Raw genomic sequence first — 57,671 nt, 5'->3', positions numbered from 1 at the left:
CCAAAAACAACCGAACGCCGGAAACTGCAGATTTCCAGCTTAAGCTTGGCGATCGCTATTACAGCGCTGACGCGGTTATTCAGCCTTTCTACAATGGCAACCGCAGCTTCAAAAACTTCGTTGTCATTCTTACCAGCCTGCATCTCCACAATCAAGAGGAAGATCCCTCGTATAAGCTGCGCATGCTAATGCTAAGCAAAAACATATCTGTCACCTCGCTCGCCCAGTCCACACTGATTTCACTGACGACCATTTCGAAGATCCGCAATGGCAAAATCAAAAAACCGCAGCGTCTAACCGCTGAACTCATTGCGGGAGAACTGGGAGTTAGGCCCGAAACTATATGGAGCAGCTATAAGAGGTAAAGCGGTAATCATAAAAAAGACGGTTATCCTCCGCGGAGAATAACCGTCCTTAAACTCTAACATGCCTATCCGCGATAAGGCGCAAGCGCCTCATTTAAACCGCGTGTTTGTTCGTATACCTGTTGATATACCTTAAAGATGCCTTTGTAAGCGGCAACCGCTTCCGGTTGCGGAGAATAGGAATCCGCATGCTTCACGAACTTATCCGCACATGATTCCAGGCTATCGAACCAGCCCGCGCCATAAGCCGCAAGCATAGCGGCTCCAAGGCCAGGTCCTTGTTCATTTTCAAGCGCTACAACTTTGGCATCGAAAATATCCGCCTGCATTTGCAGCCATGCCGGATTTTGCGCGCCTCCGCCAATGGAAATGATCGTATCGACCGTTTTGCCGGCTTTACGGAACATATCGACCGACTCGTTAAGCGAGAACGTGATGCCTTCCATAACCGCACGGGCAAAATGGATGCGCTCGTGGGAGCCGTCAACGCCGATAAAGCTCGCGCGAATAACCGCGTCTGCATGCGGCGTCCGCTCGCCGACTAGATACGGAGTGAACAATAGTCCGCCAGCTCCCGGTTTTACAGCGCCTACGCCTTCCAATAGCTGATCAAATGATTCGCTTGGCGCAAATGTTTTCTTGAACCAGCTCAAGCTGTAGCCCGCCGCAAGCGTAACGCCCATCACATAAAACGAATCCTCTTTGCCGTGGTTGAAGAAATGCACCTTGCCCGCAAAATCCTTCGACTTGTCATTCTCATAAGAGAGAATAACGCCAGAAGTGCCGATGCTGCAGAGTGTAAGGCCTTCAGATAAAATGCCAGAGCCGATCGCTCCGCATGCATTGTCAGCTCCGCCCGCAAACACCTTGGTTGCAGCGGGTAAGCCCGTGCTTTCCGCATATTGCGGCAGCAGCGTACCGACAAGGCCATGTGACTCTACGAGCGCAGGACAGAAGCTTGCCGGAAGGTTAAAGGCAGCAAGCACCTCTTCGCTCCATGCTTTGCCGGCTACATCTAGCAGCAGCGTGCCCGCCGCATCGGAGTAATCCATATGCAGCTCGCCCGTTAGGCGATAGCGTAGATAATCCTTCGGCAGCAGGAATAGCTGTGCCTTGGCGAAAGCTTCAGGCTCATTCTCGCGAACCCATAAAATCTTCGGCAGAGTAAAGCCCTCCAGCGCCGGATTGCGCGTAATGCTCAGCAGCTTGTCGCCAAGCGTGCGTTCAATTTCACGGCATTGCCCTGTCGTGCGGGTATCATTCCACAGAATGGCATTGCGGATCGGATTGCCCTCGCCATCCAGCAATACCAATCCATGCATTTGTCCTGAGAAGCTAATCCCTTCAATCGCAGCCGCATCAATGCCTTCTGCTTCAGTCAGCTCGCGAAGCGCAGCAACCGTACCGTCAACCCAATCGTCCGCGCGCTGCTCGCTCCAGCCTGTATGCTCATGGAACAGCGGGTAGCTGCGAGTTGCTTCCGCCGCTACCGTACCGTTCTTGTCCACGAGCAGCACCTTAACGGCGCTTGTTCCTAAATCCACACCAATAACATAGCTCATTTGCCTGCAGTCCTCCCGGGCTTAAACGCTGAAAATAACTTCGGACAAGATAAGGCTGATTCGTTCTTGGCGGCCCGACTCATTTTTGATCGGGTTGTTTTGCAAGGCATACTGCTCAAGCGAAGCAAGCGTAGCTTTGCCGGAAACGATTTCTGCGCCGATGCCTTCTTTGAAGCTGCGGTAACGGTTTTCCACGATGTTGTCGAGAATTTTCTCTTCCGTCAATTTTGCGGCTGCTTTCAGGCCCCAAGCGAAGCTGTCCATACCTGCAATGTGGCCCAGGAACAGATCTTCCGCTTCGAATGATCCACGACGAACCTTCGCATCGAAGTTGATTCCGCCGCGTCCGATACCGCCGGCTTTCAATACTTCAAACATCGTTAGTGTAGTTGAGTAGAGATCAACCGGGAATTCATCTGTATCCCAGCCAAGCAGCAGGTCGCCTTGGTTCGCATCAAGCGAGCCCAACACGCCGTTAATCGCAGCCGTACGGATTTCGTGCTCAAACGTATGGCCTGCAAGCGTTGCATGGTTAGCTTCAAGATTTAGCTTGAAGTGATCTTTCAAGCCGTATTTTTGCAAGAATGAGATCGTTGTCGCTGCATCAAAGTCATATTGGTGCTTCGTTGGCTCTTTCGGCTTAGGCTCGATCAGGAATTGCGCGTCGAAACCAATTTCCTTCGCGTAAGCGATCGCCATGTGGTACAAGCGAGCAAGGTTATCCAGCTCGAAGCCCATGTCTGTGTTCAGAAGCGTATCGTAGCCCTCACGGCCGCCCCAGAATACATAGTTTTCTGCGCCAAGCTCTTTACCAACTTCAAGGCCTTTTTTCACTTGTGCGCCTGCATAAGCATAAACATCAGCATTTACCGAAGTTCCTGCACCGTGCACGAAGCGCGGGTTCGAGAACATGTTAACCGTGTTCCAAAGCAGCTTTTTGCCGGAAGATTTCATGTTGTCTTTCAATAGAGCAACGATAACATCCAAGTTTTTGTTCGTTTCTTGCAGCGTTTCGCCTTCTGGTGCGATGTCCACATCGTGGAACGCGAAGTAAGGAACATTCAATTTATTCAAAAATTCAAAGTTGGCTTCCACGCGCGCTTTCGCACGGTCAAGTCCATTATATTGATCCCAGCCGCGAACCATCGTAGGTGCGCCGAACGGGTCTGTTCCGTTAGCGTTAAATGTATGCCAGTAAGCAACCGCGAAGCGAAGGTGCTCTTCCATCGTTTTGCCCATAATTACTTGAGTTGGATCGTAGTGTTTGAATGCAAGCGGATTGTCCGAGCCCTTACCTTCAAATTGGATCGCGTTAATGTTTTTGAAATAGCTCATAAAAACAAAATCCTCCTTCACGGAATTCATTATTTTTGTTAGTGCTTACATTTAGGATAACACGACTCAACTTAGTTTGTCTATTAAACAAACTAAGATTAGGGCATGTTAAAGGAACAATGCGCATTACGAAGTATGGTATACCCCATTTTTCACTGCAATACGCTTGTTCCTGTGGGCAAATTATAGGCAATTCCGTTCATTCAGTTCCGATGATTGATTCTCTGACGCTCTTAGAAAGACTTTTAACAACCAAATCGTAAGAGTGGTCAATCATAGAAAAGATATCTTCAACTGGCAGAGACCCATCGAGGGTAATCGTATTCCAGTGCTTTTTGTTCATATGGTAGCCTGGTCGAACGGCCTCATGCTGCTCTCTCAAATTTTCAGCAATCACCGGGTCACATTTGAGGTTTAAGCGATAATCATCCGTTTTGTCCTCAAAAATAAGCGCGAACATTTTACCGGCAATTTTAATCACCATGGCATCAGGACCAAAGGGATACTCCTTCGTCGCCCCTTTTTTCTTCAAACAATAGTCGATGATCTTATTATTGTTGTTCAATCAGCACATCTCCTTCTCCGTTAACGACAAATTTCTTATCGCATGTATACTTTAGTTTAGTATATAGTAGTCGAATAGACGAAATATATGGGGGAATTTGTATGAAAAAAACGTTAGTAATCGTGGCTAGTGCTATTTTGATTTTATCTGGCTGTTCAAATGCAGAAAAAGAAGAGGTAAATACGAATGCGCCTCAAGTGGAAGAGGGCCAGCCAGCAACTGAAGTCGCACAGGAAAACACTGATGATGCCAAAGGGACAGTTGAAGTTGACGAGGGACTGCTAACCACAACGCTCACTCTCCCCTCAACCTTTTTTAATGAGGCAGAACCCGCTACGGTGATTGAAAATGCAAAAAAACAAGGCGTGAAGGAAGTAACGAGTAATGAGGATGGCTCTTATACGTATACGATGACGAATAAAGTTTACAAAAAGATGCTTGGAGACATAGCAGCTACCGTCGAGGAAAGCATGACTAGCCTTAAAAGCGGTGAAGACTTCGCCTCAATCAAGGACATTGAATACGATAAAAACTTCTCGGAATTTACTCTTGTTGTAGATAAAGAAGCCTTTCAATCCAGCATGGATAGCTTCGCGGCTCTCGCAATCAGCATCTCTGCTATGATGTATCAGACGTTTAGCGGAATGGAATCAGAAGCGCTCAAGGTCACTATTCATATGAAGGATCAAGCAACGAATGAAGTATTCGATACGATCGTATATCCTGACACGCTTGAACAACAATAATTACAAGCTGTATGGAGAGTTGATCCGTACGGCTTTTTTTTGCGCCATACTTTATTTAACCATTAAACAAACTTTGTTTTTATGTTAAACTGGCTGTAGCCTTTTTCTGCTTGCATCGCACTCTTCCATATGCGGTTCAAGTTAGCTGTATATTCAAAATTTCGTGATACAATAGTACCTATAGAGATTTGGACGGAGGCTTACTTCTTGAAATTAAAACCAACCGGAGACTTAGCGCTCATCAAAAAAATCAATACCGCTATCGTACTCGATGCGGTCGTTAAGCACGCTCCGCTCTCAAGAGCACAAATATCCGAGAAAACGGGACTTAATAAAGCAACGGTTTCGAGCCTTGTCCAGGATCTGATCGACAGCCATCTCGTTATCGAGAACGGCCCCGGACAATCCAGCGGCGGCCGTAAGCCTGTCATGCTTCTCTTTAACGGAACCGCTGGTTATGCGGTGGGTATCGATCTGGGTGTTAACTATATTCGGGGGCTGCTCGTTGACCTCGAAGGAAATGTTATTGCCGAGCATCAAAGCAGCTTGAAGCAGCAGCATGCCGAGCAAGCGCTCGCTCAGCTAATGGCATGCATCGAACAGCTCATTCAGCAGGCGCCCGAAAGCCCCTACGGCGTGGTAGGCATTGGAGTCGGCGTTCCCGGCATAGTCGACGACAAAGGCACTATTTTGTTCGCACCGAATTTGAAATGGCGGCAAGTCACGCTGCAAGAGCAGCTTGAAGCCGTATTTCATATTCCGGTCACGATCGATAACGAAGCGAATGCGGGCGCCCAAGGCGAGCAAAAATACGGAGCCGGACGCGGCATCCCCAACCAGATCTATGTTAGTGTGGGAATCGGAATCGGTACCGGCATTATTTTGAATAAAGAGCTGTACAAGGGGGCTTCCGGCTTCTCCGGCGAACTAGGCCATCTCTCAATTGAATATGACGGCAAACCTTGCAGCTGCGGCAACCGCGGATGCTGGGAGCTTTATGCCTCAGAGAACGCTCTTCTGGAGCGCGCAGAACAGCTCGGCTTTGAGAATCTGGAGGAGCTGCTGCAAGCGGCGACACATGGCGACGAACGAGTCATCTCGCTCATTCGTTCGATTGGCGATTATTTGGGTGCAGGCATCGCTAACATCGTCAACGTGTTTAACCCTAACGTGGTCATAATCGGCAACCGGATGAGCCGCGCGGCGGAATGGCTTAAGCCTGCCGTGCAAGCGGCCGTCGACCAGCGCACGCTCCCTTATCACAGGGAGCATTTGCAAATACTATTTGCAGAGCTTCAGGACCAATCTGCTGTTCGCGGGGCAGCCTATTATGCGATCAGCACCTTTTTCACCAAAATCAAAAGTGGACAGTAAGCTCAAATAAGGCAGCATGCAGAGCGGTTTATCCGTCTCCATGCTGCCTTTTTAACTTACTGCTGTTTAGATTGAAGTAGAGAATAAGAATGGAATGAGTTCCGCTAAATCGTCAATTACGCCATCAGCATCCGCAAGCTCGCCAGAATCGCCATTACGCTTCCATACCGCCCTCATCCCAGCACTGCGGCTTGCATGTACGTCATTTTGCGGATGATCGCCTACAAATACCGCTTCATTAGCTTGTACATCCAGCTTTGATAAAGCACGGATAAAGATAGCCGGATCAGGCTTCCTTAAGCCTTCCCATTCCGAAATCAGCACCTCATCAAACAAATGGCTAATATTTAACGCTTTAAAATTATCATATTGAAACTGGCCGAAGCCGTTGGATACAAGCGCCAGCTTAAGTCCTTTGCTTTTGAGCTGAAGCAGCATCTCCAACATGTGAGAATACCCCACGCAATGCTTTTGAAATCGGTGGAGATAATCCTCCAGCAGTTGCTCCCACGTCCAGCCTTCTATGGCATACTCCGCAATTAGCTGCTGATAGACCTTATCCTTCCACACATAACCATGGGCATCTAGCTCGATGAAGCGCCGCACAAACTTCTCTTTCTCTATAGACGTCCCTGCAAACAAACGGTCAAATTGGTCTCTGACAAATTCGGCCAGAGAAGTATCACGATCAAGCAGCGTACCATCCAAATCAAACAAGACTGCCTTTATGCGCAAGACCTTCCATCCCTTTCCTCTTTATTTTTGAGCATAACAATTATTGAACCCGGTGTACACCTACAACCTCAAGGGTTTGGCCCTCTATAGTTACACTGACCTCAGTCGTTACGATTGTGCCGTTGTTGTAATAGGCTGTGAAAATAAACTCGACCGGGCCTTTGGCGAACTTCGCAAACGAAAGGTCCCACAGCTCACCCGTCCATTTGTTTTGCGCACCGTTTGCTGCAGCCAAGCTCGTCCTGAAAGCTCCCATCTGTATTTCAAGACGATCCGCCTTCGTATCGGTGCCCGTTAGTGTCGTTTCCGCCTCCAGGACAAACTTCTCTCCTGCCCAAAATACAGCATACCCGCGCGGCGTATCTTCATGGCCTGAGGCTTTCAAATTATACGCCTTCCGATGCTGGTCCCACAGCTCCGTATGCTTAACATATCCGCTTAGCTTAAGAGGCAATACCTGAACGGATTTGGTGACCGTTACCGGATCAGCTATCCCATCGCTCACCGTCATCTTCATGCTCCATAAGCCTGCAGTTGCCAGCCGAAGGGAAGGTCCTTTTGCTGGGTACGCTGGACTGTTAAGCGTATAAGCATAGGTATTTTTCGTACCGAGCGGGCTGATCAGCTCATACACCACAGACAGCGTATCGCCATCGGGATCTGCCGCTTGAGAATTGAATGTCGTCCTATCCCCTTCGTATACCGGCTTTGGCGACCAATCAAAATCGGCTGTTGGCGGCCGGTTCGTTGAAAAGTAGATGTATTCATAATGTCCTTCGTTCCCGGCAACATCGTAATCAAGCACGGTTACGCGGTACTCTTGCCCTGGAATTAATCCGCTTACCTTGTAAGTTCGTTGAAGGAGCGGCAGCGGAATGCTATATTCCGTCGTTCCATCCCCATTTAAGTCAATATTCGAAATGCTGCCGTTCGCGTTCACCTTTTGCAGATAAAACTGGCGGGTCGCGTGTCCAGAGGAAGGGGCTGCATCGCTAAAGGCGTTAAATTTGACGGTGACCGCAGTTGGTTCTACCTCCAGCGCTTCATTAACATCTGCCGGCTTCACCGTATCAACAAAGAAGAATCCGTTGCTTGAGTATGGCCCCCACATATAGCTGTCGTTGGCCCTGGCCTTCCAGTAATGCAGCCCTTCCGCAAGCGCTGCGGGGGTATAACTCGTTGCTGCTGTAGACGTTTCTGTATCCGCAACTTTTGCACCGTTTGAAGCACGGAATACTTCATAATCAATAGCGATGATTGGTTGATTTTCCGAATCAACCGTAAATGCGCGCAGCTGCGGCCGATTAGAGTTCGTATATATGGGATGATCAGCATCCGCCCCGTTAAAGGACAGCAAGTACGTTTGCGGAGGCAGGTTCAATACAAAATATCTGCTATTGCTTAGATCGGACCATATGCCCTTGGAGTACACCTGCCCCTGCACTTTCACGACTCGCCCTTGCTGTATTGTATCCTCCAAAATCGGATAGGTCAGGGCATTCCCCTCATGCTCGATCGCCAAGATTGTTTCGTTGGTATCGACGTAAGTCAGAGTCAGCCGGTAGCGCTCCTGCGGATCGTTTTGGGCATCATAATAGGTCCACCGCACCGTCGGCTCTTTCACATAGGTCGTAGGTGCGGCCGCGGTAGTCCCCGCCGGTACAGTAATGGTCATAACGGGCTTGGTCTGATTGACTGGCGGAAGAGCTGCCTTATACACGATCGTCTGGGCCCAATTGGACCATGCGCCATGAATGTCTCTTACCTGCTCCTGCACAATCAGCTCCACGCCCGGCCGATTGTAATATTGACGCTTGCCTGCGGTCCAAACCGATTCATCAGCCCATCTTGTCCGGAAAAGCTTGTCCGATAATAGATGGGCAATATCCGGGTCGTAGGACTTATCGTTGGTCTCATAATCCAGCGCTTCTCCTTCAGCATAGACAAGACTCGTAAAAATGACATGAGGCTGCGCGATTGGTCTGCGGTGCACGTAAATTAACTTCTTCACGGGCTCGGACCATTTGCGGTATCCGGTTAATCCGGGATGATCCTGTGCTCGAAAGGTGATTTCGTACACGCCTGGCTTTTCCAGCGCATTAATAGTTGAGCTATATGTTTTTCCGTTATGAATGCTATAGCCTTCAGGATTTTCAAAAAAATTAGGATTATGGCTGTAGCTCCACTCCTCCGCTCCTATGGGATCCTTCTCGATATCATGAAATAGCTTCTCGTAGCTAATCGGATCATTGACGAGAACCGCATCATTAGTCTCTTGCGTATAGCTGTCACCATAATTCGTTTTCTTCACATTCGAGAATACCGCGTTCGGCTGTCCTAAAGACATGAGGCCTGCGTACCCTTTGGTATAAGTTCCGTCTGCGACTTCAAATACCTTAGCATAATTGACGTAAATCCGTTGAAGGCCGTTCACCGACTCTACCTTTATCGGATACGTATTAAAGGCCAAGCGATTCATTGGCGCGGATTGCAGCAGCGTCTTAGCCCCGTTCACTACCCGATACAAAGACAATGCGCTTTTGCTCCATTCCATCGAATACATATTTTTATCATTTTGAATTTGAAAGCCTGCGCCGATGATCTTGTCATTATTAATGTCATTGACACTAACGTTGAACTCTAACGCATAGTTTTTCATGCTGCTGCCCGCGTCGTATAGTAATCCACCCCAATCGTCGTTAATGATCTCCACCGTATCGGCATCCACGGCTTTGAGCGAGCCAGCCGATCCGCTTGTGGAAGTAAATGGCATTACAAATTGCTCAAAAAATACGTAAATCGAGCCATCCGGCAAAATTGGCGTTGATTGGGCAACGCCGCTCGTCCAAGCTCCTGCATTAAACACCGTTTGAGGCGTCTGTGCTAGATTTGCCGCATGATTCACGCTATAAAGCGATGCCCTAATATCTTTAGGAGCATTTCCATCCGACCAAGACGTTAATCCGATTTGGAATAGCGTAGGATATACGATGTCGCCCGCTGCGGTAATAAACATTTTACTTGTATTCGCTGGCGGGAGATTATAATTATATTTCGTTACTAAATTGCTGTGTTTATCAAAAAGGTAGTTGTATGCTGCAATGCGGTTGTGCACATATACATTCGTGTTTTCGAATATAAGCGGGTTCGGATACATCGCTACATCTACCCAGCTATGCGACCCAAAGGCATCTACATTTGCTAGTGGATAAGTACTATATCCATTAAGCGCTTCATTGTTAGTTACAAAAGTATATAAGGATGGATTCGCTCGCTTTCCATCATAATCCACCGATACGGAATGGACGTAAACCCTTGTATTGTCATCTGAAACAACCGCTGGCGAGAGTCCCGCCGATCCTCCAATTCTATAGCTCTTCTTCAGGCCTGCGCCGTTGATTTTTGTCAAATACCCGTCATAGGAAGATAACCTGTATGCATTTCGATCCTGATAATGATAAGTAAAATAGGTGCTTCCGTCTGTCGCTAAAGTCATTTGGATCTCTGAATAATATCCCGCATACTTCCGCTCTCCCGGCGCTTCCCACACCAAATATTTGCCTTTAATTGAGTATTTATAGAACCGCTGCTCCACGTCATACTGCGTCCACGTGTCAATGACATTGTAAGCTTCCCTATATCCCATATACATGAATTCACCGTCTGGTGAGATTTCCAAGAAGTTCAATCCAGCACCTAATGCGTCTTGGGAATCAGCGCTGCGCCTGAAACTATATTGATCCTTTGGATTGCCTTTATGGTCCGTAGCAATGATTTTAACTTGATGAATATCCGCTGCGTAATCACTCCGATCATAGAAATAAAAAGTTTCGTCGGGGCCTATATTTTTGAACGCTATTTTTTGATTATTGGAGTTAACTTCAAAGGTTCGTTTAACCGTGCCATCTAAAGAATCCAATTCACTAAACACATAGGGCTGACCGGCTTTTGAATCATTTACATAATAGGAATAGACTCGGTTGCCTGCAAAAACTTGCGGAATCAGCGTTCCAACGGATAATTTCCAAACGGGCTTGCCAACGATATCCGAAGCTAACTGAAACTTTGTCCGCGAGTTCGCGCCATTGCCTAAATTAGGGTAACCGACAGCAAAGCTCGCAAAAACCGCATTTTTAGTGGATATGCTGCTTGGATCTGCTTTCCAGCCGAGCTTGTCGCCTGCTCCTCCTACAAACGGTTTCTTCAGTGTCCACGAACGGAAGATCGATTCCGGCGTATAGGTGGTGACAGGCGGGCCGTCATTCTCCCCCTGCCCCGGCTGCTGTGTGATGCCAAACACATTAAAGTTTACCGCGGGCGCGTAATTTAATATGTCTGTCGAGGCTATTTCTGACTGCCCTTTCATGCCATAGTCCTCCGTTACTGTGGCGCGATACTGCCTCTTTCCGACTTTGTTATACGTAAGGGCATGCGTTGTTTTGTAAGCACCGTTGTACAGTGTTGTCCAAGCCTCTTCTTCAAAATTGCCATCATTATCTTGATCGTAACGTTCTTCTACATGCAGGTGTTTCAAGATGTCGCCGTCGGGGCTTTCGGCATCGATGAAGAGCATGAATCCATTTTCCCGATAAGACTCTGCAGGTGCAACTACCGTTACGGTTGGCGGAGCATCCGGAACAACCTCCATGATCATGGCATCCCATTCACTAACCCTTCCTGTGGTGTCGTATACCTTACCTTCGATCGTGTATTCGCCTAACTCGCTTGGAGTAGTCGTAAACCAATGATTAATATAGGCGGTGCTGCCGATTTTTTTATATCTCGTTTCCGATTTGCTAAAATCAATCTTTTCTCCGCGATCCTCTAAAGGCGTATAGGAGTTAAGCAGGTTGTAAGGCCGCTCTAATGGTCTGCCTTGAATGACTCGGGATATCCCCGATACGATAGCCACTGGCTTAGGATCAATCACTTGGAGTGTGGCTGTAGCTTTTTGGGCTCCGCCAAATTCATCCGTTACCGTAATTTCAGCAATGTAGTTGCCTGCAGAAAAATACTTCACATCATTAAATTCGTAATCCGTTGTGTTTGGAAGCGCGGCTTTTAAATTATCCGAGAACTTCCAACTGTATCCGTTTAATCCTTTGGACCGATTAATTAGAGATGAAGCTTCCCCAGCTATGATGCTTGGAGGAACGAATGCGATATTAGCCATAAGCTCTGGTCTTGGCGTTGGTGTAGGTTCCGGTGTTGGAGTCGGACTGGCGCTAGGGTTGGGCGTTGCTTTTGTGGCTGCGTTTATCGTCAGTTGTGCCCAATCGGAAACTTTCTTTGCACTATTCGTAACACGGAGCTCTATGAGATATTGGCCTTCATGCGTAAAGTCCTTGGCCGTCGGCTTTTTTTGGATCGTCGTGCCTGCGGGAGTCTTGTATTTCCATTCTTGAAGGGTAATGGCTTCATTGCCGGGAGAGTAGGAGAGTTTGTCATCAAGCTGAGGCTCAGCAGCCGGCTTAATGGTGATTTCGGGTTTCGTTCGATGATCTCCCTCAAGATGAGAGATGATTGCTATTGGGGTGGTAGGTTCGTTTTTCTTGCTAAAAACGATTTGAAATGGCTTCGTATTATTGTTTTCATTTGATTCTGCGACAGCCTCTCCAAAATCGGTCTTGGCTGTGTAGTTAACGATACCCGCTGTGGTCGATGATACTTTAACCGATACGGTTTTTATCTGCCCTGGCGGGATGTTGGAAATGACTTCCGACTTTATGTTTGTCCCGACAATCCCTACGGTGAAGGGGCCTGTACTTTCTTGCCCTTCATTTTTAGATGTAATATTTACAGTAACGCTATCCCCAACCCATGAAGCTGCAGCCGCGGCGGCTGGATCGGTTTTGATGTCTGTGATGATGAGGTCGGGTTGTTTTTTTATCTCTAACTTATTCAACGGGGGAATGTAAAACATCTCGTACCACCAAGAACCATCAGGTTGCCAAATGTTCCACATTTGAATAATTCCTGGACTAAAATCGGTAGGTACTTGTTGAATTATTACATAATCTTTAAGTGTATCTCCGTTCCATCCCTTCCCTGTTCTCTTATTAAAGCTTTGTATAAAAGTCGGAGATTCTTTGTAAGGATCAACAATCGCTTCTAACCATTTTCTAGCATCAGGGTGATTGGTTAGCATTGGTGTGGGAGTGATTTTTTTATTCTCACCTACTGTCGTATTCCACGGCGTTTTTACCCAGTTTTTATAAACATGTAGGGTTGCTCTAGAATCACTTCGAAATAACCAGTTGCGATATAAATTTCCATTAATATCCCAACCAAGATAACGCCATTGTCCTTCATCAAATAAATTCCCTTCAGATATGGATATCTGTAATGGGGAACCGTATACTACTAGATTGCTCCCCATCCCACATCTGTTAGATAGAAAATTCCCATTCAATTCTTTTTTTCCTTTTCCAGTAGTTATTGAAGTTGGTATATTATTTTGTTGAATAAGTGTTAATGAATTCGCATCGTATGTAGAAGGTATGGGACAATCTTGAATGCCTGCCGCCAAAGTAATAGTTGGAATAGTTATTAACAGTACAACAAAGACCAGAAATGATAAACAAATTTTTTTAAGCAATTTATGCAAGAAAATCACTCTCCAATCCTTACCATAACTGTTTTGTTATCACTCCCTTTATAAACCTTAAAGCTTCGATTATCGTATTTTGTTTCAAATACACTGTTAGTATTAATAGAATCTAAACCATCAATTTTAGTGTAAATAGCGAATGCCTTTTCAAAAGATTTCGGATAATAATACATTAACAATTCTTTAATAACTTTATGATTTTCAGAATTCGACTCAGATACGATAATTGAAATTTTTTTCAATTCCGTGACATATTCAATAGCAAGTGTATTGTCAAAAAAACTATCAGTCCCTTTTGAATTAATTAAAACTATTCCATTCGTCCCATACGTAGTTGTTCCCTTAAAGCTTGGAAGTGATTGAATCATTGTATTCAATTCTTCCTTCGTCTTAGGATAATCCACTACCGCCACCGGAGGATTCTTCACCTTCAACGTATTTAAAACCATCACCACAGCTTCAGCACGGGTAGCGTTCTTATCCCCGCCCATCGTTCCATCCGGATAGCCCTTCATAATTTCCAATTTCTTAGCAACAGCCAAATAACCCGACTTCACGCCTTCGGCATCTTTACCGAGTGCACGAATCGTCATCCGAGCGATCTCCTCGCGTGTAATCATCCGATTAGGCTCAAACGTATTTTCTTTATAATCGGCAACCTTAATAATTGACTGCTTCAAACCTGTGGCGATATAACCGCGGAACCAGCCTTTATCATCTACGAAAGGCGTATCGGTGTCTTCCGCTTTCAGCTTCATTGCGCCAACAAGCGATTTCAGAAACTCTGCGCGAGTCATATTGGCGTTAGGTCTGAACGTACTGGCATCGTAGCCATTAATCCAGCCTTGCGTTACAGCTGAGTCGATCTCCGTCTTAGCCCAGTGTGTTTTCGTATCCGTAAAAGAAGCAGCCGCAGCCACAGTCTGCACGCTCATCAAAGCGGTTATTAATAAAATAATTGCGAGTACAAATCGGCTTAATTTTTGCATCATTCAACACTCCTACTGGTTATAATGTTTGGCCTCTCAAGGCTCCGTTTCTCTTTATTTCCATTTCAATACAATTGCAATTCCTACCATTTCTTCCCTCATCTCTCTTTTCCCTTCTTTTTTTACTCACCCATGAGCAAAAAATGATTTTTTTCGACATCATCGACTTTCCCCTCCGCCAGGCTCTCTCCCAAAAGCACTGCCGAAAACACAAAAAAGCACGCCCCTCCCTCAGTCGAGGGTGTAAGCGTGCTTCGCTATACGTCATTTCAACTACCATTGATGTTACTTCACATATGCAGAATTTGTCAATATCCCCAGCTTAAGATGCTGCGTTGGATTGAGCGGCTAACGGTTTATGCTTAAACAAAGGAACAAGCATTAACATGCCCAAGAACATGATCAAACCAGCAACGCAGTATATGCCGACGAGCGGAAACACTGTCTTAAGCTGTCCGGCAACGAGCGTCATAATGACCATCATCCCCATAAACATGGGAGTAAGCACGCCGTTCACCCGTCCGATGAATGATTCCTCCGTCCACTGCAGAATCATCGTGCTGATACCGATCTGGATCATTGGGAATCCCAGCCCGCCGATAAACTGCAGCACCAACGTTAGTGGAATACTTGTTGAAAAGCCAATGCCAATCATCGTTAGCGAGCTGAGCAAGAGTCCAAGCGCAAGCAGCTTTTGCGGAGCTACTTTTTTGGCAATAACCATGACTGTCCCCCCACCGACGAGCATCGCAACACCGTTAACCATAAGCATGTATTGCAAAAATTCCTTCGGCTGCCCCAGCCGCTCGAGTACAATAAACAGCCCGAGCGTCTGCGCGATTCCAACTGCCGTTCCAGCAAGCGCAAACGTACCGCCAAGCGCCTTAAGCACCGGACTGCGCCATACGTATGCGAAACCGTCCTTCAAATCCTGCCAGAAACGACGCTCAGCCATTGCTTCCGTTCGTTCAACCTCACGGTCACGCGGGATGCGGAACAAGACGACCGCCGACAGAAGGAAAGCAACGCCCATAACGCCGATTGAAATTTCAATGCCGAACTTTTGGTACGAAATGACACCAAGCGATGGACCAAGCACCATAAAAATTGCAATAAGCGATTGGAACATTGCCATCGCCGACTGCAGCTGCTCCGCCGGAATATGCTGCTTGAACAGCTTCATGGCGGACGGCTGCGAAAACTGCGAAAGAATCGCGGATACAAACGTCGCAAAATAAACCATATGCCACGAGCCGTACATGAGCGTAATTAGAACGACAAATACGGATGCGGCGGATAAAAAATCACACCAAATCATGGTGAGACGCGGCTTCCAGCGGTCCGCAAACGTCCCTCCAATAAATGAAAACACAAAAATCGGCAAAAATTCTACAAACCCCATCAAACTAATCGCGAAAGGATCTTCATTTGTTTTGTCAGTCACGTACATTAAAATCGCAAAATTCCGAACCCATATACCGATCTGCAGCAATACGTTTGACAGCAAAATCGTTTGAAAAAACTTGTTGCGGAACAAGCTGTTGCCAGCTCCCGCTGCTCCTTTGGCAGACATCCCTCTTTACACTCTCCCTTGTCAAAAATAAACCTTAACCCTTGCTCTGTTCTGACGGGCTATTGTAGCCTTGTTCCCCATAAGGCTGAAGCTCTTCCAGCCACTTGCCCTTCAATTCCTCGACCTCCCGTTTATACTGACGTACCGCATCAACGGGCTGACGGCCCTCTGGATCCAAAACGTCTTTATAATCATAACGAATCTTTTGTTCCAATTTAACGGTCTCAAGAACGAGATAAGAGAAGTCTTCCGCTCCAAATTGCTTCCATTCCTTCTGCAGTTCTTTATTCGAATGCGAGCCCATATTCAGCATAAACTGCTCTTTTCCCCACAGCGCATCCAAATTGGTGGAGCCACCGACAAACAACTTGCCATTTCGATTATTTTTAATCTGAAAAACGCCCATTGAACGCTCGCGCTCCTGGTATTCCGCCGTCAATTGCTTGCGTGTCGCTTTATCCATTTTCTTTCCGTCCTCCCGCTTTTTTTCTTCCTTGCCTGCAGCTTTCTTTGCTTTTTGCCCAACGGCTTTCCCAAGCTTCTGCTGCTCGCCTTGTTCCCCTTGCTTCTCCTTTGGCACAGCTTTCGCATCCACACGCAGAACCTGCCCGGCAGGCACCTGCAACTGGGCTTCAACCTCAGAAATGCCTGCTCCCTTCACCCAATAAGCCCGGCCGTCATCCTTGCGATCCAGATAACCGTATTCGATCAAGTAACGTCGGAGCGTCACGTAATCCTCTTCCCAGAAAGCGCTGAGCTTCTCATTAACTTCCTGCTCGGTATAGCGAACTCCATCTTCGAAAAAAGAAGCAATATGGCGGAGCACAACAAGCTTACGCTTCTCTTTGCGCGGGAACGAAGCAAGCGGCCCTTCGAGCCCATGCGGAAAATATTGCTCCAGCAGTTCTTCGTATTCCTCTTCTGTGATGGCGTACCTTGCATCCACCTGCGTCGCCGCGCGATGCACAGGCACGAAGCTCGGAGCGCTGGCCGCCCCCTCCTCCATCATCTCCATAATGGCAAGCAGCAGCTTTGCCTGCTTGGCTTTCTCCTTGAGCACAAAACGATGATTACGAATCGTTGAAGCGCTCCCTGCTCCTGTGAGCTCCATCATCTCCTTGTCGGATAAATCATCGGCAAAGCCGCGGATGAGCTCTTTTTGCAAATCGGTCAGGCCAGTTTGCTTCTTATCAAGCGCCAGCAAATAATCGAGCATGGAGCCATGCTTCTGCTTCATATGATAAGCTGCATATTTGCGCGCCTCATACCAGCGACCATTTGCTTCGTGATAAAAAATTTCTCCATCCTCGAACCGCTCTCCGCACAGCAAGCAAGTATAATAACTATCTGCTTCTACATAAACATAACCTTGCTTCAGCTCCGATAACGACGCCGACCAAAAACGCCCATCTAACTCCATATATACAAACACTCCTAAATTTCGTTTGTTTATTTTATAGACATTATATAATTACGTCTATTAAATTACAATAAGCAAACGCAAAAAAGAACAACCACTCTAGGGTATCCCCTAAAGCGGCTGTTCTTTAATTGTATTTTTGTTAGACAATTTCTTTCCGGTCCTTCGGCAGCAGCACCGCCAAAAGTCCGATCAACGGCAATACGCTGCACGCTGTCATGACAAAACCAAGCGAACGCGCGTCAGCCAAATAACCGAGCACCACTGCGCCAAGCCCGCCCATGCCGAATGCGAGTCCGGTAATCAGCCCCGACGCGGTGCCTACCTTGCCCGGCATCAGCTCCTGCGCGTAGACAACACTAACCGAGAAGCCCGATTGCAGCACGAATCCGAGCACGACAATGAGAGGATATACGAGCGCAAGAGGCAGGTGGGGAAGCAGCAGCGCGAAAGGCGCCGCTCCGAGAATCGAGATCAGCATCATTTTTTTGCGCCCGATCCGGTCCGCCAGAATGCCTCCACAGAACGTACCCGCAACGCCAGCCGCCAAGAATAAGAACAACGGAATCTGAGCGTGCTTGATCGTTAAGCCATACGTTTCGACCACATAGAACTGATAGAAATTGCCGATTGCAGCTGCGTACCATGACCTTGCGAATACGATGGCAAACAGGATGGCGAGCGCAAAAGCCACTACCTTTGGTGCAAGCGCAGGCCTAACTTTTCCGGCAGCCTTTCTTTGCTGCATTTTACCGTCGTGTACGGCTAGCTGTGTCTTGTACCAAGGAACGACCTTCAACAGAATAATGATTGCAGTCGCGGCAAGCAGCGTCCCCCAAATCGCTCCCTTCTGCCCGAACGGCAAAAAGATGAGCATCGTCATGAGCGGCCCGAGCATATGCCCGAAATTGCCGCCCACTTGGTAAATCGACTGGGAGAACGCCCGGCGGTTGCCTGCCGCCAAATGCACGACCCGCGAGCCTTCCGGATGAAACACCGCGGAGCCAAGCCCAACGAATACGACGGCTGCCAGCACCAAATAAAAATTCGGGGCGAAGGCCAGGCCTGCCATCCCAATCATGCTGGAGAACATCCCCACCGGCAGCATCCAAGGTGCAGGCCTTTTGTCTGAAATCAAGCCGACGACAGGCTGCATAACCGAAGAGGTCATGTTGAGCGTAAAAGCAATCCAGCCGATCTGCGCCAAACTTAGCTTTAACGACTGCTGCAATACCGGAAACAGAGCAGACACGACGGATTGCATCATGTCATTCATTAGATGTACGGAGCTGATACAAATCAATATAGCGTAGACCGTAGCGGATTTAATGGCCGCTTTATTTACACTGCTTGTCACAGGCGATGCTGACATGATAAGTAGGACCTGCCTCTCTTAACGAAAATACCTCATTTCCGTTGACGGAACATGCAGGGGGATTAAGCTGTTGCAAATTTAATGCAGACGGGACTTGTCAGTTCGAGCGAAGCAGCCGTTTTCGCTAGCAATCCGCTCTCCTGGTCTACCATAAACACGTTTACGTTCCCCGTCTTCTGGTGAGCAACGAGCAAGTGGCCGCCATCCGGAGAAAGCGCAAAATTTCTAGGTGAACCTCCGCCGCAATCCACATGCTGAATCAGCGTAAGCTCACCGTTTTCCTGATCGACTGCAAAAACGGCTATGCTGTTATGGCCACGGTTGGAGCTGTACAAATATCGACCGGAAATACCCAAATGGATATCGGCCGCATCGTTGTAGCCGTCAAAACCTGCCGGAAGCGCAGAAATCGCCTGCCCAGCCGTTAGCGTCCCATTCTCTTTTTCTACCTTCATTAACGTAATCGTAGAGTCCAGCTCGTTCATCACATAACCTGTCTGCAAGGCGGGATGGAAAATCAGATGGCGCGGCCCTGCGCCGCGATGAACCTTGCTTGTGCTGTGGGAAGTAAGCGTATGCTTGTCGGCATCAAAACGGTAAACCACGACCGCGTCGATTCCCAAATCAACAGCGCAGACATAAGGCGAATCGCCAAGCGGTACGATGCAATGCGCATGAGGCGCATCCTGCCTTGCGGCGTTGGGCCCTAGCTCGCCCGCATGCTGCTCTATGGATGAAGCTTCCTTGAGCTCCCCTTGCGCCGTAATCGGCAGCAATGCCACATTCCCGCCCGTATAGTTGGCAGCAAATAGCGCTTGACCTGACGAATCCGTGCTGATGTAGCAAGGATGTGCCCCGTGCGTAAGCGAGCGATTGCTCGTGGAGGTCAGGAGGCCGGTCTTTTTATCAATAATGAAGGCTGCAACGGACCCACCCTCTGCCTCTCCCGTAGTTCCCGTTTCACTTGCTGCATACAAATATTCACCGCTCGGATGCAGCGTCAGATAGGAGGCATTTTCAAGCCCCTCCACACGCTGTATGACAGCCAACTCCCCTGTTTTTGGATCAAACGTGCATACATGAATTGTCGGCTCCTCGGCCGTTCCATAGGACCCAATATAAAGGATCTTGCTGGATGTTGGTTGTTCATTTAAAGGGTTCATTTGCACCCAACCTCTCTGTCGTTTTGGCATTACAGTGACCATAGCACAAGCCGCCTCAGCAAACAATGTCTTTTTTTTATAAAAGACTTCACAAATCCTATTGTGACATGTTACAATGTAAGCGCTAACAATTCAGTGGTTCACATTTCTAAAGGGGGAAACTGAGATGGTGAATGTAGTACTGAGCGAACGGAACGTATATGAGGATTTCGAGCTGGAGTCGGATGTTCTTTATTTCAAGCTTGGCATGCAAGGACTCGTAAGCTTCCATGGCAGAAACTATAATATAAAGAAAAGAATGACTGCCGAGCAAATTGAGCAGCTTACTCACGAGAGAAGCTTCTACCAGATCAGCTCCAATTGCTTTATTAACATCGGCAAAATCAAGACCATTGCGGATGGCACGATTTATTTTGGCTCCGACATTTCGGAATCGAAGCAGGTAACCGTTAACCGCCGCAAGCAATACGTCATTCAGCAGCTGTTCTCGCAGCGCTCATCAAACAAGGATTTGCGTATCACGCCATAACGCACTAAGAGCCGCCCTATTTCTCCGGCAGGAGGAAATAGGGCGGTTGTTTGTTTGGCTCCGTCCTGCTATTCTTAGGTTGAATATGATTTTTTAGGAGGATTTCCATGTCGACGCAAGGACAAGCATTCGAGCAATTATTCCATGACGAGCAAGCCGTATGGCTGCAATGGGGCACTTATGAAGCCGCAGTATTGCCAGGAGTCGGAGCCAACCTCATTGCATTCCGCGATAAAGAAAACCAATATACGTTTCTGAGAGAGCCTTCCGCCGAGGAAATGGACAGCTTCAGAGAACGTCCAGGCGTTCATGGCATCCCGGTTCTTTTTCCTCCCAACCGCTATGAAGACGGCACTTTTACTTGGAACGGAAGGACCTACAACTTCCCTGTAAACGAAGTAGCAACCGGAAACCACCTTCATGGCTTCTTCCATACGGCGGCTTGGGATGTCGAAGACTTCGGCGCGACCAAAACAGAAAGCTACGTTGCCTTAAAAATCTCAATCGATGAGAACCATCCGATTTATGAATATCTGCCACACCGTTTTACGATAAAGCTGCGTTACGCTTTGAATGAAACAGGTTTGCTGCAGCACGTTTCGGTACATAACGAAGGCACCGACGCCATGCCTTGCTTGATCGCCTTCCATACAGCAATCAATGCGCCATTCGCGCCTAACAGCACCGTCGAGGATTGCAGCTTCACCCTCACAACCGGCAAGCGCTGGGAGCTGAACGAGCGGATGCTGCCGACAGGCAAGTACCAGGATCTGTCTGCCGACGAGGAAGCGATGAAAACAACGGGCTTATCCCCAATCTGGTCTGCGATGGATAACCATTACACAGCTGAGCCTCAAAATGGCCGCAATGCGATGGTGCTTACCGACAGCCGCAGCAACGTAACGCTCGTCTACGACGTAGGTACAGCTTACAAGCAGTGGATGATTTGGAACAACAATGCGACGGCAGGCTTCTTCTGCCCTGAACCTCAGCTTAACCTTGTGAACGCTCCCAACGTGGATCTTCCAGCCGAGCAAACCGGGCTTGTCTCCTTGGAGCCAGGCGGCATTTGGGAAGAAACCAGCCGTTTGTATGTAAGATAAAAAAAATAAAACAGGAAATCCGAGTAGATGCAATGCCTCTGCTCGGATTTTTTTGCGCTTCCGCATATAACTGTACAAGCTTAAATAGATCTACAATTTAGACCTATTTGATCAATATTCGGCACTTGGAAAGAAATAGGTCTAAAAAATAGATCTAATCCAACCATAGAGCTCCAAATAGGCACTAAAACACCTACTTCGGGTAAAATAGATCTACAATTTAGACCTATTTGATCAATAATCGACCCATGGAAAGAAATAGGTCTAAAAAGTAGATCTAATCCAGCCGTAAAGCCCCGGCATGGCGTTAAAAGGTTGGTTTTTCAAGCAATAGTTCTAATATTGCATGGTTACTTAACGAACGGTCTGAGCATGATTTAATCGTTCAAGGGAATCATAGAAGAACAATATAACAATTGAACGAAAGAAATGAAGTTTAAACTCCTTCTAAGAATTCAGCTGTAATACGTTCTATTTAATCCTAAATAACTTGAAATACCGAAGTTATGTTCTATTGGAAGCATGGTTTTGTATATGACATCCAGGCCAAATGCCATGTTACGATAGCTATGGCGCCAACGTCAACAAAGAAATGTAAGCGCTTCACTTCTCCCGGCCGGAGACATCTGCTTTTCGCATTCGTGTAATACCATTTAATAAGGAGGCGAGTGATCGTGGTAAGAAACAGGCTTTGGAAAATATTCACCGTTGCCGCACTGCTCATTTCGCTGCTTCCGGCAGGTGTCGGAAATGCGGCTGCGACGTTGACCGAGGTACCGTATGCGATGGATTCGAGCAATCAGGCGGGATGGTGGACACCGCTGGAAACGTACGGCACGGGACTGGAATACGCCTATATGGCATACAATGCGCCGGGCAGCACCAGCGGCACCCATAAAGTATACATCGCAAGGCGCGATGGCACAGGAGCATGGTCTAACATCCCGGTCATGAATGGCAGCACAGTCGCGGAATACAATGACGATGTCGGGCACAACCAGCCTTCGATTGCCCGGGACGGCAGCGGCAGATTCCACGTGTTTGCTTCGATGCATAACGACAGCTGGCGCTACTTCCGCTCGGACACGGTTGGAGGCGCGCCGCAAAATCATTCCGCCGACATGCCAACCCCCTCTTCCTTCAGGGGCACGTATCCGGTGCTGACAACAGCGCCGAATGGCGATGTCTATCTGCTGATTCGCTCCGGGTTGGATTCGGCTGGTTATCGCCCCGGCGTCTTATTCCGTTGGAACAATGCCGCGTCGACCTGGAGCCAAGTGGCGGTGGTTGGCGCAACTGCAGGACGATCATTTTATCCCAATGACCTGGTCTTCGATGCGAACGGAGACCTGCATATTTTGTTCGAATGGTCCGCCTTCGTATCGAGTGCGCTGCGCCACGAACTCTCTTATCTCAAATATAGCCCATCCACTGGTTCCTTCTACAAAGCGGACGGCAGTGCGGTAACCGCCCCTGTCTCGCTTAGTACAGCCGATATCGTTCAGCCCCTTGGTCCTACTGAGGCTTACGTTCAGGACGGCGGTGATCCCGGTGGCCCAGGCGTGCAAAGCGCCAAGCTAGCCGTAGACTCCGCAGGCAGCCCAAAAATCGTCTATCGCTACCGGGAAGAGGGCAGCACTAATTTTTCCGTCAAATATGCATCGTTCGCTTCGGGTAGCTGGAATCTGCAGACGGTTTATGACCTTACGCAGACTAGAGCGGCCATCGATATTACGTGGACGGGCTCGACCGTTCGCGTGTACTACGCAAAATATAGCGGCACAGACCGTGCGTACATGGCCGTCCCTTCGGGCAGCACGGGCTGGAACTTGACCTCTATTGCGCCTGGCAAGCCCATTGAGCGGCTAAGTGTGGAGCGGAACGCGAACGGAATTGACATTTTGTATTTGGTCGATATTACGAACAGCAAGCTGTATTACGGCAGGAATTAATTCAAACCTAACATACTGCTCATGGATACAAGCCGGGTGCACGCAGTGCCCGGCTTAGTTTATATCAGCGAGGCAATGATCTGCCTCCCCCTCAGCCTTCAGGGATAGAATCATAGTTGCTTTTTTTACAATAATTCACAACCACCCGTTAACGCCCCTCAAAAAATCTTTTCTGCTCTCCTCTGCAGGACAAGAGTGACTATTGTCGAGAAAGACTGTAAAATGTAAGCATCAGCCCCTCTTATGTCGAAAACTGAAGGGAGACTATGATGCGACAGTCCATTTGGAAAGCACTCATCCTAACCAGCCTATCCACCTTTATTCTCATAGCCACTCCACAGCCTACAGCCTATGCAGGTTTTTTTGACCGCATCAAAGACATCTATAATACGCCCGAGAAAATAAGCGAGCTGGAAGGGCAATATATTGAAGCCAAAGAAGCCTTGGCCGAACAGCAGCAGCAGCTAGAAGAATCAGCCAAAGCAGCAGCTGAATATGCGCGCAAGCAGCAGGAGCTTCTGGAACAGAATGAGCAGTTCCGTCAACAGAACGAACAGCTTATCGCTCAAAATGCCAGCATGCAGGCAGAAATGGAGCAAATGAAGCAGGATAAGCAGTCCTTGATTAGCAAGCTGATCAACACGGTCATCATTATCGTAGCCGTATTCCTCGCATATATCGTTTCCTTGCGCATCTGGCGTTACGCGGTATGGCGCAAGCAGCGAAGCTCCGGCGGAAGAGGGATTAGCGGATGAACATCAATGTCCCTGCCAAGACCGGCCATGTGCATGTCACTCTTGAGGGTGCGGACAAGCTTCATGTCCTGCATCCCAAATCCATTATTGCTTACCAAGGAGATCCCCAAAGCCGCGAGGATCGGTTTATGGATTTTGCCGGCATGTACCGCAAGAAGCGTTGGATACGCTCTATCATTTCCGGACCTTCTGAGTTTATTCTCGGGCTGCCGGCAGGCTGCTCGCTTGAAACGGTCCATATCGAGGCCAAGAGTGATTTGCTCTTCGACTTTCGCCATGTGATCTTCTTCTCGGACGGCATGAAGCTGAAATCGGTTATCCAGAAGCTGAAGAACGCTTGGATCACCAAGGAGTTTGTCCGCATGCGCTTCTCCGGACCGGGTATGCTCGGCATTATTACAGCCGGAGACGTTAAGTCCATCCAGCTGCAGCCCGACCGCCCACTTTACGTGGAAACGGGCGCTCTTGTCGCCTACCCTGAGCACGCCTCCATCCAGTTGTCAGTGTACGGCAACAAACTCGCCAGCCAGCATATGAATGTGCAGTGGGAAATCAGGGGTACTGGCCCCGTGCTCATTCAGACCGGCTCGCGTGATGCGGAGCTTGAAGAGCAGCTGCAAAACGGTGGTTTTATTAAAAGAATACTCCGTGAGGTTCTGCCGTTCGGCGGTATTTATATCAAATAAAAAGAGGCAGGCCCGCCGTCATCAGACGAAGGACCAGCCTCTTTGTTCAATTAAACGCCTTGGATAGTGAAACGGTGTGTGTACACCTGATTTGCATAAAGAATATATTCCTTCTCAGGCAGCTGGCCCCAGCTGTCATGCCCGCCAATGCCCATTTGCTTATGATTAACGCGAACGACCGTTTTATCGCTTTCTGGCAGTAAATGAAGGTGATCATTGGCTTCCAGCTCAGACGGTGTATACGGCAATACATTCAGCTCAAAATGCGGCGCGCCCCTCAGCACGAGGCCCTCGCCCTTGTCATTGGTTACGAGCGCATGGCGAACGTCCATTTTGTTGCCGCACTCCTGCGGACGGATATACGGTACAAGCTGATCCTGCACTTTGCCCTTATATAATCCAAGCTTCCCGCCCGTTTGGCGATCCCAATAGGTGTCCTCCGGACCTTTACCGTACCAGGTGATCTGGTCATATTGCGCCGGCATTTGGAATAGGATGCCCACCTCAGGAATTTCCGGCAAGCCTTGGCCTGGCTGCAGCTCCTCATATACGTCAACCGTCCCGTCACCGCTTACCGTATAGATTATGGAGAGCAATGATTCTACGGTAGTAGGCAAGCTGTACTGCACGCGTATTGTTACCGTGCTGGCAGCTACTTCCCAGCTCATGCCCCGCAGCTCGCGTTCGGCTCCGGCTCCGCGCCAAGTTGCGCAACGTTCATGATGCTTGTTTCCGCGATCGTTGTCCGTATAGGCGCGCCAGAAGTTCGGTGCCAAGCCTTTCTGCAGACGCTCTGAGCCATTCCATGCATAGGAAGCAAGGCTTCCGTCAGCCAGATTGAATTGCAGCGTAAATTGCTCTCCGCTCACTTGCAACAGCTTCTCTGTTTCTTCTACTTGAATAGCCGGTTTCTCCGAAGCACGTCCAACAACAGGCGCAACTGTAGCAGGCAAAACGAATTGCTCAAATGCAATCTCATGGCCCGCTTCCGCCCAGATCGTTGATTCCTTCAACAAAAGCTGAACCGTCAGCACAGCCTGCTGCGACGCATTTGCCAGCTGAGGCAGCTTATATGAAATGGTCAAAGCTTCTTCCGTTTCCGGAGCAGCGGATGCTTGCCCCTTGCCTGATTCCACGCTTATGCCATCAATCGCAACTTCCCACGCAAGCGTAAACTGATCCAAAGCGCTGAACAAATGACGATTCGTGACCGTAAGCTTACCCTGCTTCAAATCAACAGCCTCAAACTTCGCGTTCTGATACACCTTCTTCACTTCCTGAAGCTTAGGCGACACCGTGCGGTCCGCAAAAATAATGCCGTTGCCGCAGAAGTTGCCATCATGCGGCGACTCGCCAAAATCTCCGCCGTACATCATTTTCACAGTACCGTCAGCATCCGTCACCCGGATCGCCTGATCAATCCAGTCCCAGATGAAACCGCCCTGAAGAACCGGATATTTCTCGAACAACTCCCAGTATACATGAAGGCCGCCACAGGAATTGCCCATCGCATGGCTGTATTCGCATAGAATGAACGGTTTTTGCGGGTTATTGAGGGCATAATGCTCGACGCCCTGCGGGTTGGTATACATGTGGCTCTCGATATCCGAAGCCGCATCCGATTTGCGATAGTGGAACGTTCCTTCATAATGAACGACGCGGGACGGGTCCGCGTCACGCAGGAAATCATGCATTTTGATGAAGTTATCGCCGCCAAATGATTCATTGCCTAGTGACCAAATGACAATGGAAGCATGGTTCTTGTCACGCTGGAACATCGAATTACAGCGATCAAGCACAGCGCCGGTCCATTCTGGACGGCTGCCCGGTACCGTTTCGCCAAGCTCCTGCTGCCCATAAGTCCAGGCGCCATGTGTCTCCAAGTTCGTCTCATCGATCACATATAGGCCGTATTCATCGCATAGCTTGTACCAAAGCGGATGGTTCGGGTAATGCGAGGTACGGACGGAATTGATGTTGTACAGCTTCATCAGCTCGGCATCCTTGCGCATATCCGCTTCATTAATTGCCCTGCCCGTATCCGAGGAGAACTCATGGCGGTTAACCCCTTTGAACATGATCCGCTTGCCGTTGATTTCCATGAGACCATCCTTGATCTCGAACTTGCGGAAACCAATCTTGCAGCTGATCGCTTCAAGCAGCGTGCCATCCTCTGATTTCAGGCTCAAAATGAGCGTGTACAGATTTGGTTTCTCGGCGCTCCATTTCAGCGGGTTGCTTACTGCCGTGCGCAGCTGCGCCACCGTTAAGTCCTCGCCGTCTATTTTCGTTTGCAGCGACAATGGCGATCCAAATAAGGCATTCCGATTCGCATCATAGAGCGACGCTTCCAAAGTGACATTGCCAAGCGGCTTCACAAAATAGTTCAGTAGCTTCGTATCGATAATGAGCTCCGCATCGCGGTACTGATCATCGAGCTCTGTTTTGACAAAAAAGTCATAAATATGTGCTTCCGGTGTCGTATACAAATAAACATCGCGGAAAATTCCGCTCATCCGCCAGAAGTCCTGATCCTCTAGCCAGCTTGCATCGCTCCAGCGATAAACCTCTACGGCAAGCTTATTCTCGCCTGCAGTCAGGTATGGCGTAAGATCAAATTCGGAAGGCGTAAACGTATCTTGGCTAAAGCCAACTAGCTCGCCGTTAAGCCAAATGTAAAAGGCCGACTCCACGCCTTGGAAGCTAATAAATACCGGCTTGCCGTCCCAGTTCTCAGGCAGAGTAAAGGTACGCGCATACGAGCCGACAGGGTTATATGCCGTTGGCGCAAACGGAGGCTTGATATCCTCATTGCCTTCCCAAGGGTACCTGATATTCGTATACTGCGGATAGTCATAGCCTTGCAATTGCCAATGCGCTGGCACTGTAATGCTGTCCCAACCACTATGGTCAAAATCAGCTTCGTAGAAATTTGCGATGCGTGACTCCGCATTGGTCGCAAACGCGAATTTCCACTGCCCGTTTAGCGTTAAATAGTTGGAAGACTTACTATGAGTTCCCTCCAAAGCCTCTTCGACGGTGTCAAATGGCATGAGCGATGCATGGGCGTCAAGACGGTTAAGCCGAAAAATTTCCGGATTGTTGTTCCATTCTGGATAGCCGTTGACCGGCGGTGTATAATTTAGCTTTTTACGCATAGAATCAGCACCTCAATCTAATTTAATTACATGATATTCACATTATAATGCATTAGCAATTTACATTTCATAAAACAATATTAATATGGACTATAAAAATATGAATATCCATCAGTGAAATTTCCCACCAAACGCAGCATTTTGTGCCCATTATTTTCTGCTGGATTATAAGCGCTTACTTTATTACATTGAATCGTTATCCCTATTTGCAACCGATCTCCTGAAGCAACAAAAAAACAGCTATGTAAGATGATATCAACGATGACTCCTAAAGAACACATTCTATAAAGTGTTCAACTCCTGGGTCAACGTTCAAACCATCCTGCCATTAGCTGCTTTCTGCCTTCTGATCTAGAGCTGAAGCTGCTTCAGGTTATAAAACTCGCCCTTGCTAGCCATCAGCTCGTCAAACGTGCCCACTTCCACGATGCGCCCATGCTTCATGACCACGATCCGGTCGGCATCACGTATCGTTGACAAGCGGTGAGCGACGATAAAGGTCGTACGGTTTTTAATTAGCTCCTGCATCGCCTTCTGTACATGAAACTCTGATTCATTATCAAGAGCCGAGGTCGCTTCGTCCAAAATGATGATTTTAGGCTCGCGCACCAGCGCTCTTGCAATGGCAATCCGCTGGCGCTGCCCGCCGGACAGCTTGCCGCCATGCTCGCCAACCATCGTATTCAGCCCATCCGGCAGCTGTCCGATAAATTCGGACAAATTGGCCATCTCAATGACGCGTTTCACCTGCTCATCGGTAATATCGCGAAGGCCATAGGTAATGTTGTCGCGTATCGTTCCTGAGAACAAAATGTTCGTCTGCGGCACAACCGCCAAATGCTTGCGGTAGCTGCGAAGGTCGATGTCCGCCAAATCCATGCCGTCTAGCAGCACCTTGCCACCGGTCGGCTGCAGAAATCCGATGACCAAATTAAGTACCGTTGATTTGCCTGCGCCCGAAGCACCAACAAATGCGATACACTCCCCTGCTTCGACGTTCAGCGTAACATCCTCCAGAACATGATGCTCGCTGCCGGGATAGGACAGCTCAACACCCTCGAAAGAAAATTCGCCGCGAACCTCCGCCAGCTTTCTTTTGCCGCTGTTATTTTCAATATCGGTCGACAGCAAAATCTCTTTTATCGAATGAATCGATTCCAGCCCCTTGGCAATTTGCGGATAAATATTAATAAGGCCGGTAACCGATCCCAAAATCATCGCAAAAAAACCTTGGTACATCACTACATCGCCAACTTGAATTTCGCCGTTATACGCCAGATAAGCGGTGAAAATCAGGCATAATACTTGAAAGATTTGAAAGGTTACCCAGTTCGTTGATCCGAAATAGGCTTCAACCAAGTCCAGCCGATACCCTTTTCCTTGAATGTTGCGCAGCGTATGATCGATCCGGGCAATTTCCACCTTCTCCAGCCCATGCGCCCTTGTGATCGGAATCATCTCCACCATCTCCGACACGCGCGAGGACATCTGCTCGATTTCCTTGCGGAATTCCTTGTTGGACTTGCGGATTTTGCGGCGGAAAATGGTCACGATTGTAATCGACATAGGAATCGTCAGCACAAAAAACAAGGACACGACCCAGCTGCTGTTCAGTGTAATCGCAAACGAGACGATAATGTTGACGACTGCCGGGGCTAGCGCGATCATGAACTGCTTCGACATCATCTCCACCGCTTCCACATCGCGCAGCACCTTCGACTGCAGCTTGCCGGCCGGCAGTTCGCGGTGCTGGTTGATCGACAGCTGCTGAAGCTTGCGCACAAGCGCGCTACGCAAACCTGCTTCTACATATCTGACCGCACGGCTGAGAAAGGAAATATAAGCAGCATGCGTAGGTATATTTTGCAAAATAACGATTAGGATGATCGCAAAATTGATCCAAATCCCGCTAAGCGGATATTTAGCCGGGTTCGTCGCAATGTTAATAATATTCGCCGTAACGATGGGCAGCACATAGATCGGCGCGCTCTTAATGAGCAGAAATAACAACGAAACGAACAGATTCGCAAAATTGCCTTTGTACAAGGATAACAAAAATTTCAGCGGGCTTGCATTTTCATCCAATGCTGCATTTTCAAACGTGCTAGCGAGCCCTTTATTTGAGCCCATCCGGGTTTTTACCGCGCTCTCTGACATTGCTTTCTCCATCCCTCTGTAGCTCTAAAAGTTGACGAACCGCATCTTGAGCGGTTAACTACCGCATCAATCTTACGCCCATTTTCTTTAGCTGTAAATGTGCAATTCTGCACTAAATCGATCCGATTTAGCTCTGATTTTTTTAGCGGTGCTTGCCCTTATAATCCTTAGGAGTATCTCCAACCATTTTCTTGAACAACTTGTTGAAATAAACCGGATCGCTATACCCGACAAGCTGTGATATTTCGTAATTTTTCAGATTCGGATGATCCGTCAGGAATTGCTTCGCTTTCTCTATGCGGATATCAATCAGGTAATCGGTCAGCGTCATGCCCGTCTCCTGCTTAAATAGGCGGCTCAAATAATTGGCGCTCATGCCGACCGTTTCTGCTATCCGTTCCATTTCGAAGTTTTTGCCGTACTCAGCCTCCAGAATCGCCTTCATCTGCTCAATCACATGATGCTCTTTCTCGCTGCTAACCGTCTCGCTTGGCGGATTAGGCAATGCCGCAGCAGCATCCGCAGCCTCGCTTTGCTCCTGCTTGATCTTAACCAGCTGCTCGTACAGATTGGCTTTGTCGACAGGCTTCAGCAAATAATCTCGAACGCCACAGCGAAGCGCCTTCCGGGCATATTCGAACTCACTGAAGCCACTAAGCACAATGGTAGCAATCGCCTTGCCCCGCAAATGCTCAATCAGCTTCAGGCCGTCCATCATGGGCATTTTAATATCGGTAATCAGCACATCCAGTTCACCCTCGCCCAGCTTTGATATATGTGCCCAAGCATCCATCCCATTGCTGTACGAGCCGATGACCTTGATGTCCAAATCCATTTTCGTTAAAATTTTTTCGAGGCCAAGCCTAATAAACTCCTCGTCATCCGCAATGATGATGTTCATCGCTGCCGCTCCTTTCGCAGGTTCTTTTTTATGGCGAACATTTCGTTTATCCAGAACGATCTTCTCGCTTCGCTAAAACTTCATTTTTTTCGTTTCTTCAACTTTTCTATTTTGCGCTAAAATCGAAAGCACTGCAACGGAAAGAAAGCGGGCGGATTATTTCACCGCACCGCTTGTCACACCCGCGAAAATATACTTCTGCAAGAAAAGATAGAGAATGGCCGTTGGAATCATAATAATGAGAATGGCTGAGGCAATCATTTGCCAATCCCCGCTGTTGACGCCGAAAAATCGCATTAATGACGTGGACACAACCACATGCTCGGCTCTAGGCAAGTACAGCAGTGGAATAAACATATCGTTGTAAATGCTGATCGTCTTCAAAATCACGATCGTCGCCGTTGCTGGCGCAAGCAGCGGGAAAATAATCGAGCGGAAAATCCGGATCAAGGATGCTCCCTCCAGCATCGCGCTTTCATCCAGCTCATTCGGAATGTTGCGGATGAACTGCAGGTAAATATAAATTTGCAAAATATCCGCGCCTACATAAATGAGGACAGGCCCCATTAAGTTATTGGTCAGGCCAAGCGCCTGAATCGTTTTGTAGTTGACGACCTGGGTCGTAATTGCGGGGATAATCGTCGCAAACAGGAACAAACCGACTAGCGGCCCTTTGAACCGGAAGTTAAAACGCCCTACCGCATAACAGAATGCGGAGCCAATCAAGATATTCAAAATAAGGGTCACCGCAATGATGAATAACGTATTGCCAAAGGCATTCAACATATCCGCCTGCTTGAAGGCTTGCGAAAAGTTTTTTAAGTATAAAAAGCTGTCAGGCATCGAAATGGTTGATTTGGTATGGAACTCATCCTTCGTCTTAAACGCATTAACAACAATAATATAAGGCGGGAATAAGATCGCAAATGCTGCCAATACGAGGCTGATATATTTGACGGTATCCCAAAGCTTATTGGATTTATTCATCGATTATTCCCCCTTTCCCTTCAGCAGGAAGCGCTGAATCGACAACACAATCACCACAAAGACTAACAAGACTACGCTCATCGCGGAAGCAAGGCCATAGTTGTTAAATTGGAAGGCCGTCTCGACAATTTTCATAACAAAGGTTTCGCTTGATCCGGCCGGTCCGCCCTTGGTCAAAATATAAGGGAGATCAAATACCTCTAATGCTCCGGTTACGGTTAGGAACAAGTTTAGCTCGATAATTTTATAAATATTAGGAAGGGTAATGCGAATGAATTTCTGCCAGCCGTTGGCGCCGTCAATCGAGGCCGCTTCATAAATGTCATTTGGAATCGATTGAAGGGCAGCCAGATAGATGACCATGTTGAACCCCATAAACCGCCAGAAGCCGATCGAGGCAAGCGTGTAGTTGACAAAGGAACCGTTGCCGAGCCAGCTTGTTTTGGACAAGGCATCGAAACCAAGCTGCCCAAGCAAGTAATTCAAAGATCCGTTTGTCGTATCAAATACGTAACCGAACAAATATGCTACAGCAACGCCGTTTAGGATGTACGGTAAAAACAGCAGCAGCCTAAAAAAGTTTTTCCCTTTAAGCTTGCTGTTTAGAACGACTGCAAAATAGATAGCAGCGATATTTTGTACGATTCCGACAGCGAAATAGGCAAAGTTATGTTTGAAAACACCAAATATGGCTGGATTAGAAAAGACTTCTTTGTAATTGGACCATCCGATCCATGGTTTATTCGGGCTTAGTCCGTCCCAGCTTGTGAAACTTAAACGTATGAGCTCTAATGCCGGATAATAGGCGAATGTCAGCAACAGCAGCAAAGGCAATGCGACAAATCCAATGATTACGTAGTTTTTCTGTGTTTTGAAAGGCAATCTGCTAAACATGGGACAACCCCATCCTCCCTGCGTCTTTCTAATCGGATGGTGCACGCCGGATACCCCTTAAGGATGATCCGGCGTGCACACGATTCCTACAAGCCTAGATCTTTTTTCGCTTTCGCCCAAGCCGTATTCACTTTGTCGAACACCTTCTGAGGGTCTTTGGACAATACAAATTCTTGAACGACAGCGGCTTGATCCAGCTGCGCTTTATTTTGAATTTCGGTCGCTGCGTCTACGGGAGCAGCAGGCTCAAAGAACTTAGGATTAAACGCATTAAACTCTGCCAATTGAGGAAGCTTAGGCTCTCTGCCTTTCAAAGTAGGAATGAAGCCCGCAAAATCTTCGTAACCTGATTCTTCAATCATCCATTGAACGAACGCTTTGGCTCCGTCAACGTTTCCATTTTTGTTAACTGCGTAGAAAAAGTCTGGGTTAAGCGGCGCTTTGGCTTCGCCAGAGTTGTCAGCTGGGAATGGGAAGAAGCCAATATCTTCAGATGCAGCGCCGTTCTCAATGACTTGGTTGATTACCCAGTTGCCAAGCAGGTACATCCCAAATTTGCCGGATGCTACGTCTTTTTTCGATTGCTCCCAGTTCGTCGAGTTCACATCGGCTTCAAGGAAGCCTTTTGTATAAAGCTCACGCAAAATACTCCATGATTTGCCGTATGCATTGTCAAGCGTATAAGGCGTGTCGGTTTCAGCACGCTTGTTCTGGTGGTCAGAAGCTGAGCCAATCACAGTAGTCACATCATACACCCATGCATCCAGCGGCCATTTGTCTTTGAAGTTGGAAGCCAAAGGCACGATTCCCGCGTCTTTAAGCTTTTGCGAAGCTGTAAGAAACTCGTCATAAGTTTTCGGAAGCTCGGTAATGCCTGCTTTTTCGAAAGCTTTTTTGTTGTAGACGATCCCCACGGTCGACGCGCCAGAGGAGATGCCGTACATTTTGCCTTCATTCGCTTTTAAATCCTTGAAATAAATGTCATTAGAGAAAGTAATATCGTCTAGCGGAGCAAAATAATTGGCCAGCTCTCCGTTTGGAATCGTTGGTACGAACACCACATCAGGGAAGTCTCCGGAAGCGATACGGATTTTCAACGTTTTATCATAATCCGTGATTGCTTCGAATTTAAGGTCAACGCCAGGGTATTTCTCTTCGAAGCGCTTCTCGTAATCAACATACTGCTTATCGATCATGTCTGTACGGTTCGTTAGAAATACGACCTCTCCCGTCACTTTAGGAGCTTCTTCCGTTCCGCCATTGTCCGGCTTGTTGGTTGCTGCATCCGTTGTACTCGGCTTGTTAGTTGCCGTATTCGTGTTTGTATTCGCATTATTCCCGCCGCAAGCCGCTAATGTTGTTAGCATAACTACCGAAACCATCGCTAACAAAACTGTTTTTTTCATTTTTCTTTTCCCCCTCGGTTCGTTTTGATTCCGCTTACATTTCGATAATAACGTATTAAAGGCTGTGCTAAAATGGTTTAAAATATTATTTATAGTCTTCAACTGACATTGATTGAAAACGTTATCTTTGGCTTGTACGCTCATTTTTTAATCAAAACCGTTTGTTTTTCCCGCTATTAAATGAAGCTTATTTATGCATGAAGGCCATTCCCAAGAAAGTGATTGCAAACCACTCTCGAATCATGTTTACTTGTTATATAACAAATTAAATTATTAGCAATAACAAAAATACGAAATCAAAGCGAGGCGACTCAAATGACTAGCAAATCAGCTTATATTGGCGGGATGACATGGGGGTGGACCGGGGTTCGTGGCACATGGACGGGCGAGCAAGCCGATCGATCCATGGATTTAATGGCGAAACGGTTACAGGTTAACTGGACGGCCATCGCGCTAGGAGCACTTCAGGACCATGCTCATGCGACGGAGATTAAATTTCGCGAAGCGCCTACCGTAACGGACGAAGAGGTACGTTATGCTATTGGCAAAGCTAAGAAACTAGGGCTTAACGTATGCTTGAAGCCAGTCGTTAATTGTGCCGATGGCACTTGGCGTGCCCATATTAACTTCTTCGATCTCGATGTGCCTTGTGAGCCTAAGTGGTCTGACTGGTTCGCTTCCTATACTGAATTTATTTTGCACTATGCGCGGATCGCCGAGGATACGGGCTGTGAAATGTTTTGCGTGGGCTGCGAAATGGTGCAAACGGACCGACGCGAACACGAATGGCGAGAGTTGATTGCCAAGGTCCGCGCGGTTTATTCCGGAATCGTGACCTATAACTGCGATAAATATCAGGAAGGACAAGTACATTGGTGGGATGCCGTCGATGTGATCTCCTCCAGCGGCTATTACCCGATCGATGCTTGGGAAGAGCAGCTAGATCGTATCGAGCAGGTAGTCACGAAATTCGATAAGCCTTTTTTCTTTATGGAGGCAGGCTGCCCAAGCCGCGAGGGCTCGCAGCATATTCCGAATGACTGGGGACTTCCCGGCGCGCCAAGCGAAGAAGTACAGCACAAATTTTACGAGGCTATGTTCTCTTCCTCCGATAAGCGCGATTGGGTAGGCGGTTTTATGCTCTGGGATTGGCCTGCCCGCCTATATGAAGAAAGCGAAGCTGGCGCAAATGACGATTACTGTATGTTCGGCAAAAAAGCCGAGCAAACCGTGCGGGAGTACTATACGGCAAAAATAGAACAATCAAGCAAGGAGGCCGCAGCCAAATGAATGAAGCCAACCAACAATGGCTAGCCAGCATTAAACAGGAGCTGGAGTCGAACATCCTCCGTTTCTGGATGGATCACACCATTGATGAGAGCAAGGGCGGTTTTTTCGGTTTCATCAGCCGTGATCTAGTCGTGAATCCTGAGGCTGGCAAAAGCCTCGTGCTCAACACGCGCATTTTGTGGACCTTTGCCACCGCCTATCGGCTGACTGGAAATGCCAGCTATTTAAAAATTGCCGACCGTGCTTACGGCTATGTTAATGAGCATTTTGTGGACAACGAATATGGCGGCTTATATTGGATGGTCAATGCGGCTGGACAGCCGGCTGAAACGAAGAAACAGGTCTATGGCCAAGCATTTGCCATCTATGCTTTCTCCGAATATTACCGGGCAACCGGCAATGAAGATTCGCTCCAGCAAGCGATAGAACTGTTCCATACGCTTGAACGTTATAGCTACGATCAGCAATATAAAGGTTATTTTGAAGCGTTAACCCGCGAATGGCAGGAGACCAACGATAACAGCCTTAGCGAGAATGATTTGAACGAGAAAAAATCGATGAACACCCACCTTCATGTCATGGAGGGCTACACTAACCTGTACCGGGTTTGGAAGTCTGATGAGCTTCATGCCAAGCTAAAAGAACTTATTCAAATTACGATTCAGCACATTATCCATGCAGACAGCGCGCATTTCATTCTGTTCTTCGATGAGCAGTGGACTGTCAAATCCGAGCACATTTCTTATGGGCATGACATCGAAGGCAGCTGGCTGCTTGTTGAAGCCGCCGAAGTGCTTGGCGATGAAGCCTTGCTTGCCGAGGCCAAAATTATCGCGATTCGCATGGCTGAAGTGACGCTTAACGAAGGCGTCGACGTGGATGGCGGGCTCTTTAATGAGGCGGGGCCAGCTGGTCTCATCGACAGCGATAAGGATTGGTGGCCGCAGGCTGAAGCCGTCGTTGGCTTTTATAATGCTTACCAGATGACTGGCGAGGATAAGTATCGCAGAGCAGCCGAGAAGTCTTGGCAATTCATTGAAAACCATATGGTCGACAAGGAGCACGGCGAATGGTATTGGAGCGTTAAGCGAGACGGTACGCCTAGCAGCAATATTGAGAAGGTAAGCCCTTGGAAATGTCCTTATCATAACGGACGCGCCTGCTTTGAAATGATGGAACGGCTATCCGGTTCATCATCTACCCATTAATGGAGGTTTGACAAATGAGTAAATTCAACGAACGCAAACACTATTTAACAGAGCAATACGAGCAGCTTATTCAACGTAAAAACGAACCGGAAGCGCCTGGAAACGGTGTATTCGACCGTTATGTACACCCTGTGCTGACGGCGGCTCACGCCCCGCTCCTTTGGAAATATGATTTTAACCCTGAGACGAATCCATTCTTTATGGAACGCCTTGGCATTCACTGCGTGTTCAATCCCGGAGCCATCTACTTGAACGGAAAATATCATCTGGTCGCCCGCGTGGAAGGCAATGACCGCAAATCGTTTTTTGCGATTGCCGCCAGCGACAGCCCCGTCGACGGTTTCCGCTTCTGGGATCATCCGATACTGCTGCCGGAAACCAGCGATCCGGACGTAAACGTCTATGATATGCGTCTCGTGCAGCATGAGGACGGCTGGATTTACGGCTTGTTCTGCACGGAGCGGAAAGACCCTTCCGCCGCTAAAGGTGACCTCTCCAGCGCAATCGCGCAATGCGGCATCGTTAGAACGAAGGATCTGAAGCAGTGGGAGCGCCTTGCCGATCTGAAAACCGCCTCCAACCAGCAGCGCAACGTCGTGCTTCATCCTGAATTCGTTGACGGCAAATATGCCTTCTACACGCGCCCGCAGGATGGCTTCATCGACACCGGCTCCGGCGGCGGCATCGGCTGGGGACTCTCCGATACGATTGAGAACGCCGTCGTCGAACGCGAAACCATTATCGATGAGCGCCACTATCATACGATTAAGGAAGTAAAGAACGGCCAAGGCCCTGCCCCCATCAAGACGGACAAAGGCTGGATTCATATTGCCCACGGCGTTCGCAACACAGCCGCAGGCTTGCGTTACGTATTGTATGCTTTCCTATCCGATCTGCAGGAGCCGAACAAAGTAACGCATCGTCCAGGCGGCCATCTGCTTGCGCCTGAGGGCATCGAGCGCGTCGGCGATGTGTCCAACGTCGCATTCTGCAATGGCGTCATCTCTCAGGACAATGGCGACGTGTACATTTATTATGCCTCCTCCGACACCCGCTGCCATGTTGCTGCGACTTCGGTAGCCCAACTGCTCGACTATTGCCTAAACACGCCTGAGGACCCGCTTCGCTCCCACGCTTGCGTGGAACAGCGCATCGCGCTGATTGACCGAAATCTTCAACTGCAAAGCTAAATGAACAAGAATAAACGAATAAGAATAAAGGAATAAGAATAAACAATTAATGATCATTACTAACGCAATTTTTCTAATTAAGCTATCAAACGAAAGGCTTCTCAGTAACTTCAGATTAGCCCTAAGATAAGAAAAGCTGTTTTCAAGGCGGAAGCCCTGAAGACAGCTTTTCTTATTTTAAGCGTATATTGAAATCCGATTTCTCAAATGGGCTGATCCTCACCGAAACTCCTCGCGCACAACCTCCCGTATCATCCGGAAGGGCACGGTAGATAAAACACACTGGAACTGACATAACACATTAGTCAAAGAACTGGCTGAGGATATATAGTAGATAGGACCACCAACACCTCAAAACAGTTCAAAAAAGTAAATCTAATGAAAAAACTGCAATTGGCATGAATGCTTATCAATTAATATGAAACGCACTCTAGATGATAACGGGATCAGTTACTTTTCATTTATTTTCTTGGGGTGAGTTTTGAGGTGGGTTTTGAGATATTCGTGCTGGTTTACTAAATAGATAGAATTTCTCCCGCTAAAATAGCGTTATTGGCTCGGTAAACGATTTAGCAGGAAATTGTCCTGTTAATCTATCCGATACACTCCATACCCAACTAATTTTCTGTAATTAACATGAGAAATTCCTGCTAATCACTAAGAAAAGCTGAAATTCTTTAATATAGAGGGAGAAATTCCCGCTAAATTAAGTTGGGGGAGAAGTCAGGAACGAATGTGTATAAGAAGAATGCCAAGTATAGACAAGGTAAAGTTTGCTTTTAAGTGTACGATATAATCAACGGGTGATGAAGTTTGCTTACGGGTGGGCGTTACGATAGGTGGATGAAGTTTGCTTACAGTGGGCGTTACGATAGGCGGATAAAGTTTGCTTACGGGTGGGCGTTACGATAGGCGTTTGAGTTTACTTTCAGGTCTGCGGCAGTAACCGTCTCTCCTATTAAACTGTTATTTATAATTCTCAACCTGCAAAGCAGGCGCGAGAAGCTCGTTCCCCCAAAACAAACTTCCCGCTTCGTTTTTGCGAGACAAACTTCCCGCCTCATTTTTTCAGAACAAACATCCGGCTTCATTTTGCAAAACAAACTTCCAGCTCTGCTCCCACTTCAGCCTTATCGATTCAACTGATATTAGTGCATCTATTGAAACTCAAGGAATACCATTTGCTTAAGCTCCGCCCATTCCAAATGGATGATGCTGTAGTAAATATCATCTCGGCACTCGCCGTCCGTATTCATGTAATTGCATCGAAATATGCCCTCCTGCTTAGCACCTAGCTTGCGAACCGCCTTTTGTGACCGTGTGTTCTCAGCGTCTACGCTGAACTGTACCCGGTTAAATTGCATCTCCTCGAAAGCATAGCGCAATAGCTCATATTTGCAGGCTTTATTTACCGTCGTCCCCCGAAAAGCCTCACCGTACCACGTCCATCCAATCTCCAGCCTCTTGCTGCCTATAATCAGATTTCCATACCGCGTCGATCCGGCCACTTCGCCCGAGGCTTGGTCAATGACGATAAAAGGGTAGGCTTGACTTGCAGCCCTACTCTCTAGAGTGGCAACTATATACTTCTGCAAGTCCGATTCATTCCGATAATGAGCACCCGTAAACCGCGTAATCTGTTCATCGAAAATAATTTTCCGAAGGCCCTCCGCATATTTGGCCTCGAACGGTACGAGCTTGACGTGTTGATTTTCCAATACAATCTCGCGTTGAAAGAAATGATCCATATCCATCCTCCTCCTTATCCCTGCCGATTATTTGATAGCTTTAAACTACAGGAATAGCCAGCCGGATTGAATGGAGAAAGTGAATAAACATTTGCAGCCTTTCGAAAATGGAACTTTACAGGCGCAGAGGTGTCTGCTTATAGGAGGTGATAAACGTAGTGGAAGATAATTATCTTGTCCCTCTAACTGACATAGGGCCAAGCGAAATTGAAATACTCGTCATCAAGTACTGGACTGATATTTGGAATTATGCTTTTGTCCTGACCAGGAACCATCACACGGCAGATGATCTCACGCAGGATACTTTCGTTAATGCGTTTCTTGCCTTGGATAAGTTTAGGGGAGAATCCACTGTAAAGACCTGGCTGCTCAAAATTTGCCATAACCTATCTATGAACCATAGAAGAACGGCATTTTTTCGAAAAATACGCTTTGTGCCTAACGTCCGATTATCCGAACACTCACCTTCCGCTGAAAAGGTCTATTTTGCCAACGAAAGCTTGGATCAGGTATGGAGCGAGCTCCTGACCCTACCGCTCAAACATCGTGAGGTTCTAATACCAACGGCCATAAAGCGCTAATTGAGCAATCTGAAATACGCGGGCAAATCTTTATCGTAAGCGAGCATTATTTTTATGCCGTGGCCTCGACTGATTCCATCGATATGGACATCCTATGGTCTGCTACCAATCAAATTAAACTGCCTTAGCAGCACTACGCAAACAGGGCGGGTTCTACGGTTAGCCTTCCGTTGAACCCGCCCTGCTTGCCTTATAATGGCTTAATCTATCCGCATGTTTCTGCCCGGCATCATTCAGCCGATTTATGATCCTTATACCAAGGATTCAAATGAATAAGAACCTCTTCGACATTCGGAACATCATCCATAATGACCTGTTTTATTTTTCGTGAAATGTCATGGCCCTCCTGCACACTAAGCTCCGCCGGAATGCCTACTCTCACATCCACAATCATATAATGGCCATGCTCTCGCGCCCGAATGCGGTCAATTCGCTTCACCTCCGGAATGGATTGCACAAGCTGCATGATTTCCTCCATCCGGTCCTCGTCTATATTTTTCTCCATTAAAACGTCAATGGAAGAACGGCCCATATGGATCGCCAGCTTCAGGACGAAATAAGCGACAATGATTCCCGCGACGGGATCGCCGTATTTCAAAATTTGAATATTGTAATGGTCGCCGACCATAGCCAGCGCAATCCCGATTACTGCCGCAAGCGACGCGTATACATCAGCCAAATGGTCATAGGCCGTTGCGATTAAGCCGCTGCTGTTCGCTTTTTTGCCAATGCGCATCGTATAAATATACAGCCATTGCTTCCATACGAGCGAGATCGCTGCCGTACTGAGCACCAGCAACGTAGCCGTATGAGGCGGCTCCATGAGCGCCATGACCGAGTGGTACCCCATGTAAACGGCAGCGAGCACCAAAATGATCGCAATGAACCCTGCACCGATGACCTCCGCTTTTCCGTGTCCATAGGGATGGTCTTTGTCCGGCGGCCGCTTGGAAATGACCATTGATATTAATGCGGCTGCGCTTGCGAACACGTCCCCCGCATTATGTACGCCGTCTGCAATGAGCACCTGGCTGTTAAATAGCAAACCTACAATAAGCTTTAGTGCCGTTAAAATAATGTTGCTGATCAGACTAATCCATATCGCAAAAGCCGATTGTTTGTTTGTTGCTTCCATAAGTGTCGTTCGTCCTCCAGCACGGGTTGTATAATTTTATAATGAAGCCAGAATACTGCTATTCTGATCCATGTCTCGCTTCAAAGGTACCGTGCCATTATACAAAACGAAATTCGTGTGGGTCTAGAGAAACAGTCTTGCCCCGCGTAAGAAGTCTTAATGCACGCCAATAGAGTTTGGGCAGACTAACTATGTTGCCCTTGTGAAAAAAAGCTCATAACCTGCTTTGCAACAACGTATTCTCCAAAGCAAGCTCCACACTTGCGCAGCAAAAACCGCCACTTTGCATCAGTGGCGGTTTTGGTTGCGCTGTTAGAAAAACGGACCCCTTACACAGAAAAACCACGCTTGCGCCACTGCCCAAGATTAACCTTGATGCGTTCGTTAATACTTCCATCCCATTCCGTAGCGAACCCCGCCGCTTGCAGCAATTCGGTGATCCTCTGCCCGACAACGAGCGTATTGGCTTCACGCTGCTCAGGCTCGCGGATCATGCCGCCGCTGAACGCAAGGTAGAGTTGGCCGCTATGAACAGCGCCCTCGACATCCTGTGAATGGTAGAAGCAGCAGCCGCGGATGCCCGAATCAAAACGTCCCGCTTCCTGCCATATCTCCTGAACATCCTCATGCCCCTCACTAAGCGTATTGCCGGCCTTATGCAGAGCGATAATATGGTCCGCGCGAAGCTGGGCGAATACGGCTTCGAGCCTGTCAAATTCGGTATGCTCTGGCCAGCTTTCCTCGGCAGCTTGCTTCTCGGCACAAGCACGTGCCGTCTCCGCCGTTACCCATGCGAAGTCCTCCAAATTGAGTTCCTCCGGGTCCAAATACTCTTCAGTGATGATCCACTCGATATCTTGGTCTGCATGGAAACCTCCCCATACAAGCTCGTGAATGCGGTTGCTCGTGTCTTTTGGATCCAAGGTTATAGCCATATATCCATTCCCTCCATAGCTTAAGCGTTTGAAAAAAATAATCTAACTTCTTACTGATTTCTATTTCGCTGCTTGATCCGTCGACTCCCGGTACAGCAGCTGTCCGGTCAGCAGCAGCTTCTCCATCGGGTCCTGCATGTTGGCAATACGTCCGAGCAGCCGCTCTACCGCGCGCTTGCCGAGCAGCTCCTTAGGCACATGAACGGTTGTCAAGGCAGGCTTCAGCCTGTAGGAGTCCTCGATATTGTCGAAGCCAGTAACCGATACCTCACCAGGAACGGCTACGCCAAGCGCTTGCAGAGCATAGATGGCCCCAATGGCAATTTTGTCATTTGCGCATAGGAGCGCGGTGGGCAGCGTGCCTGCCTTTAATCTTTTCGCAGCCCACTGCCGTATCGGCTCTGCAAAGTCCTCGTGCTCGAACCCTTCAACCGACAGCTGATGCTCCTGCCTCGTACTCGCTGCAAGCTTGCTGTCCCCCTGCTCTTCCAAAGCGCTGCGGAATCCCAAATACCTGTCTTTAAAGCTTCTGGAATAATTCGTATCCCCCACAAAAAAGAGCTGTCTATGGCCGTTGCCAATCAGGTGCTGCGTCAGCCGGTACATGGATTCGTAGTTGTTCGTAAACACTGTGTCACTCGGAATAAGCATGTCCTCATGATCCACCAGCACCATCGGCAAACCGATGCGATGCACCTCCAGCAGCAGCGGCGTCGATATTTCCCCAACGCCAATAAGTCCCAATATGCCGTTTGGGTTCAGGAAATGCAGGAAATGGTCGACGCTTTGCTCCGACACAATGACCATGCCGCAGCCATCCTCTTCCAGCCGTGCAGCGATACCGTCCAGAATCCTCCCCCAATACAGCGATTCCTTCGTTTGAAAACGGATATTCGGCATCAGGACGAGTACCGACTGCTTGTTCGTGGCAGCCACCTTCGGAAGCTGATCCAGCTTCATCGTCTTGACATAAGCGTTCTTTTGCGAAAAATAGCCCAGTTGTGCCGCCGCTTGAATCACCCGCTCCTGCGTCGCCTCGCTGACGCCTCCCTTACCCGACAGCGCCTTCGAAACGACAAACTTGGAAACGCCCACATGTTCGGCAATTTGCTGCATTGTGACTTTCTTAGACATTGAATGACTCCACCTTAGCTGTTCGTAATTTTCCGAGCTTCTCTCCAGAGCTGATTATATTTATCGAATTCCGCCTTCAAGTCAGGCGAGGCAATCCACTCCTGAATGTAATCGCCGGACCAGAATGCGATTTGCGCCGTATTGGAGATATCAAGCAGCAGATCGCTTGCGACCTTGCGCTCCAGAAATTCGCTGTTGAATGATAAAAACTGCTGAAACTGCGGCAAAGAGGGCTGCTGGTCTTCCACTACGGGCAAAAAGCCGGAATCGTCGACATAACCGGACTCCTTCACAAAAAATTCTACCCATGCCTTAGCCAGCTCCTTGTTACTGCTGAACTTGCTTACGCCAACAAACCAATCCGGGCTGAGCGGAGCGAAGCGCTTCTCGCTATTATCGTAAGGAAATGGAAAAAATCCAATATCCTCTGATTTCGCACCGGCGGCAATCACCTGATTAATGACCCAGTTGCCCATCAAATACATGGCGGCCCGTCCGTCGGCCAGCTCTTTCTTCGATGTTTCCCACTGGTTGGTAAGCAGCTGCTTCTCTACGTAACCGCGGTCAATGAGCGTTTTGACAATGGTGATCGCTTGCCCCCATGCATTGTCAATTGCCCAGGGCTCGTCCTGGCTGGCCATGTTATTCAAATAATCGGCATCCCCCGTCATGTAACTGACCAAATCCTCACCCCAAGTCATGAGTGGCCACTGGGCGCCGTAATTCAAATACACAGGCACGATGCCCGCCTGCTTCAACTGCTCGCATGCTGCGAGAAACTGCTCCATCGTTGTTGGTATTTGCTCAATGCCAGCCTTCTTGAAGGCCACTTTGTTATAAACGATGCCCGTCGTCGAAGCGCCGGTCGCAATGCCGAAGCGCTGTCCGCCAAAAGCCTTAAAATCGGAAAAACGAATTTGCTCAAAGAGGCTATCCTCTAACGGCTCAAAATAATCGGGCAAATCTTCATTTTTAATATTATTGGGCAGCAGCAGCACATCTCCAAGATTTCGGGTAGATAACCTGACCATGATATCGCTAGCATAGTTTTGTAAGCCTTCGAATGTCACTGTGACACCGGGATGCAGCTCAGCGAATTGATCGGCATAGGTTTGAAATACGCCATTTTCAATCAGATCAACGCGGTTGGTCAACACGTTCAAGGTAACGGCAGGCCCTTCTTGGCTGATTTTTCCTGTCGGCTCGGTTTTATCTGTATTCCCGCCACTCCCCTTTTGACAGCCCGCGATGCTAATGCTGCATAACAGAACAACAAGCACTAGCATATACGTGGATTTGCTCATTCTGCTTCTCTCCCTGCTTCTAATGGAAGCTGTAAAATAACCTCGGTGCCCCGGCCCCGTTCGCTCGTTACCTTTAGCCCATACATAGCGCCATAGTGAAGCTTAATGCGCTCATTCACATTTTTCAAACCGATGCCGCCTGATTTGCGTTTTGCTATTTTCTCTTGTGCGCCTGCTAGTGACCGGTTGAGCCGCTCCAGCGTCTCCTCGTCCATCCCGACCCCGTCGTCTGTTATCCGCAGCCATAGCGCATGAGGGGCTCGTTCCGTGCTCATAACAATGCGCATAGAAGGCTTATGGTCATCCATCCCGTGGTAGATCGCATTTTCCACAATGGGCTGCAGCACAAGCTTAATAATCGGATAACTGCACAGGTCCTCCGATATCCGGGTTTCCAACTGAAACCGGTTCGGATAGCGATAATTCAGCATCTCAACATAATTACGCATGTGCAAGGTCTCGTTCTCAAGCGTCACTTCCTCATGCAAATCGCTGATGCTGTAGCGCAGCAGCTTCCCTAGTATCGCAATCATGTCAGCCGCCATGTAATCATCGTTCAATTCAGCAGCCATCCGAATCGACTCCAGCGTGTTATACATAAAATGAGGATTAATCTGGCTTTGCAGCGCATGCAGCTCCGCTTCCTTCTTCTTCGTCTCCATGACGTAAATATCCTGAATCAAATGGTCGATCCGCACGATCATTCGGTTAAACTGATGGCCAAGCTGGCCGACCTCATCCCGGTATTTGACCGGAAACTGCACGTTGAAATCGCCTTCCTGCACATTTTTCATCATGCGCATCATTTTGCGCAGAGGATTCGTTAAGGCAAACGAAAAAACAACGGAGATAAACAGCGCGACAAAAATGGTGACAATGGTTGCGATTAAGGTTACGTTGCGAATGACGACGGCATCCTTCGTGAGCTCGCTTACGGGGATGGAGGTCATGACCTTCCAATTGGTTTTGGGCGACGTCGTATAAATATACAATCGGTTCATGCCCTCCCGCTCGAAGTAGAAGCTCCCCTTGGCTCCCGCTGCCAAGACCACAGTTGGATCGTTTATGATATTCGTTGCCATCCGAGATTTGTCGCTATCGTAAACAACATTCCCATGCTCGTCAATAATAACCGACTGGCCGTTTGTCACCTGATCAAGCTCGCTCATCTGATCTTCAATGACACTGATATTCGCATCCACGGCAATCATCCCGATGGCTTTCAGCGATTTATCAATAACCTTACGAACAACGGTGAACGCATATCTGGTGCTTTGCAAGTTGCTCGTATACTTCTGGGTGCTGAACAGCATGGCTTCCCCGCCCGAGCTTTGCACGAGCTCTCGCCAGTTCTCATAGCTTTCCTTGACGTTAAGCCGAATTCCGCCGCCAGCGGTGGAGAAGTAGCCGTTCCCGTACTGGTCAAAAATATAAACCGTATTCGCCCCGCGTTTTATCGTATTAATAAATGAAATGTTTCCTTCTATGCCCCGCTGAATCAATAGCAGCAGATCGAAATCGTCAGGCACTTGATTGCTATTATCCCCGGTCGACTGCTGGCGCTGCTCGTAGTAGCTATTCGAGCGAATGAGATTTTGCTTAATATCGTCCTGGTACGCAGGGATAGAGGAGATCCGCTCCATGTCCTCGATATAATCGTCAACGCGGACCATCATGTTCTCCAGCATTTTGGTCGAATAAACGATCGTCTTCTCCTCAATGGAGCGTGAATAGTTGCTGTAGGAGATGTAGCCAATAAACGATAAAGGCAGTGTAATCAGCAATAAAAACACGAGAAACAGCTTTTTCTCCATCCGCATGCCGCCAAAAGCTGCCCATATGCGCCACAATCGTTTTCTTAGACTCATCCTCATGCTCCCTTATTCTAGATGGCAGGCATTACGTTTCCGCCGTTGACAGGAATGTAAGCGCCCGTAATGAAGCTGGCCAAATCCGATGCCAAGAAAGCGACCGTATTCGCGATCTCCTGATCCGTTCCTCTGCGCTTAAGCGGAACATTGCGCGCGTAATCGTTATTCTCCTCGGTCCCGCTAGCGCGGTCGCGGTCGCTGATCGTCCACCCCGGTGCCACTTGATTCACCGTAATCTGATGCTCGCCAGCTTCCTTCGCTAGCACGCGGTACACGCCATCCATGCCGCGTTTTCCGGCCGTATAGGCGGATTGCCCTGCAAAATTTTGCATCGCGCATTCTGTGTTAATGCCAATGACTCTTCCGCCGCCGCGCTCGATCATAGCCGGAACGAAAGCTTTTGCCAAAAAGACGCTTTGCAGCACGCATGACTCAAATTGGCTCACATAATCCGCTATAGGCTGCTCCAGAATGCTTGTCCATTGATACTGAATGACCGCGTTGGCGACAACAATATCTACATGCCCCAGCCCTTCCGTAGCTTTTGCTTTCATCGCGTTGATTTGCTGCTCATTTGTCACATCCGCTTGTACGATCATTGCCTGCCTACCCATTGCTTCGATTTCCTGCTTCAGTTCATTCGCCTTGGCCTCGTTATTATTGTAATGCAGCACGATGTTAGCGCCACAGCTGGCTAGCGTACGGGCCATCACGCGTCCCAAATCCCCAGTTGCACCTGTAATTAAAGCAGTTTTATTTGTCAAATCAATTTGCATTTTCTCGGCCGCCCTTCTGATTTCAAATGAATTTGTTATACGATTTGCTAATAATTATGCTACCAAAAAAACAACATTTTATAAAGCTTATTCAATAATTAAGCTTGCTCAATGATAAGCACATCACTGAATGATTTGATGTAGACAACTCGCTTGAAATCCTTAAGTAAAATTCCTCTGAAGCGCTTCCGTCCTGGACGGCCTTTTGGCCCATATTTGTAACCGCTGCGACCAATTATATCTATTTTTTAGATCTATTTTAGGAATACACAATATTTTACGCAAAATAGATCTATTTTTTAGACTTATTTCTCTCCAATGCACCGTTTTCGGTACTCATTTTACTAGAAACGCTCAAAATAGATCTATTTTTTAGACCTATTAAGATCATTTCTATTGTTTTTGCCTAAATAGGTCTATTTTTTAGATCTATATAGTTGAGCTAAAAAATGAAATATAAACAAAACGAGAAGATCGTTCTGGAGAAACGAAGTGTTCACCTTTGTAGCCGGTTACTTACCTTTACAAGTCGTAGTCCATTAAAGTCTCTGGTTTCAACCGCGACCCTAATGACGGATCTACTCACGAAGCGACCAACACGAAAAACTTTAGTTCAAATGATATTTAGTTGAGCTAATAAATAAAGCCAAGCCATCTGCCCCATAAACCGTTCGACCTTCACACGGCGATTTTCCAAGTCCTTTGAACCTCAATAGCCGAACTAACCTGCCTTCTCAGACTCTCATGGCTCACTTCCTCCACCCCACAAAAAAAGGGTTGTATATAATTGGAAACCATGCTATTATCCTAATCATATAATTCCAGTAGGAATAATAAGTTATCGACCGGACAGCCGGAGAAATCGCCATTGCGATAGCTCCGGCTGTTTTTATGTTCGCTTTTCATACAAGAAGCGGCCATCAAGAAAGGAGGCCATACGTTGGCAATCAGAAGGCATCAACAAACGGAGGGAGACATATTCCCCGGTAAGACCTACGTGGAAGCCGTACTTGAACCTGCTTATGATCAGGCGAAGCAGGAGCTGCTCCTGCCGATGATCGAAGTGCATAAAGCGCATCTGGTTATGCTGCTTGAACAAGGTCTGCTTACCCAAGACGAGGCCAATTCCATTGCAAAAGCACTTTTAACGATCGATTTAGAGCAGTTGCGCCTGGGAAATTACAATGGCCAGTTTGAGGATTTGTTCTTTGAAGTGGAGCACAAGCTGCTTGAGCTATCGAATGACACATCTGGCAACTTGCACCTCGGACGCAGCCGCAATGATATGGGCATAGCGATCTACCGAATCACCTTGCGGCACAAGCTGCTTGGAACGATCGGTTCTGCCTTAGGGCTTCACGCGAGCCTGCTCGCTTTTGCGAAAAAACATACCGGCACGATTATTATCGCGCATACGCATACCCAACAAGCGCAGCCCACTACGCTCGCCCATTATATCGCGGCGGTAACCGATTCGCTGGCGAGGGATATCCGCAGACTGCAGGCTGCCTATGCCAATTGCAATTTAAGCAGCATGGGGGCTGCCGCCCTTACTACCTCCGGCTTTGCGATTAACCGTGAGCGTGTAGCTGAGCTTCTGGCCTTCGACGGTCTCATCGAGAACGCTTATGACGCTGTAAGCGGAGCAGATTACGTGGCAGAAATCGCAGCCGGCGTTCAACTGGCTGCCATTAATCTCGGGCGGTTCACACAAGAGCTGCTGCTGTGGTGTACGCAGGAATTTGCGGTTGCCCGAGTCGCCGCCCCTTATGTGCAAATTAGTTCTATCATGCCGCAAAAGAGAAATCCTGTTTCTGTCGAGCATATCCGCTCTCTGCTATCGAGCATTGCCGGCAGCTCGCAAACGGTGTTCACCATGCTTCACAATACGCCGTTTGGCGATATTGTGGACACGGAGGATGATATGCAGCCTTATGCCTGGAAGAGCCTCGATACGCTTGAAGTCGTGTACCGGCTGCTCGCCAAGGTTATCGACTCCTTGCAGATCAATGAAGACGTACTGCGCCAGCGAGCGGCGGCAAGCTTCGCGACCGTCACCGAGCTCGCCGATACCTTGGTTAGGGAAGAAGGACTGTCCTTCCGCAATGCGCACAAGATCGTTAGCCAGCTCGTGACGCAGGCCGTTCAACAAGGCGATCAAATCAACGACTTAAGCCTGCAATCACTTAATGAGGCAGCAATTCATGTAATTGGGCTTCCGCTAAGGCTAAGCGAGAAGCAGCTTAAGCTAGCGCTGGACTCCGAGCATTTTGTCAATGTCCGCAAACTTCGCGGCGGACCAAGCCCCCGCGAAATGAAACGAGCGTTAAAAGCCCAACAATCCAGGCTCAACAGCCTCGAACAGTGGCTTGGCAAGCGAGAAGCACAACTGGCTTCCGCCTCGGCGCAGCTGGATTCCATCCTAATCGATTGGCAGATTAAGTAAACAGAAATGGAGTGAACGTTATGTTTCGCAAATCGTTTAAAGTGTTTGATGTTCATGGGCATCTGCCCTACCGGCTGCTGTTCGGCAATAAAAACAGGCATGCCTTAGTCTCGAGCTATGGCGCGGAGCGCAGCGAGCGCATGCGCCTCACATGGGATTTTCCCGAGACGCCGCCTCCGCAGGACGATAGCGATACGGTCCCGTTAATCGACCGCTGGGTTCAAGAGCTGGACAAATTCGGCATAGGCGGGCTTAACTTTCTCACCGCGCTGGATAATGACAATATGGCCGACCAGCTCGCCCGGCACCCTGACCGCTTTACCGGCTTCGCCTACCATTCCATCGAGGAAGAAGGAGCCGAGGCAGAGCTTCGTAGAGCGGTCAATGAGCTTGGTCTGAAAGGCTACAAGTGGTTTGGGCCGCTGACGTCCAAGCCGTTTGATGATCCTTCGTTCAACCCCATTTGGACCTTTCTCGCGGAAAAGAAGCTGCCTGTGCTCATTCATTTCGGCTTGCTGGGCCATGCGGGAGGAATAGCACACCACCCGAATATTAGCCCGCTTGCCATATTTAATACCGCTCGCGAATATCCGGACATTCCGTTCATTATCCCGCACTTCGGCGCCGGATATTTTCAAGAGCTGCTGCATCTGTGCTGGAGCTGCCCTAATGTATACGTCGATACATCGGGCTCCAACCAGTGGATGCGCTGGATGCCGTATGAGCTGACCTTGGAGTCCGTGCTTCGCAAAACTTACGAGCTGATTGGGCCTGACCGAATTATTTTCGGTACGGATGCCAGCGGGTTCCCAAGAGGCTATCCTTACCGTTATTTGCAGGATCAGGTTCGCGCTGCCCGCGAGCTTCGCTTCCCGGAGGACGACATTGAGAAAATTTTCGGCAATAACGCCCGGCGGCTGTTAGGTCTAGAGCAATGGCATCCTGCTGGGCATGCCCTGAAATCCAGCATCAGCGAGCAAGCCTAATCCATGATTTTACAAGGCAAAACGGCTGTCGCCTTCCTCTGCTAAGAGGACGGTACCCGATTTTCGTAATCATATAGATAAATAGGAGTGGATAATGATGAAAACGAACAAATGGACCACAACGCTGTCAGGCTTGCTAATTTTAACCCTTGCGATTACCGGCTGCGGCAGCAATAACAACAGCAACCAGCAAGAGAGTCCCAAGCCATCGAATACAGCGGATGCTCCAAAAGCCGCAGAAACAGCCGATGCCGAAAAAGACGTAACGATTGAATATTGGCAATACGAGTTTCCCGCCAAGGTTGACCTGATTAATGAGCTCATTGCCGAATTCCAAAGCCTTCATCCCCATATTACGGTAAAACAGACCAACTTCCCTTATGACCAATATAATCAAAAGGTGGCCACGCTTGTTCCTGCCGGCAAAGGCCCTGATATTATTAATCTGTATTATGGCTGGCTGCCAAAATACGTTTCTTCCGGCTACTTGCAGCCGCTTCCGGAAGACAGCTTCCCAACTGCAGAAATAGAGAGCAATTTCTACCCGCTGGTCAGTGCTGCCAAGATCGATGGCTCCTACTATGCGATTCCAACCGCGGTGCGCACTCTCGCATTGTTTTACAATAAGGACCTGTTAAATAAAGCTCAAATCACGGAGCTGCCAACGACTTGGGAGCAGCTCGTAGAGACGTCCAAGAAGCTGACCGAAACCGACGCCAAAGGCCAGTTTGTGACGGAAGGGCTGGCATGGGAGCCCGGCGCGCAGCTTCATCACTGGTACCGCGATGGCCTCGTTCACCAAGCAGGCGGACAGGATCTAAGCGAAGATCGCCGTAAAATCCTGTGGGCAGACACGCCGGCCGGCTTGGAAGCTTTCCAATACCTGCTAGATTTTGCGATCAAGCATAAGGTGGGCATCAATGGGTTCTATGAAAATGACAGCAACGCGTTCATGACCGGACATGCGGCGCTTAATATTGACGGCTCCTTCCGTCTTGGCTCCATTAAGAAGGACTTCGCTGATTTGAACTTCGGCGTTGCACCGCTTCCTTCCTATAAGAGCAAGTCGGCGCCTTCCTCCTTCTGGGCGAACGCCATTCCCAAAAACGTAGAAGGCGACAAGCTGAAGGCTGCCTCCGAATTTCTGAAGTTTCTGACAAGCAAAGAGGTACAGGAAAAGTGGGTCGACCAGATCGGCGAGCTTCCCGCGCAGAAAGCGGTAGCTACCCAAGACAAATACGTGAACGATGAGAAGCTTGGCCCCTTCATCAATCAGCTTGATGACAGCCGCGCACACTTTTTCATCGACGAAACGCAGGAAAAAACGCTGTTTGTCGATGCGACCAATGAGGTGCTCCTGAACAATGTTCCTGTCGAGAAAGCCTTCACAGATCTAGTTGCCAAAACGCAAAAGCTCTACGACGACTATTGGGCAGCAATTGACAAAAAATAGCCTGGTAAGATCAGGGCGCGCAGCCGAAAGCTCGCGCCCTATCCTTTATGAGAGGGAGGCGAAACGAACGATGCTCGAACAAGCCCTGCGGCTAACCGCCCGCAAAAGCCGGGAACTGCTTCATACGAGACTAACCTATCGGACGCAGCGCTACCTGTTTATTTATATTGCGCTTGGCATACCCTTGCTGTATTTTCTCGGCACACGCATGGCTCCGATTCTTTATGCTTTCAACGTTAGCGTCCGTGAATGGGATCTACTGTCCCAAGACAAACCTTACGTTGGGCTCGCCAATTTCAGCGCCTTGTTCGCGGATGAAATTTTCCGGAAATCGATCGTCAACACGTTCAAATTTGTTATGATCGGCGTCCCCGGCCAGTTGATCGTCGGCCTGGCCGTTGCGCTGCTGCTGCATAACGTACAACGGTTCCGCGGCTTCTTCCGAACGGTATACTTCATCCCTTACGTGACGAGCATTATCGCCGTCAGCTGGGTGTTCCGCTGGATTCTGATGCGCAACGGCTGGCTGAACGAGATGCTGCTGAATCTGGGGCTAGAGCCGCAATTGTTTTTGCAATCGCCGCGCCAAGCACTGCTTCTCATTACGCTGACCATGATCTGGCAAAGCACCGGCTTCCAAATGCTGATCTTCATGACCGGCCTGGAGGCGATACCGCGCATGTATTATGAAGCGGCATCGATTGACGGGGCAGGCGCATGGCGCAAATTCCGGCATATCACGCTGCCGTTGCTGAATCCCGTGATCGTATTTTCGGCTGTCATCGGGGTCATTTCCTATTTGCAATCGTTTGGGCAGGTGCTGAGCATGACCAACGGCGGGCCGCTGAACGCCACGACGACCATGGTGCTCCACATTTATAATTTGGCGTTCCAGCAGTTTAAGATGGGAAGTGCCGCGGCAGCAACAGTGGTGCTGTTTGCCGTTATTTTGGCGCTTACCCTGCTGCAATTAAAAGTGTTGAACAAAAAAGTAGAATATTGATGGGGGCGAATCAAATGAGCTCATCAAGAGCATACCGAACGAGCGACAAATCGCCTGCGGATAAGCTGCGTACGGCGCTGATTTATTTGCTGCTCACCATCGGCGTAGGCATCATGCTGTTTCCGTTTTTATGGATGGTCGCCACCTCCTTTAAGCTGCCGCAGGATGTCTATAACCTTCGCCTCATTCCCGAGACGATGACGTTTGATAACTACACGGCGATTTTTAAAAAGGCTCCATTCGGTAATTGGATCAAAAACACACTCATTATTTCTCTGATTGCAACGGCTACCGTTGTCGTATTTGATACGGCTGCTGGCTATGTGCTCGCGAAATTTTCTTTTTTCGGCAAGCAGGTTATATTTCTGATCATTATCAGCACGCTTATGGTGCCAACGGAGATGCTCATCATTCCTTGGTATTTGATCGCAAACGATCTTGGCTGGTCTGACACCTATTGGGGTGTACTGTTCCCTGGCATTATTACGGCCTTCGGCATTTTTCTAATGCGCCAGTTTATGGACTCGATCCCTTCTGACCTGCTTGATGCGGCGCGAATTGACGGGCTTAACGAATGGCGTATCCTATCGCACATTGCCATTCCGCTAGTGAAGCCCGCCATCGTAACATTGATCATCCTTACGTTTATCGGGAACTGGAACCAGTTCATTTGGCCGCTCATTGTGCTGCAGACCGAAGCAAAGTTTACGCTGCCCGTCGGCATCGTATATTTCTCCAGCGAGCTTAAGGACACGAGCAACTGGATACTAATCATGGCAGGAACAACCATATCGATTGCTCCGCTTATTCTTTTGTTTCTAGTCTTTCAAAAACAAATTATTCGCGGCATTGCGCTTAGCGGGATGAAATAACGCTCCACTTCGTACTCGCGCTTCCCGCTTCAAGCCATGTCCACATGATTTCAGGTAAGGGTGATGACGATGAGCGATGCCAATCGCAGAATGATTTTAAATCTCTTTCTCCAAAATGCAGGCTCCCATAAAGGAGCCTGGCGCCATGATAGCACGCAGCTTAATGAAATCCATGACGTTAAGCATTTCCAGCGCATTGCCCAGAAAGCCGAAGCCGCCCGGATCGACTCGCTGTTTATTGCGGATGGCCTGTCGATTGAGGCTAAAGCGGTGCAGCATGGGCCTATTCTCAGCTTCGAGCCGCTCACGCTGCTCGCATCCATCGCTGCCGTCACGGAGCGGATCGGCTTGATCGCCACCGTATCTACCAGCTTCAACGAGCCTTATAACGTAGCCCGTATATTCTCCTCTCTCGACCATATTAGCGGCGGCCGTGCCGGCTGGAACATCGTAACGACGGGCGTAGAGAGAACGGCCTTCAACTTTGGCTTGCCTCAGCTGCCTCCGCATGCGGAGCGCTATGCGCGTGCAAAGGAATTTACGGAGGTTGCGCTTAAATTGTGGAACAGCTGGGACGCTGACGCGCTTGTACAAGACAAAGCTTCAGGAGTCTATGCGGATGCCAAAAAGGTTCACGACATTCATCATGAGGGAACCTATTACTCCGTACGCGGGGCGTTAAACATGATGCGCTCGCCGCAGGGCAGGCCGCTGCTTATACAAGCAGGCGCGTCCGAGGCTGGGAGAAGCCTTGCGGCTCAATACGCGGAATTGATTTTTACCGTCCAGCATTCATTCGAGGATGCCCGGCTCTTTTATAGCGATATCAAAGCCAGAACCAAAGAGGCTGGCCGCTCCCCTGACCAGATCAAGGTGCTGCCGGGACTGCATGTAATCGTAGGCGAAACCGAAGCCGAGGCGCTGGAGATAGCAAGCGAGCTGCAGCAGCTCGGCTCCATTGAGCGGGCCGTCATGTCGCTCTCCAACCTGCTTGGCATCGATTTTTCCGCCTATGCGCTTGATGAGCCCTTTCCTCCGCTTCCTAATCGTAAAGATGTCAATGCTTATCAATCATTTTATGAAATGGTGCAAAAAATCGTTGAAAATAAAACCATCACATTAAGGGAGCTGCTGGAGAAGCATTGGGTTGGCAATGGCCAGCTTCGCATAGCTGGCACACCTGTACAAGTGGCCGATCTTATGGAGGAATGGTTCTTGAACGGCGCTGCAGACGGCTTTAGTGTCATGCCGCAGCTTGGCTCCGGCGGAACGGAAGCCTTTCTCGATCTGGTTGTTCCTGAATTGCAGCGCCGCGGATTATTTCCAACAAGCTATACCGGTCTGACGCTGCGGGAAAATTTAGGATTCGATCTGTTATAATCATCCTTAGGAAAGGAGCGTTTACTATGACTGAACAACAGCATTTCCCTTATAAAAACGATCATTTGCTCGTGGATAACGAGTGGCTTGCACAGCATAGCCATACACAAGCCCTTGTCCTGCTCGACGCAAGGGCCAAGGGCTATGAGGACTCCCATATTCCGGGCGCCTACTGGCTGGATGTCCGAAAATTAAAGGATCATGCCCGGAATACGATTGCTCCTCTAGATGGGCTGAAGGATTTGCTTGCGAGCTTTGGCATCTCTAACGCCTCGACTATCGTCGTGTACGACGAGGGAAGCAGCGTGCTGGCGACACGAGCCTTCTACGTTCTTGAATATTATGGGCTCCGGGATCAAGTAAAGCTGCTTAACGGCGGCTTCGCAGCTTGGGCCGCGGAAGGCTATGAAGTGTCCAGCGAGCACCCGCCGGTTCAAACCGGCATTAGTTTAAACTTAACGGATAATCCTCTCCTCATTGCTTCCAAAGAAAATATTCAAGCAGAGCAAGGCAACCGGCTCCTGCTTGATACTCGAGCAGCCTTGGAGTATACCGGAGAAGATCAGCGCTCCAATCGAAAAGGCGGCCATATTCCCGGCGCCATTCATAAGGAATGGCGCGATGCGCTTGAGACAGCAGATCTAGACGGAGTTATCCGGTTCAAGGATGCCCCTACGCTAGAGCGTGAGTTCCAAGCTGCCGGCATCCACCCATCCAAAACGATCGTACCCTATTGCCAGTCGAATCAGCGCGGTGCGCACAGCTATTTTGCTTTGCGCTTGCTCGGCTATCCCGACATCCGTCCCTATGAAGGCTCTTGGGATGAATGGGGCAATGATAAGCATACCGAGGTTGTTTCCTTACTACCTGGAAACGAATAGTTTTGTACCTAAGGAAGTACTAACCTATATTTTAAAAAGCAGGGGCAATTCCTCCGTCATTCGATTGACGGTTGGAATTGCCCCTTTTCTATTAATATAAAGACTTCAAAGCTTCCGTGCCATAGTCATGAAGCTCATCTACTCGATGGTCGCGTATTTTGGCTGCCCATTCGGGATCAGCCAGCAGCGCGCGTCCGACAGCAACAAGGTCAAACTCCCCGTTTTCCAATCGTTCAAGCAGCCCCGCTAGGGAAGCTGGTTGAGCTGTATCCCCTTTGCTGCTTCTAAATTCATTATCGAGGCCAACCGATCCTACCGTGATCGTTGGTTTGCCGGTCAGCTTCTTCGTCCAGCCTGCCAAATTCAAATCGGAACCCGCAAATTCAGCCTCCCAGTAACGGCGAGTCGAGCTGTGGAACACATCAACCCCTGCACTCGCCAGCGGTGCCAAAAATTGCTCCAGCTCCTGCGGCGAATCCGTCAGCCTTGCGTCATAATGGCCGCCTTTCCATTGGGAGAATCGAAATACAATCGGAAAATCCGCTCCGACTGCCCGGCGGCATGCCTCCACAATCTCGGCAGCAAAGCGAGTCCGCGCTGCCAGATCACCGCCATAGCGGTCCGTACGCTTATTCGTTCTGTCCCAGAAGAACTGATCGATGAGATAACCGTGTGCGCCGTGCAGCTCAATCCCATCAAACCCTGCTTTGACGGCATCTGCCGCTGCCTGTGCAAAGGCTGCGATGACGTCAGCGATTTCATTTTCCGTTAATGGCTCCGTTATTTTCTCGCCGGAGAGGTTTAGCCCAGAGGGACCAATCGGCAGCGCCTCCGGATTAGGCAAATCGCCTATTTTACGGGCTAGGCCGAGATGCCACAGCTGGGGAATGATTTTGCCTCCTGCCTCATGGACGGCTTTGGCTACGTTGGCCCAACCCTGAAGGGCAGCCTCGCCGTGAAAATTCGGCACATTGGGGTTTGCTCCTGCCGCTGGATGATTAATGAGCGTACCTTCGGTAACGATCAGGCCGACGCCATTTTCCGCACGGCGGCGATAATAAGCCGCTACGTCCTCTCCTGGCACGCCGTTCGGAGAATATCCCCTCGTCATAGGTGCCATGACAATTCGATTGGCTAG

43 protein-coding genes (2 of these 43 running past the window's edge) are annotated in these 57,671 nt (G+C 48.7%); 19 read left to right on the top strand and 24 right to left on the bottom strand.

What is annotated here, in order from left to right; genetic code table 11:
* Positions 1-365, top strand: partial view of a helix-turn-helix domain-containing protein gene (locus tag FJQ58_RS17860; protein WP_139995860.1) — the 3' portion only. Its footprint begins 541 nt before the window's first position; 365 of the gene's 906 nt are visible here — the last part of the coding sequence; its start codon lies off the left edge, out of view; it ends in the stop codon at positions 363-365.
* 65 nt (positions 366-430) lie between these two features.
* Here the strand turns inward: FJQ58_RS17860 and xylB are convergent, their stop codons facing one another.
* The 3 genes from xylB to FJQ58_RS17845 form a co-directional block, all read right to left on the bottom strand.
* Complete coding sequence (xylB, locus tag FJQ58_RS17855) at positions 431-1,927, bottom strand: xylulokinase (protein WP_139995858.1); 1,497 nt, start codon at positions 1,925-1,927, stop codon at positions 431-433.
* A gap of 21 nt (positions 1,928-1,948) precedes the next feature.
* Positions 1,949-3,262 (bottom strand): xylose isomerase, encoded by a 1,314-nt coding sequence (gene xylA / locus FJQ58_RS17850; RefSeq protein ID WP_139995856.1) that lies wholly within the window; start codon positions 3,260-3,262, stop codon positions 1,949-1,951.
* Between the two features lie 199 nt (positions 3,263-3,461).
* Positions 3,462-3,827, bottom strand: coding sequence for an MmcQ/YjbR family DNA-binding protein (locus FJQ58_RS17845; RefSeq protein WP_139995854.1), 366 nt, complete (start codon positions 3,825-3,827; stop codon positions 3,462-3,464).
* 101 nt (positions 3,828-3,928) lie between these two features.
* On the opposite strand from FJQ58_RS17845, the gene FJQ58_RS17840 reads away from it, so the two are divergent.
* Together FJQ58_RS17840 and FJQ58_RS17835 are read left to right on the top strand one after the other, a co-directional pair.
* Positions 3,929-4,573: a flagellar basal body L-ring protein FlgH gene (locus FJQ58_RS17840; protein ID WP_139995852.1), complete on the top strand. Its 645-nt coding sequence runs from the start codon at positions 3,929-3,931 to the stop codon at positions 4,571-4,573.
* A gap of 207 nt (positions 4,574-4,780) precedes the next feature.
* Positions 4,781-5,947 (top strand): ROK family protein, encoded by a 1,167-nt coding sequence (locus tag FJQ58_RS17835; protein ID WP_238404132.1) that lies wholly within the window; start codon positions 4,781-4,783, stop codon positions 5,945-5,947.
* Positions 5,948-6,013: 66 nt separating this feature from the next.
* On the opposite strand, the gene FJQ58_RS17830 is transcribed toward FJQ58_RS17835, so the two are convergent.
* The 7 genes from FJQ58_RS17830 to FJQ58_RS17800 form a co-directional block, all read right to left on the bottom strand.
* Complete coding sequence (locus FJQ58_RS17830) at positions 6,014-6,682, bottom strand: HAD family hydrolase (protein ID WP_139995848.1); 669 nt, start codon at positions 6,680-6,682, stop codon at positions 6,014-6,016.
* 40 nt (positions 6,683-6,722) lie between these two features.
* Positions 6,723-13,061, bottom strand: a complete 6,339-nt coding sequence (locus FJQ58_RS17825) for an Athe_2463 domain-containing protein (protein ID WP_139995846.1) — start codon at positions 13,059-13,061, stop codon at positions 6,723-6,725.
* A 233-nt stretch (positions 13,062-13,294) separates the two neighbouring features.
* Entirely contained in the window at positions 13,295-14,284 is a 990-nt protein-coding gene (locus FJQ58_RS17820; RefSeq protein WP_139995844.1) for an S-layer homology domain-containing protein, read from the bottom strand.
* Between the two features lie 319 nt (positions 14,285-14,603).
* Positions 14,604-15,854: an MFS transporter gene (locus tag FJQ58_RS17815; RefSeq protein ID WP_139995842.1), complete on the bottom strand. Its 1,251-nt coding sequence runs from the start codon at positions 15,852-15,854 to the stop codon at positions 14,604-14,606.
* Positions 15,855-15,888: 34 nt separating this feature from the next.
* Positions 15,889-17,274, bottom strand: coding sequence for a DUF2087 domain-containing protein (locus FJQ58_RS33305; RefSeq protein ID WP_139995840.1), 1,386 nt, complete (start codon positions 17,272-17,274; stop codon positions 15,889-15,891).
* A gap of 142 nt (positions 17,275-17,416) precedes the next feature.
* On the bottom strand, positions 17,417-18,646 hold the full coding sequence (locus tag FJQ58_RS17805) for an MFS transporter (RefSeq protein ID WP_139995838.1): 1,230 nt from the start codon (positions 18,644-18,646) through the stop codon (positions 17,417-17,419).
* Positions 18,647-18,711: 65 nt separating this feature from the next.
* The gene (locus tag FJQ58_RS17800; RefSeq protein WP_162341552.1) at positions 18,712-19,812 is read right to left on the bottom strand and encodes a lactonase family protein; all 1,101 of its coding nucleotides are present in this window, start codon (positions 19,810-19,812) and stop codon (positions 18,712-18,714) included.
* A gap of 166 nt (positions 19,813-19,978) precedes the next feature.
* Between FJQ58_RS17800 and FJQ58_RS17795 the strand changes: the two genes are divergently transcribed.
* The 5 genes from FJQ58_RS17795 (at position 19,979) to FJQ58_RS17775 (ending at position 24,837) form a co-directional block, all read left to right on the top strand.
* Entirely contained in the window at positions 19,979-20,341 is a 363-nt protein-coding gene (locus FJQ58_RS17795) for a LytTR family transcriptional regulator DNA-binding domain-containing protein (RefSeq protein WP_139995834.1), read from the top strand.
* A gap of 107 nt (positions 20,342-20,448) precedes the next feature.
* Entirely contained in the window at positions 20,449-21,444 is a 996-nt protein-coding gene (locus FJQ58_RS17790; RefSeq protein ID WP_139995832.1) for an aldose 1-epimerase, read from the top strand.
* A 674-nt stretch (positions 21,445-22,118) separates the two neighbouring features.
* The gene (locus tag FJQ58_RS17785; protein WP_202915284.1) at positions 22,119-23,396 is read left to right on the top strand and encodes a BNR-4 repeat-containing protein; all 1,278 of its coding nucleotides are present in this window, start codon (positions 22,119-22,121) and stop codon (positions 23,394-23,396) included.
* Between the two features lie 269 nt (positions 23,397-23,665).
* Positions 23,666-24,151: a hypothetical protein gene (locus FJQ58_RS17780; RefSeq protein WP_139995830.1), complete on the top strand. Its 486-nt coding sequence runs from the start codon at positions 23,666-23,668 to the stop codon at positions 24,149-24,151.
* Entirely contained in the window at positions 24,148-24,837 is a 690-nt protein-coding gene (locus FJQ58_RS17775; protein ID WP_139995829.1) for an AIM24 family protein, read from the top strand. The genes FJQ58_RS17780 and FJQ58_RS17775 overlap by 4 nt, the downstream gene beginning before the upstream one ends.
* Positions 24,838-24,887: 50 nt before the next feature.
* On the opposite strand, the gene lacZ is transcribed toward FJQ58_RS17775, so the two are convergent.
* From lacZ to FJQ58_RS17745, 6 genes are all read right to left on the bottom strand, one after another.
* The gene (gene lacZ / locus FJQ58_RS17770) at positions 24,888-27,995 is read right to left on the bottom strand and encodes a beta-galactosidase, LacZ type (protein WP_139995827.1); all 3,108 of its coding nucleotides are present in this window, start codon (positions 27,993-27,995) and stop codon (positions 24,888-24,890) included.
* Positions 27,996-28,346: 351 nt separating this feature from the next.
* Complete coding sequence (locus FJQ58_RS17765; protein WP_238404130.1) at positions 28,347-30,152, bottom strand: ABC transporter ATP-binding protein; 1,806 nt, start codon at positions 30,150-30,152, stop codon at positions 28,347-28,349.
* Positions 30,153-30,294: 142 nt separating this feature from the next.
* Positions 30,295-31,053, bottom strand: a complete 759-nt coding sequence (locus tag FJQ58_RS17760; protein ID WP_139995824.1) for a response regulator transcription factor — start codon at positions 31,051-31,053, stop codon at positions 30,295-30,297.
* A 156-nt stretch (positions 31,054-31,209) separates the two neighbouring features.
* Positions 31,210-32,040 (bottom strand): carbohydrate ABC transporter permease, encoded by an 831-nt coding sequence (locus tag FJQ58_RS17755; RefSeq protein ID WP_139995822.1) that lies wholly within the window; start codon positions 32,038-32,040, stop codon positions 31,210-31,212.
* 3 nt (positions 32,041-32,043) lie between these two features.
* Complete coding sequence (locus FJQ58_RS17750) at positions 32,044-32,934, bottom strand: carbohydrate ABC transporter permease (protein WP_139995820.1); 891 nt, start codon at positions 32,932-32,934, stop codon at positions 32,044-32,046.
* A gap of 86 nt (positions 32,935-33,020) precedes the next feature.
* Positions 33,021-34,340: an ABC transporter substrate-binding protein gene (locus FJQ58_RS17745; protein ID WP_139995818.1), complete on the bottom strand. Its 1,320-nt coding sequence runs from the start codon at positions 34,338-34,340 to the stop codon at positions 33,021-33,023.
* Positions 34,341-34,655: 315 nt separating this feature from the next.
* Between FJQ58_RS17745 and FJQ58_RS17740 the strand changes: the two genes are divergently transcribed.
* From FJQ58_RS17740 to FJQ58_RS17730, 3 genes are read left to right on the top strand one after another with little or no spacing between them, the layout of a single operon-like run.
* Positions 34,656-35,630, top strand: coding sequence for a glycoside hydrolase family 113 (locus tag FJQ58_RS17740; protein ID WP_139995816.1), 975 nt, complete (start codon positions 34,656-34,658; stop codon positions 35,628-35,630).
* Positions 35,627-36,838, top strand: coding sequence for an AGE family epimerase/isomerase (locus FJQ58_RS17735; protein ID WP_139995814.1), 1,212 nt, complete (start codon positions 35,627-35,629; stop codon positions 36,836-36,838). Before FJQ58_RS17740 ends, FJQ58_RS17735 begins: the two co-directional genes overlap by 4 nt.
* A 14-nt stretch (positions 36,839-36,852) precedes the next feature.
* Positions 36,853-38,028 carry a glycoside hydrolase family 130 protein gene (locus tag FJQ58_RS17730; RefSeq protein ID WP_139995812.1) on the top strand — a complete coding sequence of 392 codons (1,176 nt, stop codon included), beginning with the start codon at positions 36,853-36,855 and terminating at the stop codon, positions 38,026-38,028.
* 1,157 nt (positions 38,029-39,185) lie between these two features.
* Here the strand turns inward: FJQ58_RS17730 and FJQ58_RS17725 are convergent.
* Positions 39,186-39,776, bottom strand: a complete 591-nt coding sequence (locus FJQ58_RS17725; protein ID WP_139995810.1) for a GNAT family N-acetyltransferase — start codon at positions 39,774-39,776, stop codon at positions 39,186-39,188.
* A gap of 158 nt (positions 39,777-39,934) precedes the next feature.
* Here FJQ58_RS17725 and FJQ58_RS17720 point away from each other — a divergent pair, with 158 nt between their 5' ends.
* The gene (locus tag FJQ58_RS17720) at positions 39,935-40,357 is read left to right on the top strand and encodes an RNA polymerase sigma factor (protein ID WP_162341548.1); all 423 of its coding nucleotides are present in this window, start codon (positions 39,935-39,937) and stop codon (positions 40,355-40,357) included.
* A gap of 229 nt (positions 40,358-40,586) precedes the next feature.
* Here the strand turns inward: FJQ58_RS17720 and FJQ58_RS17715 are convergent, their stop codons facing one another.
* The 6 genes from FJQ58_RS17715 to FJQ58_RS17690 form a co-directional block, all read right to left on the bottom strand.
* On the bottom strand, positions 40,587-41,492 hold the full coding sequence (locus FJQ58_RS17715; RefSeq protein WP_139995806.1) for a cation diffusion facilitator family transporter: 906 nt from the start codon (positions 41,490-41,492) through the stop codon (positions 40,587-40,589).
* A gap of 329 nt (positions 41,493-41,821) precedes the next feature.
* A complete protein-coding gene (locus FJQ58_RS17710; RefSeq protein ID WP_139995804.1) occupies positions 41,822-42,427 on the bottom strand; it encodes a DUF6891 domain-containing protein in 606 nt (201 codons plus the stop codon).
* 60 nt (positions 42,428-42,487) lie between these two features.
* On the bottom strand, positions 42,488-43,561 hold the full coding sequence (locus FJQ58_RS17705; protein WP_139995802.1) for a LacI family DNA-binding transcriptional regulator: 1,074 nt from the start codon (positions 43,559-43,561) through the stop codon (positions 42,488-42,490).
* A 14-nt stretch (positions 43,562-43,575) separates the two neighbouring features.
* Positions 43,576-44,865, bottom strand: coding sequence for an ABC transporter substrate-binding protein (locus FJQ58_RS17700; RefSeq protein WP_139995800.1), 1,290 nt, complete (start codon positions 44,863-44,865; stop codon positions 43,576-43,578).
* Positions 44,862-46,733, bottom strand: coding sequence for a sensor histidine kinase (locus tag FJQ58_RS17695; RefSeq protein ID WP_139995798.1), 1,872 nt, complete (start codon positions 46,731-46,733; stop codon positions 44,862-44,864). Before FJQ58_RS17695 ends, FJQ58_RS17700 begins: the two co-directional genes overlap by 4 nt.
* A 17-nt stretch (positions 46,734-46,750) precedes the next feature.
* The gene (locus FJQ58_RS17690; protein WP_139995796.1) at positions 46,751-47,512 is read right to left on the bottom strand and encodes an SDR family NAD(P)-dependent oxidoreductase; all 762 of its coding nucleotides are present in this window, start codon (positions 47,510-47,512) and stop codon (positions 46,751-46,753) included.
* Positions 47,513-48,452: 940 nt separating this feature from the next.
* Here FJQ58_RS17690 and argH point away from each other — a divergent pair.
* The 7 genes from argH (at position 48,453) to FJQ58_RS17655 (ending at position 56,533) form a co-directional block, all read left to right on the top strand.
* The gene (argH, locus tag FJQ58_RS17685) at positions 48,453-49,958 is read left to right on the top strand and encodes an argininosuccinate lyase (protein ID WP_139995793.1); all 1,506 of its coding nucleotides are present in this window, start codon (positions 48,453-48,455) and stop codon (positions 49,956-49,958) included.
* 20 nt (positions 49,959-49,978) lie between these two features.
* Positions 49,979-50,944 (top strand): amidohydrolase family protein, encoded by a 966-nt coding sequence (locus tag FJQ58_RS17680; protein ID WP_139995791.1) that lies wholly within the window; start codon positions 49,979-49,981, stop codon positions 50,942-50,944.
* A gap of 97 nt (positions 50,945-51,041) precedes the next feature.
* A complete protein-coding gene (locus tag FJQ58_RS17675) occupies positions 51,042-52,397 on the top strand; it encodes an extracellular solute-binding protein (protein WP_238404128.1) in 1,356 nt (451 codons plus the stop codon).
* A 70-nt stretch (positions 52,398-52,467) separates the two neighbouring features.
* Positions 52,468-53,400: a carbohydrate ABC transporter permease gene (locus FJQ58_RS17670; protein ID WP_139995787.1), complete on the top strand. Its 933-nt coding sequence runs from the start codon at positions 52,468-52,470 to the stop codon at positions 53,398-53,400.
* A gap of 14 nt (positions 53,401-53,414) precedes the next feature.
* The gene (locus tag FJQ58_RS17665; protein WP_139995785.1) at positions 53,415-54,272 is read left to right on the top strand and encodes a carbohydrate ABC transporter permease; all 858 of its coding nucleotides are present in this window, start codon (positions 53,415-53,417) and stop codon (positions 54,270-54,272) included.
* A gap of 69 nt (positions 54,273-54,341) precedes the next feature.
* Positions 54,342-55,652: an LLM class flavin-dependent oxidoreductase gene (locus FJQ58_RS17660; protein ID WP_139995783.1), complete on the top strand. Its 1,311-nt coding sequence runs from the start codon at positions 54,342-54,344 to the stop codon at positions 55,650-55,652.
* A 26-nt stretch (positions 55,653-55,678) separates the two neighbouring features.
* On the top strand, positions 55,679-56,533 hold the full coding sequence (locus FJQ58_RS17655; RefSeq protein ID WP_139995781.1) for a sulfurtransferase: 855 nt from the start codon (positions 55,679-55,681) through the stop codon (positions 56,531-56,533).
* Between the two features lie 91 nt (positions 56,534-56,624).
* Here FJQ58_RS17655 and FJQ58_RS17650 read toward each other — a convergent pair whose 3' ends face one another.
* Positions 56,625-57,671, bottom strand: the 3' portion of a protein-coding gene (locus FJQ58_RS17650) for an NADH:flavin oxidoreductase (protein ID WP_139995779.1). Its footprint extends 69 nt past the window's final position; the window shows 1,047 of its 1,116 coding nt (coding positions 70-1,116); its start codon lies off the right edge, out of view; its stop codon occupies positions 56,625-56,627.

The sequence above is a fragment of the Paenibacillus paridis genome (genome assembly GCF_006345825.1).
Classification (GTDB): Bacteria; Bacillota; Bacilli; order Paenibacillales; family Paenibacillaceae; genus Pristimantibacillus; species Pristimantibacillus paridis.
Note: the sequence above shows the minus strand (reverse complement) of the source record. Positions and strands in the feature narration are given on the sequence as shown.

Excerpts from the sequence above, each read along its gene's own strand:
- xylB (WP_139995858.1), bottom strand. The coding sequence starts at position 1,927 with ATGAGCTATGTTATTGGTGTGGATTTAGGAACAAGCGCCGTTAAGGTG.
- xylA (WP_139995856.1), bottom strand. The coding sequence starts at position 3,262 with ATGAGCTATTTCAAAAACATTAACGCGATCCAATTTGAAGGTAAGGGC.
- FJQ58_RS17840 (WP_139995852.1), top strand. The coding sequence starts at position 3,929 with ATGAAAAAAACGTTAGTAATCGTGGCTAGTGCTATTTTGATTTTATCT.
- FJQ58_RS17825 (WP_139995846.1), bottom strand. The coding sequence starts at position 13,061 with ATGGGGAGCAATCTAGTAGTATACGGTTCCCCATTACAGATATCCATA.
- FJQ58_RS17820 (WP_139995844.1), bottom strand. The coding sequence starts at position 14,284 with ATGATGCAAAAATTAAGCCGATTTGTACTCGCAATTATTTTATTAATA.
- FJQ58_RS17815 (WP_139995842.1), bottom strand. The coding sequence starts at position 15,854 with ATGTCTGCCAAAGGAGCAGCGGGAGCTGGCAACAGCTTGTTCCGCAAC.
- FJQ58_RS33305 (WP_139995840.1), bottom strand. The coding sequence starts at position 17,274 with ATGGAGTTAGATGGGCGTTTTTGGTCGGCGTCGTTATCGGAGCTGAAG.
- FJQ58_RS17805 (WP_139995838.1), bottom strand. The coding sequence starts at position 18,646 with ATGTCAGCATCGCCTGTGACAAGCAGTGTAAATAAAGCGGCCATTAAA.
- FJQ58_RS17800 (WP_162341552.1), bottom strand. The coding sequence starts at position 19,812 with ATGAACCCTTTAAATGAACAACCAACATCCAGCAAGATCCTTTATATT.
- FJQ58_RS17795 (WP_139995834.1), top strand. The coding sequence starts at position 19,979 with ATGGTGAATGTAGTACTGAGCGAACGGAACGTATATGAGGATTTCGAG.
- FJQ58_RS17790 (WP_139995832.1), top strand. The coding sequence starts at position 20,449 with ATGTCGACGCAAGGACAAGCATTCGAGCAATTATTCCATGACGAGCAA.
- FJQ58_RS17780 (WP_139995830.1), top strand. The coding sequence starts at position 23,666 with ATGCGACAGTCCATTTGGAAAGCACTCATCCTAACCAGCCTATCCACC.
- FJQ58_RS17775 (WP_139995829.1), top strand. The coding sequence starts at position 24,148 with ATGAACATCAATGTCCCTGCCAAGACCGGCCATGTGCATGTCACTCTT.
- lacZ (WP_139995827.1), bottom strand. The coding sequence starts at position 27,995 with ATGCGTAAAAAGCTAAATTATACACCGCCGGTCAACGGCTATCCAGAA.
- FJQ58_RS17765 (WP_238404130.1), bottom strand. The coding sequence starts at position 30,152 with ATGTCAGAGAGCGCGGTAAAAACCCGGATGGGCTCAAATAAAGGGCTC.
- FJQ58_RS17760 (WP_139995824.1), bottom strand. The coding sequence starts at position 31,053 with ATGAACATCATCATTGCGGATGACGAGGAGTTTATTAGGCTTGGCCTC.
- FJQ58_RS17755 (WP_139995822.1), bottom strand. The coding sequence starts at position 32,040 with ATGAATAAATCCAATAAGCTTTGGGATACCGTCAAATATATCAGCCTC.
- FJQ58_RS17750 (WP_139995820.1), bottom strand. The coding sequence starts at position 32,934 with ATGTTTAGCAGATTGCCTTTCAAAACACAGAAAAACTACGTAATCATT.
- FJQ58_RS17745 (WP_139995818.1), bottom strand. The coding sequence starts at position 34,340 with ATGAAAAAAACAGTTTTGTTAGCGATGGTTTCGGTAGTTATGCTAACA.
- FJQ58_RS17740 (WP_139995816.1), top strand. The coding sequence starts at position 34,656 with ATGACTAGCAAATCAGCTTATATTGGCGGGATGACATGGGGGTGGACC.
- FJQ58_RS17735 (WP_139995814.1), top strand. The coding sequence starts at position 35,627 with ATGAATGAAGCCAACCAACAATGGCTAGCCAGCATTAAACAGGAGCTG.
- FJQ58_RS17730 (WP_139995812.1), top strand. The coding sequence starts at position 36,853 with ATGAGTAAATTCAACGAACGCAAACACTATTTAACAGAGCAATACGAG.
- FJQ58_RS17725 (WP_139995810.1), bottom strand. The coding sequence starts at position 39,776 with ATGGATCATTTCTTTCAACGCGAGATTGTATTGGAAAATCAACACGTC.
- FJQ58_RS17715 (WP_139995806.1), bottom strand. The coding sequence starts at position 41,492 with ATGGAAGCAACAAACAAACAATCGGCTTTTGCGATATGGATTAGTCTG.
- FJQ58_RS17710 (WP_139995804.1), bottom strand. The coding sequence starts at position 42,427 with ATGGCTATAACCTTGGATCCAAAAGACACGAGCAACCGCATTCACGAG.
- FJQ58_RS17705 (WP_139995802.1), bottom strand. The coding sequence starts at position 43,561 with ATGTCTAAGAAAGTCACAATGCAGCAAATTGCCGAACATGTGGGCGTT.
- FJQ58_RS17700 (WP_139995800.1), bottom strand. The coding sequence starts at position 44,865 with ATGAGCAAATCCACGTATATGCTAGTGCTTGTTGTTCTGTTATGCAGC.
- FJQ58_RS17695 (WP_139995798.1), bottom strand. The coding sequence starts at position 46,733 with ATGAGTCTAAGAAAACGATTGTGGCGCATATGGGCAGCTTTTGGCGGC.
- FJQ58_RS17690 (WP_139995796.1), bottom strand. The coding sequence starts at position 47,512 with ATGCAAATTGATTTGACAAATAAAACTGCTTTAATTACAGGTGCAACT.
- FJQ58_RS17680 (WP_139995791.1), top strand. The coding sequence starts at position 49,979 with ATGTTTCGCAAATCGTTTAAAGTGTTTGATGTTCATGGGCATCTGCCC.
- FJQ58_RS17675 (WP_238404128.1), top strand. The coding sequence starts at position 51,042 with ATGAAAACGAACAAATGGACCACAACGCTGTCAGGCTTGCTAATTTTA.
- FJQ58_RS17670 (WP_139995787.1), top strand. The coding sequence starts at position 52,468 with ATGCTCGAACAAGCCCTGCGGCTAACCGCCCGCAAAAGCCGGGAACTG.
- FJQ58_RS17665 (WP_139995785.1), top strand. The coding sequence starts at position 53,415 with ATGAGCTCATCAAGAGCATACCGAACGAGCGACAAATCGCCTGCGGAT.
- FJQ58_RS17660 (WP_139995783.1), top strand. The coding sequence starts at position 54,342 with ATGAGCGATGCCAATCGCAGAATGATTTTAAATCTCTTTCTCCAAAAT.
- FJQ58_RS17655 (WP_139995781.1), top strand. The coding sequence starts at position 55,679 with ATGACTGAACAACAGCATTTCCCTTATAAAAACGATCATTTGCTCGTG.